This is a genomic window from Litoribacter ruber (assembly GCF_018500185.1).
Classification (GTDB): Bacteria; Bacteroidota; Bacteroidia; order Cytophagales; family Cyclobacteriaceae; genus Litoribacter; species Litoribacter ruber.
In genome coordinates this window covers 1-57671 of record NZ_JAHBGI010000004.1, presented here as the reverse complement: position 1 = coordinate 57671, position 57671 = coordinate 1, and the positions used below count along the sequence as shown (strand labels likewise).

General features: G+C 46.2%; 41 protein-coding genes and 1 tRNA gene (1 of these 42 running past the window's edge). 28 read left to right on the top strand and 14 right to left on the bottom strand.

Translation table 11 applies throughout. The features are described from left to right. On the bottom strand, positions 1 to 319 hold the 5' portion of the coding sequence (locus KIH41_RS06780; protein WP_214161960.1) for an OsmC family protein. It extends 86 nt beyond the left edge of the window; 319 of the gene's 405 nt are visible here — the first part of the coding sequence; it begins with the start codon at positions 317 to 319; the stop codon falls past the left edge of the window. A 69-nt stretch (positions 320 to 388) separates the two neighbouring features. On the opposite strand from KIH41_RS06780, the gene KIH41_RS06775 reads away from it, so the two are divergent. Then, a complete protein-coding gene (locus KIH41_RS06775; RefSeq protein WP_214161959.1) occupies positions 389 to 1120 on the top strand; it encodes a hypothetical protein in 732 nt (243 codons plus the stop codon). A 61-nt stretch (positions 1121 to 1181) separates the two neighbouring features. Then, a complete protein-coding gene (gene lipA, locus KIH41_RS06770; protein WP_214161958.1) occupies positions 1182 to 2060 on the top strand; it encodes a lipoyl synthase in 879 nt (292 codons plus the stop codon). A gap of 226 nt (positions 2061 to 2286) precedes the next feature. Here the strand turns inward: lipA and gcvP are convergent, their stop codons facing one another. Further along, positions 2287 to 5187, bottom strand: coding sequence for an aminomethyl-transferring glycine dehydrogenase (gcvP, locus tag KIH41_RS06765; protein ID WP_214161957.1), 2901 nt, complete (start codon positions 5185 to 5187; stop codon positions 2287 to 2289). A 201-nt stretch (positions 5188 to 5388) separates the two neighbouring features. Between gcvP and KIH41_RS06760 the strand changes: the two genes are divergently transcribed. Then, on the top strand, positions 5389 to 6885 hold the full coding sequence (locus KIH41_RS06760; protein WP_214161956.1) for a M28 family peptidase: 1497 nt from the start codon (positions 5389 to 5391) through the stop codon (positions 6883 to 6885). 79 nt (positions 6886 to 6964) lie between these two features. Here the strand turns inward: KIH41_RS06760 and KIH41_RS06755 are convergent, their stop codons facing one another. From KIH41_RS06755 to KIH41_RS06740, 4 genes are all read right to left on the bottom strand, one after another. Next, positions 6965 to 7642, bottom strand: coding sequence for an ABC transporter ATP-binding protein (locus tag KIH41_RS06755; protein ID WP_214161955.1), 678 nt, complete (start codon positions 7640 to 7642; stop codon positions 6965 to 6967). Positions 7643 to 7650: 8 nt separating this feature from the next. Continuing rightward, entirely contained in the window at positions 7651 to 8904 is a 1254-nt protein-coding gene (locus KIH41_RS06750) for an ABC transporter permease (protein ID WP_214161954.1), read from the bottom strand. Beyond that, positions 8901 to 9989, bottom strand: coding sequence for an efflux RND transporter periplasmic adaptor subunit (locus tag KIH41_RS06745; RefSeq protein ID WP_214161953.1), 1089 nt, complete (start codon positions 9987 to 9989; stop codon positions 8901 to 8903). Before KIH41_RS06745 ends, KIH41_RS06750 begins: the two co-directional genes overlap by 4 nt. A 110-nt stretch (positions 9990 to 10099) precedes the next feature. After that, positions 10100 to 11467 carry a DEAD/DEAH box helicase gene (locus KIH41_RS06740; protein ID WP_213943358.1) on the bottom strand — a complete coding sequence of 456 codons (1368 nt, stop codon included), beginning with the start codon at positions 11465 to 11467 and terminating at the stop codon, positions 10100 to 10102. Positions 11468 to 11537: 70 nt separating this feature from the next. On the opposite strand from KIH41_RS06740, the gene KIH41_RS06735 reads away from it, so the two are divergent. From KIH41_RS06735 to KIH41_RS06700, 8 genes are all read left to right on the top strand, one after another. Then, positions 11538 to 12878, top strand: coding sequence for a dihydroorotase (locus tag KIH41_RS06735; protein WP_214161952.1), 1341 nt, complete (start codon positions 11538 to 11540; stop codon positions 12876 to 12878). Positions 12879 to 12960: 82 nt separating this feature from the next. Then, positions 12961 to 13036: transfer RNA gene (locus tag KIH41_RS06730), tRNA-His, on the top strand. A 354-nt stretch (positions 13037 to 13390) separates the two neighbouring features. Then, a complete protein-coding gene (locus KIH41_RS06725; protein ID WP_214161951.1) occupies positions 13391 to 15307 on the top strand; it encodes an amylo-alpha-1,6-glucosidase in 1917 nt (638 codons plus the stop codon). Positions 15308 to 15366: 59 nt separating this feature from the next. After that, the gene (locus tag KIH41_RS06720; protein ID WP_213943355.1) at positions 15367 to 16647 is read left to right on the top strand and encodes a glycosyltransferase family 4 protein; all 1281 of its coding nucleotides are present in this window, start codon (positions 15367 to 15369) and stop codon (positions 16645 to 16647) included. A 3-nt stretch (positions 16648 to 16650) separates the two neighbouring features. Further along, positions 16651 to 17856, top strand: coding sequence for a glycoside hydrolase family 57 protein (locus KIH41_RS06715; RefSeq protein ID WP_214161950.1), 1206 nt, complete (start codon positions 16651 to 16653; stop codon positions 17854 to 17856). 257 nt (positions 17857 to 18113) lie between these two features. Beyond that, entirely contained in the window at positions 18114 to 21080 is a 2967-nt protein-coding gene (locus KIH41_RS06710; RefSeq protein ID WP_214161949.1) for a SusC/RagA family TonB-linked outer membrane protein, read from the top strand. 18 nt (positions 21081 to 21098) lie between these two features. Then, positions 21099 to 22475 carry a RagB/SusD family nutrient uptake outer membrane protein gene (locus KIH41_RS06705; RefSeq protein ID WP_214161948.1) on the top strand — a complete coding sequence of 459 codons (1377 nt, stop codon included), beginning with the start codon at positions 21099 to 21101 and terminating at the stop codon, positions 22473 to 22475. 133 nt (positions 22476 to 22608) lie between these two features. Further along, the gene (locus tag KIH41_RS06700; RefSeq protein WP_214161947.1) at positions 22609 to 23112 is read left to right on the top strand and encodes a RidA family protein; all 504 of its coding nucleotides are present in this window, start codon (positions 22609 to 22611) and stop codon (positions 23110 to 23112) included. Between the two features lie 79 nt (positions 23113 to 23191). Here the strand turns inward: KIH41_RS06700 and clpB are convergent, their stop codons facing one another. From clpB to KIH41_RS06685, 3 genes are all read right to left on the bottom strand, one after another. After that, positions 23192 to 25807 (bottom strand): ATP-dependent chaperone ClpB, encoded by a 2616-nt coding sequence (gene clpB, locus KIH41_RS06695; RefSeq protein WP_214161946.1) that lies wholly within the window; start codon positions 25805 to 25807, stop codon positions 23192 to 23194. 149 nt (positions 25808 to 25956) lie between these two features. Continuing rightward, entirely contained in the window at positions 25957 to 26583 is a 627-nt protein-coding gene (locus tag KIH41_RS06690; protein WP_213943349.1) for a hypothetical protein, read from the bottom strand. Positions 26584 to 26640: 57 nt separating this feature from the next. Further along, on the bottom strand, positions 26641 to 27756 hold the full coding sequence (locus KIH41_RS06685) for an App1 family protein (RefSeq protein WP_214161945.1): 1116 nt from the start codon (positions 27754 to 27756) through the stop codon (positions 26641 to 26643). 113 nt (positions 27757 to 27869) lie between these two features. Here KIH41_RS06685 and rlmN point away from each other — a divergent pair, with 113 nt between their 5' ends. Further along, positions 27870 to 28937: a 23S rRNA (adenine(2503)-C(2))-methyltransferase RlmN gene (gene rlmN / locus KIH41_RS06680; protein WP_213943347.1), complete on the top strand. Its 1068-nt coding sequence runs from the start codon at positions 27870 to 27872 to the stop codon at positions 28935 to 28937. A 47-nt stretch (positions 28938 to 28984) separates the two neighbouring features. Beyond that, positions 28985 to 29455 (top strand): hypothetical protein, encoded by a 471-nt coding sequence (locus tag KIH41_RS06675; protein WP_213943346.1) that lies wholly within the window; start codon positions 28985 to 28987, stop codon positions 29453 to 29455. Positions 29456 to 29664: 209 nt separating this feature from the next. On the opposite strand, the gene KIH41_RS06670 is transcribed toward KIH41_RS06675, so the two are convergent. The 4 genes from KIH41_RS06670 to KIH41_RS06655 are packed head-to-tail and all read right to left on the bottom strand — an operon-like array spanning position 29665 to position 33660. Next, positions 29665 to 30576, bottom strand: a complete 912-nt coding sequence (locus KIH41_RS06670) for a rhomboid family intramembrane serine protease (protein ID WP_213943345.1) — start codon at positions 30574 to 30576, stop codon at positions 29665 to 29667. A gap of 5 nt (positions 30577 to 30581) precedes the next feature. Next, positions 30582 to 31373, bottom strand: coding sequence for a rhomboid family intramembrane serine protease (locus KIH41_RS06665; RefSeq protein ID WP_214161944.1), 792 nt, complete (start codon positions 31371 to 31373; stop codon positions 30582 to 30584). 3 nt (positions 31374 to 31376) lie between these two features. After that, the gene (gene mutL / locus KIH41_RS06660) at positions 31377 to 33257 is read right to left on the bottom strand and encodes a DNA mismatch repair endonuclease MutL (RefSeq protein WP_214161943.1); all 1881 of its coding nucleotides are present in this window, start codon (positions 33255 to 33257) and stop codon (positions 31377 to 31379) included. Beyond that, entirely contained in the window at positions 33250 to 33660 is a 411-nt protein-coding gene (locus tag KIH41_RS06655) for a hypothetical protein (RefSeq protein WP_213943342.1), read from the bottom strand. Before KIH41_RS06655 ends, mutL begins: the two co-directional genes overlap by 8 nt. Positions 33661 to 33830: 170 nt before the next feature. Between KIH41_RS06655 and KIH41_RS06650 the strand changes: the two genes are divergently transcribed. From KIH41_RS06650 to lpdA, 8 genes are all read left to right on the top strand, one after another. Continuing rightward, entirely contained in the window at positions 33831 to 36827 is a 2997-nt protein-coding gene (locus tag KIH41_RS06650; RefSeq protein WP_213943341.1) for a glycoside hydrolase family 3 N-terminal domain-containing protein, read from the top strand. Positions 36828 to 36925: 98 nt separating this feature from the next. After that, entirely contained in the window at positions 36926 to 38065 is a 1140-nt protein-coding gene (gene bshA, locus KIH41_RS06645) for an N-acetyl-alpha-D-glucosaminyl L-malate synthase BshA (protein WP_213943340.1), read from the top strand. A 140-nt stretch (positions 38066 to 38205) separates the two neighbouring features. Next, positions 38206 to 38835 (top strand): sterol desaturase family protein, encoded by a 630-nt coding sequence (locus KIH41_RS06640; RefSeq protein ID WP_213943339.1) that lies wholly within the window; start codon positions 38206 to 38208, stop codon positions 38833 to 38835. Positions 38836 to 38964: 129 nt separating this feature from the next. After that, on the top strand, positions 38965 to 39777 hold the full coding sequence (locus KIH41_RS06635; protein WP_213943338.1) for an NAD(P)H-binding protein: 813 nt from the start codon (positions 38965 to 38967) through the stop codon (positions 39775 to 39777). Positions 39778 to 40029: 252 nt separating this feature from the next. Beyond that, positions 40030 to 42822, top strand: a complete 2793-nt coding sequence (locus KIH41_RS06630) for a 2-oxoglutarate dehydrogenase E1 component (RefSeq protein ID WP_214161942.1) — start codon at positions 40030 to 40032, stop codon at positions 42820 to 42822. A gap of 99 nt (positions 42823 to 42921) precedes the next feature. Then, a complete protein-coding gene (odhB, locus tag KIH41_RS06625) occupies positions 42922 to 44466 on the top strand; it encodes a 2-oxoglutarate dehydrogenase complex dihydrolipoyllysine-residue succinyltransferase (protein WP_213943336.1) in 1545 nt (514 codons plus the stop codon). 131 nt (positions 44467 to 44597) lie between these two features. Beyond that, on the top strand, positions 44598 to 44969 hold the full coding sequence (locus KIH41_RS06620) for a four helix bundle protein (protein WP_213943335.1): 372 nt from the start codon (positions 44598 to 44600) through the stop codon (positions 44967 to 44969). Between the two features lie 50 nt (positions 44970 to 45019). After that, entirely contained in the window at positions 45020 to 46417 is a 1398-nt protein-coding gene (lpdA, locus tag KIH41_RS06615) for a dihydrolipoyl dehydrogenase (protein WP_214161941.1), read from the top strand. Positions 46418 to 46510: 93 nt separating this feature from the next. On the opposite strand, the gene KIH41_RS06610 is transcribed toward lpdA, so the two are convergent. Next, complete coding sequence (locus KIH41_RS06610) at positions 46511 to 47176, bottom strand: hypothetical protein (RefSeq protein WP_214161940.1); 666 nt, start codon at positions 47174 to 47176, stop codon at positions 46511 to 46513. 789 nt (positions 47177 to 47965) lie between these two features. Between KIH41_RS06610 and KIH41_RS06605 the strand changes: the two genes are divergently transcribed. From KIH41_RS06605 to KIH41_RS06575, 7 genes are all read left to right on the top strand, one after another. Next, entirely contained in the window at positions 47966 to 49357 is a 1392-nt protein-coding gene (locus tag KIH41_RS06605) for a hypothetical protein (protein WP_214161939.1), read from the top strand. 155 nt (positions 49358 to 49512) lie between these two features. Beyond that, on the top strand, positions 49513 to 51012 hold the full coding sequence (locus tag KIH41_RS06600; RefSeq protein WP_214161938.1) for a DUF4301 family protein: 1500 nt from the start codon (positions 49513 to 49515) through the stop codon (positions 51010 to 51012). A gap of 181 nt (positions 51013 to 51193) precedes the next feature. Next, the gene (locus KIH41_RS06595; protein WP_213943330.1) at positions 51194 to 51676 is read left to right on the top strand and encodes a peptide deformylase; all 483 of its coding nucleotides are present in this window, start codon (positions 51194 to 51196) and stop codon (positions 51674 to 51676) included. 135 nt (positions 51677 to 51811) lie between these two features. Further along, complete coding sequence (carB, locus tag KIH41_RS06590; protein WP_214161937.1) at positions 51812 to 54631, top strand: carbamoyl-phosphate synthase large subunit; 2820 nt, start codon at positions 51812 to 51814, stop codon at positions 54629 to 54631. 65 nt (positions 54632 to 54696) lie between these two features. Next, positions 54697 to 54957 (top strand): DUF4834 domain-containing protein, encoded by a 261-nt coding sequence (locus tag KIH41_RS06585; protein WP_214161936.1) that lies wholly within the window; start codon positions 54697 to 54699, stop codon positions 54955 to 54957. Between the two features lie 704 nt (positions 54958 to 55661). Then, entirely contained in the window at positions 55662 to 56198 is a 537-nt protein-coding gene (locus KIH41_RS06580) for a hypothetical protein (protein WP_213943327.1), read from the top strand. Positions 56199 to 56257: 59 nt separating this feature from the next. Beyond that, positions 56258 to 57364, top strand: coding sequence for a transporter (locus KIH41_RS06575; RefSeq protein ID WP_214161935.1), 1107 nt, complete (start codon positions 56258 to 56260; stop codon positions 57362 to 57364). Positions 57365 to 57671: the final 307 nt, after the last annotated feature.

The following is a 57671-nucleotide window of genomic DNA, read 5'->3' as shown; positions in this document are numbered from 1 at the left end:
GCAAAAACTTGGCGTCTTCCGGGGCATTGCTCCAGTGAAATTCCACCTGGATTTCCGAAATCTTCCTTGGGTCGGACTGCATCACTTTGGTAGTTTCCCATTCCAAACCATCAAGGTCCATCCCAGCCCTCCGGGCTACGATTCCCATTATAGTAACCATACAGTTGGCTAGTGCAGCAGCCACCAGATCAGTGGGGGAAAAGGCCTGCCCCTGGCCATTGTTGTCAACGGGGGCATCGGTAATAATGGAGTTTCCGGATTGGAGATGCTCGGAGGTGGTACGCAAATTTCCTAAATAGGAGCTTTTTATAGTCGGCATAAACAGTTACTTTTAATTTAAAGTTTATAACTTAAGCGACAAAATTAGCGTTTAATTCCATAGAAATACATGGCCAATTCAGCAAAATATCTTTTTATCCTTCTCTTCTTGGGACTCAGCCATTTTTCCTTTGCCCAGCGAGAAGATGCCGGCGACTACGATTATGACCGGGAAGTACTCTTTGGGGTAAACAAAAACACAAACGGTGGGCTAATAGGCGGGGTGAGTGTCAAAATAGGCAACCGGATCAACGATGACCTCTTCCAATTCTATGGTTTGGAGCTGGTAAATGTGAAAAACCCGAAGGAGGTCCGGTATAATACCCCATTTGGCAACAGTTACATTTTCGGAAAGTCAAATTATTTATACTCCATCAGGCCGCATTACGGTCGGGAGCTAATCCTGTTCAAAAAAGCCCCACAACAGGGGGTACAGATCTCCATTCTTTCGTCCATCGGCCCCTCAATAGGCGTAATTGCCCCCTACTATGTGGAATATTTTGCCAGCAGAACCGAAACGGTCAGAGGTCAATATGATCCTGAAAGAGTCAGGAGCAGGTTTGAAATCACGGGCCCTGGAAGGATATTTGAAGGCATCGGAGAGTCGGAGCTGGCCATAGGTGGACATGCCAAAGCAGCCCTTTCCTTTGAGTTTGGAGTCTTCAAAAGCAATGTCACCGGAATGGAACTAGGATACCTCTTTGAGGGTTTTCATAAAACACCGGAAATCATGCCTACGGTAGAAAACAGGCAGTTTTTCCACTCCGTGTACTTCACCCTGTTTTATGGGTTTAGGAAATAGGTAAGGATGTTGGGTTTTGCGCCCTTTATCCTTAATTTTGCGATAAGCTAAGACAATACAGATGATCGAATTACCAGTAATATCCGAGGAGCAAACCAAGCGAAAAAAACCAAATTGGCTTAGGGTAAAGCTTCCTGTAGGAAAAGAATATGCCCACGTCAGAAAACTAGTAGACGAGCACAAGCTTCACACGATCTGTGAAAGCGGCAACTGTCCCAATATGGGAGAATGCTGGGGTGCGGGAACGGCTACTTTCATGATCCTTGGAAATGTATGTACACGATCTTGCTCATTCTGCGCCGTGGCCACTGGCCGCCCGCCGGAGTATGACACCGATGAGCCTAGAAGAGTAGCCGAGGCCATCAAGCTGATGCAAGTCAAGCATGCGGTAATTACATCGGTAAACCGGGATGAATTAAAAGACCGGGGTGCTGAAATCTGGTATCAAACCGTAATAGAAACCAAAAAACTATCTCCAGAGACGACCATAGAAACCTTGATTCCCGATGTCAAATCAAACTGGGACGCCTTGTTCCGTATGATTGAAGGTGGTCAAGAGGTTGTTTCCCACAACATGGAGACCGTGGAGAGCTTATATAGAAGGGTAAGACCTCAGGCAAAATATGCCAGGTCTTTGGAACAGATCAAGCGCACCAAAGCCCATGGTATGCGTACCAAAACGGGCATCATGCTTGGGCTGGGTGAGAAGCAAGAAGAAGTTTATAAGGCGATGGACGACCTGGTTGCCCATGACTGTGATATCCTGACATTGGGGCAGTACCTTCAGCCGACCAAGATGCATATCGAGGTAGCCGAGTTTATCCATCCTGATTTGTTTGACCATTATAGAGAAGAAGGGTTAAAAAGAGGATTAAAATATGTAGAATCTGGGCCATTGGTAAGGTCTTCTTACCATGCAGAAAGACATGTTAACGTCTAAAGTGACGCAATAGCCTCACTAAAAGAACAGGGTCCACATCTTTCGAAGGTGTGGACTTTTTTTCTACCATCTTTTTGAAGCTACTTAAGACACATTTCACAGCCTTGAGACCAAATCAACATCAATAACTTGCTTTACCCCACTGCTTTCCATTTATTTACCCAAAGAATAAAAAAAGCCTGAAGAAATGATCCTTCAGGCTTTTAATTATTTATCTCTAAATGGCTTATGCCAACGCTTCTTCCTCGCTTTGCTCATATTCCGTCACCGGGATACAGCTACACATCAAGTTTCTGTCACCGTAAGCAGAATCGATTCTTCTTACCGATGGCCAGAACTTATTGTTTTTCACAAATTCCAATGGATAAACAGCCTGCTGTCTGCTGTAGCTGAAGTTCCACTCATCTGCCAAAGCCAAAGTAGCTGTATGCGGAGCGTTTTTCAACATGTTGTCTTCCTTATCCAAAGTACCGTTTTCGATAGACTTGATTTCTTCTCTGATAGCAATCATGGCATCACAGAACTTGTCCAATTCAGACACCGTCTCAGATTCGGTAGGCTCAATCATAAGGGTACCAGCTACAGGGAAGGAAACTGTTGGGGCATGGTATCCATAGTCCATCAATCGCTTAGCAATGTCCTCTACTTCGATTCCAACCTCCTTAAAGGCTCTGCAGTCCAAGATCATTTCGTGGGCCGCTCTACCTTTTGTTCCAGTATAAAGGATCGGGTAGTGCTCTTCCAGCCTTGCCTTCATGTAGTTGGCATTAAGGATGGCCATTTTGGTAGCGTTAGTCAGTCCGTCTCCACCCATCATTGCAATGTAGGCATATGAAATTGGAAGGATGGACGCACTTCCGAAAGGTGCAGCCGAAATAGCGTGGATGGCCTGCTGACCTCCTGTTTTCACAATCGGGTTGCTAGGCAGGAATGGCACAAGGTGCTCAGCCACACAGATTGGGCCCATACCTGGTCCACCTCCACCATGAGGGATACAGAAAGTTTTGTGAAGATTCAGGTGACATACGTCAGCACCGATTCTCCCTGGACTGGTCAACCCAACCTGGGCGTTCATGTTGGCACCGTCCATGTATACCTGACCGCCATTGTCGTGGATGGTCTGGCAGATCTCCTGAATAGACTCTTCAAACACACCGTGGGTAGATGGGTAAGTCACCAAAAGGGAAGAAAGGTTGTCTTTGTACTTCTCCGCTTTGGCTTTCAAATCTTCCAGATCAATATTTCCTTTTTCGTCACATTTCACAATCACCACACTCATACCCGCCATCACTGCCGATGCAGGGTTGGTACCGTGGGCTGAAGATGGGATAAGGGCAATATTTCTGTGGTGGTCGCCCCTGCTTTGGTGATAAGCTCGGATCACCATGAGGCCGGCAAATTCACCCTGAGCGCCAGAGTTAGGCTGAAGGGAGGTGTCGGCAAACCCTGTGATCTCGCTCAACCAGTTTCTCAGGTTTTGGAACATCTCATAGTATCCAGCCGCCTGGTCCTGGGGAACAAACGGGTGCATCTGCCCAAATTCAGGCCATGTCACCGGAATCATCTCCGCGGTAGCGTTCAGTTTCATGGTACAGGAGCCCAATGAAATCATGGAATGCGTCAAGCTCAAATCCTTTGACTCAAGGCGCTTGATATATCTAAGCATCTCATGCTCGGAGTGGTATTGGTTGAATACCGGATGCTCCAAGTAGGATGACTTTCTCTCCAAGTTATCTGTCAATTCCAACTCAAGGCCGGCAACTTTCTCTTGAATGTCTATGGCGGTTTTATTGGTAGACTTTGCGAAAATGTGCAGGATATCCTGAACGTTTTTCAGGGTTTTCACCTCATCAAATGAGAGGAAAATATACCCGGTTTCGTATCGGAAGTTTACCTTTGAAGAAAGAGCAAACGCCCTGATTTTCTCCTGTTGAACTTCGTCCACTTTTATTTTGATGGTATCGAAGAAATTCTTGTTTTCCTGCACAAACCCTAATTCGGCAAGACCCTGGACGGTCAATTTAGCCAAACCGTGGATTCGGGAGGCAATTTCCTTCAAGCCTTTAGGTCCATGATATACGGCATACATACCGGCCATCACTCCTAGCAATACCTGTGCGGTACAAATATTCGATGTAGCTTTTTCTCTTTTGATATGCTGCTCTCTGGTCTGAAGCGCCATCCTGTAGGCCCTATTTCCATCTCGGTCTACAGACACGCCGATAATCCTTCCCGGAATCTGACGCTTGTAGGCTTCCTTAGTGGCAAAGTAGGCAGCATGAGGACCACCAAAACCCATTGGAACCCCTAATCTTTGGGTAGTACCCACTACCACATCCGCTCCCATTTCACCCGGAGGTGTCAAAAGTGTCAAACTCAAAAGGTCGGCGGCAAAAGCTGTCAACACATCGTTTTCTTTGGCGGAAGCCACCAATTCAGAATAGTTGATTGCCTCCCCGTCAGAATTGGGGTATTGAAGCATCAAGCCGAACAATTCCGGATCAGTCAGATCCAACTCAGCCAATGGCCCAATCACCAAATCAACGCCTACCGGCACCGAACGGGTCAATAGGATATCCTTGGTCTGAGGGAAAATCTTTTCGTCCACAAAGAACTTTGTGGCTTTCTTCTTCGATTTTGCTTTGGAAGCATAAAGAAGGGTCATCGCTTCGGCGGCAGCCGTACCCTCATCCAAAAGGGAGGCATTGGCCATTTCCATGCCGGTCAAGTCCATGACCATTGTCTGGAAATTGATCAGCGCCTCAAGACGGCCCTGTGCGATTTCTGCCTGGTAAGGTGTGTAGGCGGTATACCATCCTGGATTTTCCAATACATTTCTCAAAATCACCCCAGGCACCAGCGTATCATAATACCCTAATCCGATATAGGACTTAAAGATTTTGTTTTTGGAAGCCAGCTTTTTGAACTCGTTTAAAAAGGCCGCTTCTGACTTAGCTTCAGGAAGCTGCAGACTTTGCTCAGACCTAATGGCCTTAGGCACGGTTTGGTCTATTAATTCATCAACAGAAGACACACCAATTTTCTCCAACATGTGGGCGATATCCGCTTGGGAAGGCCCATTATGCCGGTGTTCAAATTTAACTGAGGGATCTAGATTAATTTTCATATCAGCTGATAGAAGTTATATGATTTGGGTTATATCCAAGGTATTTTTGGTTGTGCAAATGTATAAATTATTGATGGATAATGATTTTAAAATCCAAAGATTTATACCCATTTTGCCGACCGATCATGGAATTCAATTTTAATCTACTAATTAAAATTTTTAGTTTTAGGTTCAAAAAAACAACACGCACAACAAAATAGTATGAAGAAAAGATATCTTTTGGCAGGCGCTATGGCATTTATGATGTCATGGCAGGTGTCGGCTCAGGATGCGACGGCGATCAAATACGCCTCCACCATCACTGAAGCAGACTTGGAAGAATACCTCACATTTTTGGCCTCCGACGAAATGGAAGGCCGTGAAACCGGTGAGAAGGGCCAAAAAATGGCCGCCGAGTATTTGGTTAATTTTTATAAAGAAATCGGTTTGGATGGTCCTGTTGACGGGGATTACCTTCAGAAATTCGAACTTGCCAATGTGAAATGGGGCGATATTTCCCTGAAAATAGGCAACCAGAAACTGACTAATAACGAGGACTTCGTATTTATCGGCGACGGGAACATGAGACGTTCTGAAAAGAAAGACCTTGTATTCCTGGGACTTGCTAATGAAGAAAACCTCTCAAAAGTAGACGTAAAAGATAAACTGGTAGGCATCTGGGCAATCGGCGGAAGAGCTCAAAACGTAATCCAGGACATCATGGATGCCGGAGCAGCCGGTGCCGTGATCGTAACCATGGAAGGGCAGGCCAATTTTGACCGTATCGCAAACCGTTACAAAGCGCTTTCCGGAAGAGGAAGACTCGGTTTTGACTCCGAAGACAAGCAGCAGCCGGTATTCATGGTGAGCAGCAACAAAATGGCGGAGATTTTTGATTCTTCAGTAGAAGAGCTTAAAGAAGCCGCCAAAAACGACCCTTCGGTAATCAAAAGCCAGAAAGCCACCTTCCAAGTGAAGAAAAACAAGGAAATGGTCGGTACGGAAAACGTGATGGCTTACCTTGAGGGTACCGATAAAAAAGAGGAGGTTTTGGTAATTTCTTCACACTATGACCACATCGGAATCGACAGCCAAGGAAGAATCAACAACGGCGCAGATGATGATGGATCAGGGACAGTTTCCGTAATGGAGATCGCCCAGGCTTTTGCCAAGGCTGCCGAAGATGGTCACAGACCAAGAAGAAGCATCCTTTTCCTAAACGTAACCGGTGAGGAAAAAGGACTTCTAGGCTCACAATACTATGCTGAAAATCCAATTTTCCCCTTGGAAAACACCGTCAACAACATTAACATCGATATGGTGGGAAGAATTGACTATGAATACCAGGATGCCGAAGACCAAGACTATGTGTATGTGATCGGTTCTGAAATGCTTTCAAGCCATTTGAAAACCATCAATGAATACAATAACATCACTTACACTGGCCTGAAACTCGACTACAGATATGATGCTGAGGATGATCCAAACAGATTCTATTACAGATCTGATCATTACAATTTTGCAAAGCACAATATCCCTGTCATCTTCTTCTTCAACGGCGTGCACGATGACTATCACCAGCACACGGATACTGTGGACAAAATCGAATTCCCGTTGATGACCAAAAGAGCCAGATTAATATTCCATACCTCATGGGATTTGGCCAACAGAGATGAAAGAACTCCTGTAGACGGAACGAATACTCGAACAGACAGATAAAAAAGACCGGAAACGGATAACCAATAAAAGCCTTTGAGCGTCAAGCTTAAAGGCTTATTTTATGACTTAACACATCTAATTATATAATCCTACCGTCTTCCATTTCTATAATCCTGTCTGTCCCTTTGGCAAATTCATCGTCGTGGGTGACGATAAGCATGGTCTGGTGAAATTCAGTGGCTAGCTCCTTGAAAATATTAAAGACGATATCGCTATTGGATTTGTCCAGATTCCCGGTAGGCTCATCCCCCATGATGATTAGGGGATCATTAATCAGTGCTCTGGCTATGGCTACCCTTTGCTTTTGACCACCGGAAAGTTGATGTACTTTTTTGAGCGCATGGCTTTCCATTCCAAAGATCCTAAGTTTCTCCATTACCCTGTGTTCGATTTCCTCTGGACTGTACCTCCCCAGCTTCATGGCGGGGATTTTCACATTTTCCAAAGCTGAGAATTCGTTGAGCAAATAATGAAACTGGAATACAAAGCCTATTTTCTCATTTCTGATCCTAGAAAGAATCTTTGCATCCAGCCCGGTCACCAGTTCATTTTCTATATACAATTGCCCTTCATAGTCAGTATCCATGGTGGAAAGGATGTAAAGCAACGTCGATTTTCCGCATCCGGACTTGCCCATAACGGAAACGAACTCTCCTTTTTTAACGTCCAGACAAACCTCCTTTAGCACCTGAGTTTTTTCAGGACTATAGAAATATTTACTTACATTCTGGGTTCTCAATACACTGCTTCTCTGCATATCATCCATTATTTCCCCCTTATGATATCCACAGGGTCAATCTTACTGGCTTTCTTGGCTGGAAAATATCCGGCAAAATAGGTGGTCACTATGCTAAACACTCCCGCAATCACATAATACTTGGGGTTGAAATCTACGGGAAAGGTTTTGATGGTGGGCAAGGCCTCCGTTTCAAATGGAATCCGCTCGATGCCCAATCCGGCCAGGAAGCCAAATACAAGACCCAAAGCCCCACCCACAACCCCGATGATCAGCGCAATGATGATAAAAATCAAATTGACATCCCGGCCCGAAAAGCCAATGGCCTTCAGGATGGCAATGGTATCCATCTTCTCATAAATCATCATGTTGAGGATGTTATAAATACCAAAACCCGACACCACCAAAAGGGTGATTCCCACGGCATAGCTGATCAGGGACCGCACTTGTGTCCCTGTTTCAAATTGTGCGTTCACTGTTTGGATATCGTCCGCATCCACTTGGTAGACTTCTGCCAGCTCTCTTGCCATTGCGGGAGCCAGGTTTAAATCATGAAGCTTGACCTGAATATCTGTCACGTACGAGGCCGGTTCACCCAGCATCTTTTGCACAGTATTTATTGATGCATAGCTTTGTACATTGTCCACATCCCCAAGTCCTGACTGAAAATACCCCACCACCTTTAGTTGCATTCGGTTACCTTGGGCAGTGGTCACCTGGATCAAATCCCCGATTTCGGCTAGCATTCTGTCTGCTGCCCCCTTGCCCAGAATCACACTGTTCAGCGTATTATTTAAATCCTGCACATTCCCAGTGGTCACATAATCCTCAAATGAAAAAAGGTCTGCTTCCTTGGCCACATCCACCCCGTTGACCACCCCGGTGATGTCGATGGTCCCTACATTATAAAACACCTGCGCGGTGATCCTTGGCGTGACTCCCAGCACACGCGGATCTCTGGAAAGACTTTCCATAATCGGCCCACTGTTGTGTATATCCAGTCTGGAAGCGCTTGGTTTGATGGATCGGATCACATGGTGGGTCTCCCGGTCAAAAAGCTGAATCGGTTGGTTTGGATTTGGTTTCACCTCATTGTAAAAGCGGATGTGGGGAGTACGGTTAAGGATCAACCCGTCGAGCATGGAGTTTAGACCATTCATGAAACCAAGTAGCGCCACAAACATGGTGATGCTAAATACCACCCCCACTCCGGCAACAATGGTCTGCTTCCCCCTGGCCACCATCAAGGCCCAGGCAAGTTCGGTAATCAGGCCCCATTTCATGGTCTTCTGATGAGTTTTGTCCCTTCCTCCACCCCTTCTATCAATTCCGCCATCTGAAAATCCCTGATGCCCAATCTCACTTCCAAGGTATCCTTTTGCTCCGTGACCACATAGTTGTCCTGATGGATAAAATTTCTAGGGACCAGCAAAGCTTCCTTGCTTTCCTTTATCAAAATATTGGCCTCCAAAGTCAGAAAGGGGAAAAGCTGCTCGGGCTCCTTGGTAAAGACCGCCTCCACTGTAAAACTTTTGCTTGCCTGATTAAGAATGGGGTTGATCTTGGTGACTATCGCTTCAAAGGTCTGCCCCCTGTAGCTGTCCATGCTAACAAATACTTTTTGCCCGGTGCGGACTTTTACAATATCATATTCATCCACCTGCAATTCGAGAAAATATTTACCCGCCTGGCCAAGCACCGCTAAGGGCGTCTGTGGAGAGACCAGCTCCCCTTTCTCTCTTAGCATAGAAAACACCACCCCATCCACACGTGAGGTCACCAAAAAATCATCCTCCATTGCCCTACTGATTTTTAAGTTTTGGTAGGCCTGCCTGTCCTGAAAATCGATTTCACGCTTGAGTTCTTGGTACCGGATTTTACTGGACTGGTATTGGGTGGCAGAATTCCTGAAGTTTAGTTCGCGCCTTTCCATTTCGGTTTCCGTGCCCACCCCCTGGCTTCTCAGTCTCTTTTGCCTTTCCAGCATCAGAGAATCATTCTCCAATTGGCTCTTCGCTAGCTCCACGGCGATTTCCAAGTCTCTCAACCGGCTCTGGTTAGCCTGCCGGTCGGCATAGGCCCTGGCAAGCTCGGCGCTTTCCCTGTTTAACCTCCCCGACTCATTATAGATAGAAATAATAGGATCGCCTATTTTCACGGTATCGCCTTCCTGGGCATACACTTCATCGACCAGCCCTGACACCGTGGCATAGGCCTGGTATTGCCCAAGGCTTTTGACTATCCCGGAAGCATATACGGATTCGGAAATATTGCCTCTTTTTACCGTTGCCTTCTCATAATTTTCTCCACAGGAAACAAAAAATCCCAGACAGCATCCAAGCAAAAAAATTTTCCTTAATAGATTCATGACCTGATAAGTTGAAGCTCATTTAAATATAAGTAAAAGTAGCCACATGCAAGTCTTAAAAAAATGACCTAGCTCATAAAAAAAAGCTCCACAAGTGGAGCTTCTCAATATTATGACCGTTTTTTATTCTTACCCTGGGTTTTCATCTGGTTACGGTTTTTCTTGGCTTTTTGGCGCTGATGCTTTCTTGGATCGGCTGCCGGCTTTTCATGGGGATTGGTTTTCGGCCTGGCCTTTTTCTCATGGAAGGCGCCCAGGTAATCCGGATCCGCTTTTTTCTTCTGGTTGTCAATCTCCCTGGCATAAGCCTGTTTTTCTGAAAACGGCGTATCCACTACCGTCACTTCCGCTGGAATGTGGCTTTCCGGCACCGGCATCCTGATGATCTCTTCGATCTTTTCAAAATGAAATTCCTCCACAGGATTCACAAAGGTGATGGCCTTTCCTTCCTGCTCCGCACGTCCCGTACGCCCGATCCTGTGCACGTAATCCTCGTAGATCAATGGCACATCAAAATTGATCACATGGCTCACCATGGAAATATCCAGCCCCCTAGAAGCCACATCTGTTGCCACCAGGATCCGGATATCCCCTGCCTTAAACTGCTCCATGGAATTGATGCGGGTATTCTGCCCCTTGTTGGCATGGATCACCCGCACTTCTCCCAGCTTTTTCCTTTCTATATAATTAAATACCTCCTCGGCATTTTTCCTGGATTTGGTAAAAATCATCGCCCTCTTCACTTCCTCGCCTTGGAGGATATGCTCCAGCAGGTTGATCTTGGTTTTGATGTTGGGCACCAGATATTTTACCTGATCGATGGTTTCTGCCGTGGTCGCCTGGGGAGCCACTTCTATCCGCTCGGGAAACTCCAGAAATTCCTGACTAAGGATCTCCACCTTGTCAGCAAAGGTGGCGGAAAACAACAGGTTTTGCCTTTTTACGGGCAGGATCTCAAGTATAGACCGGATCTGGCGCATAAAGCCCATATCCATCATCTTGTCGGCTTCATCCATCACCATGGTTTTGATCTCCTTGACAAAAATCGCCCCCCTGCTGTATAGGTCCACAAATCTCCCGGGCGTGGATACGATCACGTCCACTCCTTGTTGGATTTTTTCAATTTGGGTGGTGGGGCCTATTCCGCCATACAGACACACGTACCTCAGGTCCGTGTATTTGCCAAACTGCAGGATAGCTTCCTCAATCTGCATCACCAGCTCCCGTGTGGGCGCCAACACCAGCGCTCGGGGATGCATCCCTTGCGCATATTTGATTTTCATCAGAATAGGAAGCACATAGGCGGCCGTCTTCCCGGTGCCCGTTTGGGCGATCCCTAAAACATCATGCCCGGCTAGTGCCAACGGGATGGCCTTAGCCTGGATAGGTGTGGGTTTTTCAAAACCTGCCTCCCGGACAGCTTCCAAAAGCTGCTTATTTAATTTAAATTCTTCAAAACTTACGGGGCTGTCCGACATGTTTACTATTTTTAAGGATACAATTTGAGAAATATTAAAAGCAGAAATTCCATAAGTAAGTTCAAAACCTATGAAAAGCATCTTAATAACAAATGCAAATATAGTAAATGAAGGACAGATATCCCTAGGAGACGTATTGGTAAGGGACGGGCTCATCTTTGTAGCCGGGGGTGACCTCAGCGAGCATGAAGCCGACATCCATATTGACGCCAAGGGCAAATACCTCCTCCCGGGCATCATTGACGACCAGGTGCATTTCAGGGAGCCGGGACTTACCCATAAAGCAGATATCAAAACAGAAAGCAGGGCCGCCGTGGCCGGAGGGATCACTTCCTACATGGAAATGCCCAATACCGTCCCCCAGTCCACCACCATTGAACTGCTGGAGGAGAAATATAAAATCGCTTCCCAAACTTCCCTGGCCAATTACTCTTTTTATCTGGGGGCCACCAATGACAACCTGGATGAACTGTTGAAAGTAGACCCCCAGAATGTTTGTGGAATAAAAGTTTTTCAGGGCTCCTCCACCGGCAATATGCTGGTGGACAATCTGGAAACTTTGGAAAAGATCTTTGAAAAAAGCCCCATCTTAATCGCCACCCACAGCGAAAATGATGATATCATCAGGGCCAATTTTAAAAAATACCAGCAAGAATTTGGGGAAGATATCCCCATCAAATACCACCCCTTGATCCGTTCGGCAGAAGCATGCTATGATGCCTCGAAGAAAGTAGTAGACTTGGCGCGTAAACACGGAACAAAGTTGCACATCCTCCATATCAGCACCGCCAAAGAGGTCAGTCTATTTGACAACACCATTCCTTTGGAAGAAAAAAGAATCACTGCAGAGGCCTGTGTGCACCATTTATGGTTTACCGATGAGGATTATGATGAAAAAGGCACGCTCATCAAATGGAACCCTGCGGTAAAAAGTGCCGCCGACCGAGATGAAATCCTCAAAGGCGTACTGGACAACCGAATCGATGTGATCGCCACCGACCATGCCCCCCACACCAAAGAGGAAAAAGCCAACAAATATGCCAATGCCCCATCAGGAGGTCCCTTGGTTCAGCACAGCCTAGTGGCCATGCTGGAAATGTACCATCAGAAGAAAATCAGCCTGGAAGCCATAGTCCAGAAAATGTGTCACCATCCTGCTATTCTTTTCGAAGTGGAAAAACGGGGCTATATCCGTCCAAGCTTCCATGCCGACTTGGTATTGGTGGACCTGGACAACCCATGGGAAGTAACAGCCGAAAACGTGCTTTCCAAATGCGGCTGGTCACCTTTTGAAGGACAAACTTTCAAGTCAAGAGTGACCCATACGATCGTTTCCGGGCACTTGGCGTACGAAAACGGCATATTTCATGAAGAGAAAATGGGAGAAAGATTAAAATTTTCAAGAAAATAACTTCCTGGCTATTGCATCGAATATATCAAAATACTACCTTTGCAATCCATTCAGGAAACAGTTTCTGAAAAAGACTTCAAACGGTGGTTGTAGCTCAGCTGGTTAGAGCGCTGGTTTGTGGATCCAGAGGTCGCCGGTTCGAACCCGGTCTTCCACCCTAAACCCCTTGACGACTCAAGGGGTTTTCTTTTTTCAGCCCGGCAATTAATTTTGTTGGCATTTTAATTGTTCTCTGTGACTTAAATTAAACCAATAATCGGCAATGTTTACATTATTTAAATCTTCGCCCGTATTTCCCAAGGTGAAACCTGTGGATTTGCGTTTTATTAACCTGTATTTAAACAAGTTCGACGAATCCCTCCGCAATTGGGAGGAACTGCAAAAAGACTCAACATCAGTAGCCCAATAACATTAGACCATCTCCGGATGGTCTTTTTTTTGCGCTTTTGTTTTTCTTTCCCCCACAAAAAGGTATTTTTATGGTTATACAAACAGTATCAAACCACTAACCTATGAGCTACATACACTTTGATAAGACTCAACTTATCAATTTGAATTATTCTTTGGAGAAAGAAATTATCCGGGCCAACAAATCCGGCTGTTACACCAATTCTACCATTATTGGCTGCAACACCAGAAAATATCACGGTCTCCTGGTCGCCCCGCAACCCCAAATAGATTCCCAGCACCATGTAATGCTATCCAATGTCCATGAGACGGTGGTGCAGCACGGAGCCAGTTTCAACCTTGGAATTGCCAAATACCCGGGCACTTATTCCCCGCGCGGACATAAATACCTAGAGGATTTTGATACCGAACCCATCCCGAAGCTTACTTATAGGGTTGGGGGTGTTTTGTTGCAAAAGGAAATCATCCTGGATTCCAACCGGGACCGGGTGATGATCAGGTACACACTTTTGGAGGCACACAGCCCTACCAAGTTGAGGCTCCAGCCGTTTTTGGCGTTCCGTGGCCACCACAGTCTATCCAAGGCCAATACCTATTTAAACAAAAAATATAAAAAAGCTGACCAGGGTGTCGTGTTTAGGCTATACGATGCCTACGATCCACTTTATTTACAGCTTTCGAAGAAAAATGAATTTGTGCCCGCCCCGGATTGGTATTACGACATTGAGTATATCCGCGAAAGGGAAAGGGGCTATGATTATCATGAGGATCTCTATGTGCCAGGTTATTTTGAGGTAGAGATCACCAAGGATGAGCCCGTTATATTTTCGGCGGGTCTCCAGGAAGCCAAAGCGGCCACCAGAAAACAGTCCTTCGAAAAAGAAGTAGCCAGAAGGTTCCCGAGAAACAATTTTGCAAACTGCCTTAAAAATTCAGCAGGCCAATTTATTGCCAAAAGGGATGGAAAAACCCATGTCATTGCAGGCTTCCCCTGGTTTGGCTGGTGGGGCAGGGATACATTTATAGCAGCACCAGGCCTCACCCTTACTTTGGGCCAAAAAGAAACCTTCCTTGAAATCATGGAAACCATGACCAGAGACATGAAGGGCCCCTTATTCCCCAATGTGGGTAGCGGTGTGGATACCAACATGAATTCCCTGGATGCGCCGTTATGGTATTTTTGGGCATTGCAGCAATATGTCATTTTCACTGAAGACGAAGCTACAATCAAGGATAAACACCTCAAATACATGAAGCAAATCATCGATGGCTTCATATCGGGAACTGATTTCAACATTCGTGTATTGGAAAACGGTTTGCTTTGCGGAGGGGAGGAAGGCAAAGCCCTCACCTGGATGGACGCTGTGACCGACGACGGCCCCGTGACACCGAGGATCGGTTGCCCAGTTGAGATCAACGCACTTTGGTACAATGCACTTTGTTTTTACTATTCTCTTTCCGGAGAAGAAAACATTAACGAACTTGCACAAAAAGTCAGAAACTCCTTTGAGGAAAACTTTTGGGATGATCGAAAAGGTTATTTGGCAGATGTAGTCAATGGAGAGGAGAAAGATTGGTCCATCAGGCCCAATATGATTTTTGCCACCTCGCTGCCTTTCAGAGCCCTATCTGACTTTCAAAACGATTCAATTCTGGAAACGGCCCGGGCAAAACTGCTTACCACCCGCGGATTGAGAACCCTTGCCCCTGACGATCCCCGTTACAAAGGATATTATCAAGGCAATCAGTATCAACGGGACAACGCATACCATCAAGGCACAGTTTGGCCCTGGTTGCTCGGTCATTTTATGGAAGGCTATCTACGCATCCACGGAGATAAAGGCAAAAACCTTATCGAAAAAACCATCACGGCTTTTGATGAGGTGATGACCCAATATGGCGTGGGCACCGTCGCGGAAATCTACGACGGCGATCCGCCCCACCGTCCAAAAGGAGCAATATCCCAAGCCTGGAGTGTGGGAGAAATGCTCAGGATGATGCATCTAGTCAATAAACTTTAATTTTTTGAATCCCCTTGCCACCCTCAAGGGCATTCATGGAGCCACTTAACCCGAAACGCATGAAAGTATTAATGTTTGGTTGGGAATTTCCGCCTCATATATCCGGAGGACTCGGTACCGCATGTTACGGTCTGGTCAAAGGGATGATGCACAATAACCAAGAAATTATTTTTGTTGTACCCAAACTCTGGGGCGATGAAGATCCGGTAGCTGATTTTGTCAATGCCAGTGACATTGAAATCGACTATCGGGAGAGGAGATTTCAAGAGGTCTGGAAAAATCTCACGTATATGGAGGTCAGCTCTTTCCTTGTCCCCTACTTGGGGCCCGAAGAATTCACCAAATTCACTGATTATAGTGAACATGACCATTTTGATGTAGAGGATAGTGTATTTGCCCAAAAATATTCCTTCAGCGGAAAGTATGGAAAAGACCTGTTTATGGAAGTTTCGCGCTATGCACTGGTAGCGGCTCAAATCTCCAAGAACAAGGACCACGATATCATACATGCCCACGACTGGCTGGCCTTTCCTGCGGGGATTGCAGCCAAGCAGATCAGCGGCAAACCACTGATCGCACACGTTCACGCCACGGAATTTGACCGATCTGGTGAGCATGTCAACCAGAAAGTTTACGATATAGAAAGGGCTGGAATGGAAGCTGCCGACCACATTTTGGCTGTCAGCCAGCTGACCAAAAACACCATTATCAGCCGTTACGGGATTTCTCCTGACAAAATCACCGTGATTCATAACGCGGTGATGGACACCAGCATCATACAGCACAACGCGCGAAAAAAAGTCCCCGAAAAAATCGTGACCTTTCTCGGAAGGGTTACTTTCCAAAAAGGACCGGAATACTTCATTGAAGCCGCAAACAAAGTAATAAAACGTGATCCCAATGTCAGGTTTGTGATGGCGGGATCGGGCGATCTCCTCCACAGGATGATCTCACGGGTGGCCGAGCTCCGCATCAGCACCAAATTCCATTTCACCGGATTTCTAAAAGGTGCCGATGTGGATGAAATGTTTGCCATTTCGGATGTGTATGTGATGCCATCTGTTTCCGAACCTTTCGGGATTTCACCCCTAGAGGCGGTGAGGCACAATACCCCGGTGATTATATCCAAGCAGTCGGGGGTGGCAGAGGTATTGCACAATGCGATCAAGGTGGACTTCTGGGATATCGATTCCATGGCGGACTCCATCTTTGCCCTGCTTCATTACGAAGGCATTTCCAGGATGTTCAAGGAACTTGGAAGTCAGGAATTAAAGAAATTAAAATGGGAACATGTGGCCAAAAAAGTCATAGACACCTATAAAACCACTATAAATCAATAACCTATGAGAACCATTTGTTTTTATTTTCAAGTACACCAACCTTACCGACTCAAACCCTACAGATTTTTCGACATCGGTGAAGACCACGATTATTACGATTCTTTTGGGAACAAAAATATAATGAGGAAGGTGGCCGAAAAATGCTATCTGCCTATGAACGCCCTACTTCTTGAGCTTATCGAGCAACATCAGGGCAAATTCAAAGTCTGCTTCTCCATTTCGGGAACAGCCCTCGACCAATTTGAGCAGTATGCACCCGATGTCTTGGAAAGCTTTCAGAAACTTGTCAAAACGGGCCATGTAGAGCTTCTAAATGAAACCTACACCCACGCCCTTTGCGCACTGAAAAGCAAGGAGGAGTTTCATGACATGGTCAAGAAGCACCAAAAGAGGATCAAGGAACTTTTTGACGGCTATACCCCCACAGTATTCAGGAATACGGAATTGATCTACTCCGACACCATTGGGGAAATGGTTGCCGAACTTGGCTACAAGGCTATCTTGACAGAAGGTGCCAAGCATATTTTGGGATGGAAGAGCCCTAATTATGTCTATGTGAATGCCATCGAGCCCAAACTTAAAGTGTTGCTAAAAAACTTCCGACTCAGCGATGATATAGCCTTTAGGTTTTCCGAAAGAAGCTGGGCGGATTGGCCGCTCACTACAGAAAAATTTGTAGACTGGATCAACCAAATCCCGCCGGAAGAAGAGGTGATCAACCTGTTTATGGATTACGAGACCTTTGGGGAGCACCAATGGGCTGAAAGCGGTATCTTTGATTTCATGAGGCATCTACCCGAGGCGGTAATGAAATACTCCAATTACACCTTCTCCACGCCTTCTGAAGTGGCAGAAAACATCCCACCTGTAGGCAAAATCCACGTCCCTACCCCGATTTCTTGGGCGGATGAAGAACGTGACCTTACCGCCTGGTTGGGCAACGACCTGCAGGATGAGGCCTTTGACAGGCTTTATGAATTGGAAGAACTGGTAAATACCTCTGACGATCCGGACATTCAGAGGGACTGGAAATATCTTCAGACCAGTGACCACTTCTACTACATGTGTACCAAGTTCTTCGCCGATGGGGACATTCACACCTATTTCAGCCCTTACGAGAATCCTTATGAGGCATTCATCAATTATATGAATGTTCTGAGCGATTTCATGCTAAGGCTGAAAAACGTGAAAGTGGAAAGCAAATCGTAATCACATCTCCACAACTTACAAATCACCTTCGGAAATTTCGAAGGTGATTTTTTTTATCCCCCTTAACCGTCTGACCTATTGGTTTTTACCTCAATAAAACCATTCAAATCAAAAAACAACCTAATTTAGCTACTTTTTCACCAATAGCAGGAATAACAAAATTTTTATTGTCTCTATATCAATATAATAATTTACAATTTAATTATATTTAGTATAGAGTACCACTATATATTCCATATTCAAACACTTATACTAACATGAGAGAAATCTACAAATTATTCTCAGCCATGGTCCTTTTCCTGCTGACAACGGGAGGGGTATGGGCGCAGTACACTGTCACCGGGTCGGTGGTAGATGAACGCACAGGAGAACCGTTGATTGGGGCAAACATCCTGATCCGGAACACCACACAGGGTACCGTCACGGATATTGACGGGAATTTCAGCCTGAATGTATCCACAAATGAGGATGTCAGCTTGGCTATTTCCTCCTTAGGCTATTTAAGCCAAAACTTTACCGTTAGCCCCACCAACACGACTTTAAATGTTAGGCTGCGGGAAGATGCCACCAATTTGGAGGAAGTGGTGATTACAGGTCTTGCCTCCAACGTCAAGCGATCCAACCTGGCCAATGCCGTAAGTTCGGTTTCTGCCAGGGAGCTTACCGGGACCACCACCATTCAAACCACGGATGGGGCTCTTTACGGAAAAGTGGCCGGAGCCACCATCCGGTCCAACGGCGGTGCTCCAGGCGGAGGGATGTCCATCCAATTGAGGGGTATTTCCTCCCTTACCGGCGCTTCCCAACCCCTGATAATCGTGGATGGGGTGTATATCAACAACTCCTTCCAACGAACGGGCCGTGCTACCGTATCTGGAGCAGGCGCATCCAATCAGGATGATGGAGCAAATAGGTTGGCAGATTTAAACCCTAATGACATCGAATCAATTGAAGTCCTCAAAGGTCCGTCTGCCGCCGCAATCTACGGTACCCGGGCCAATGCCGGGGTAATAATAATCACCACCAAAAGAGGTGCAGAAGGCAGAACGAGAGTTTCATTCTCCCAGGATGTGGGATTTGCAACACCTTTAAGATTGCTGGGCGTGGATGATTGGAGTGAGGATAAAATCAACTTCTTCTTCCCCGAGGCCCGACGGCCAATTGAATTGGAGAGATTCAGACAGGGTGTGCGGATAGATTACGAGGATTATTTCTATAACAACACCGCCCTGTTGACCAATACAAGGTTAAATGTGAGCGGCGGTACAGACAAGACCAAGTTTTTCATTTCGGGAAACATCACCAATGAGGATGGTACAGTAAGAAACACAGGTTTTGAAAGATACTCTATAAGAGCAAATATCGACCATAAGATCACCAACTCGATCAAACTGGGGGTTTCCTCCAATTATATCAAATCCGATACGGACAGGGGTTTCACCGGCAACCAGAACAACTCCGGCGCCTCTATTGGGTATAGCATCGCCTATGTGCCCAACTATTTTGACCTGAGACCCGACGCAAATGGAATCTATCCGGTCAACCCGTATTTCTCGGAAAACCCTGTGGCAGTAACCGATCATGCGGTCAATAATTCGGATGTCAACCGCTTTATCCAGGCCTTCACATTGGATATTGATTTATTCAAGACCAGCAGAAGTTTCCTTAAAGCCCAGGTAGCTGGGGGTGTTGACTTCCTCCAAAATACCACGTTGGTATACCTGCCCGAGTTCCTTCAGTTTCAAAGAGGCCAAGCTAATCCCGGGGATGCACTTTGGGGCAAGCAGGAAAGCTTGAACACCAACTTCCAAGCTGCGTTGGTCTACAATTGGAACTTGGGTAGGGTCAATATGAACTCCCAAGCAGGCTTGGTCCGCCTGGACTTTAAAAATGATGCCCTGTTCAACAGAGGCCGCGGACTGGCTCCGGGCCAAAGAAACCTTCAGCAGGCCTCCGTTCAAGAAATCAACCAGCAATTCTTCAGTGAGGTGCAGGAGGCGGGTGTTTTCTTGCAGCAAGAAGCCAACTTTGATGACAAAATCATCGGTACTGTCGGTATAAGATGGGACAAATCCACCCTCAACGGTGACCCCAACCTATTCTACGCCTTCCCTAGGGCTTCATTGGCGGTTAATTTGACCAATTTTGATTTCTGGAACCCAACAGTGGTTTCACAGTTGAAGCCCAGAATAGCCTATGGCGAAACTGCCGGCCCGGTTGCTTTTGGAAACACCTTTACCCCTCTGGAGGGAGCCAATATCGGTGGACTGTTAGGTTCGGTGGTATCCCCTCAGATCGGAAACCGTCAAATTCGCCCAGAAACAGCTCAGGAACTTGAATTTGGTTTGGATGCCAATTTCTTCAACAATAGAATTGGTTTTGAAGCAACCTATTACATCAAAAATACCCAGAACAACATTCAAAACCTGAATCTTGCCCCATCCACTGGGGTAATCATTACTCCTAGCAATGAGGCTGAGCTTCAGAACAAGGGTATTGAATTGGCCCTATTTGGGACTGTGGTGGACAAGGCGAATTTCCGTTGGTTTTCCCGAGTACTTTATTGGCAGAACAGGGTGAATCTAACTCGACTTGGCATCCCAACTTATACTGCAGGAGCCTTTGGTAGTGCATTGGGTACTTTCTTGTATGCTGAGGGATATGCTCCTACGACCATTGTCGGCACCCCAGCGGACCCAAGCATCCCAGGTGGATTTACGGTTTGGGGCAACGCCCAGCCGGATTTCAATATGTCCTTCTATAACTCTTTTAACATCGCCAGAAATTTTGAGCTTTCTTTTCTAGTGGATTGGAGACAAGGGGGTGACAACATCAACCTTACTTCTTTCCTCACTGATGGTGGTGGCACCACAAGGGGCTGGTTTAACGATGACACAGGAGATGGAATTCCAAACGGACGTCAAAGACCCCCTGCCCCCTACAACAACGCAGGCCGTTGGGTTCAGGATGCCTCATTCGTTAAAGTAAGGGAAGTAGGTTTATTCTACACTGTTCCAAAAGCAACGGTAAGCCAGGCATTTGGGGGAGCCATAGAAAATATCAGGGTGGGAACTTCTGCAAATAACCTGTTCCTCTTCACCAAATATGAGGGCTATGACCCCGAAACATCAACCTTTGGAGCCCAAGCAGTGGCCAACAACGTTGACATTGCCCCATATCCAACACCAAGAAGGATATTCTTCCATTTGACAGTTGATTTTTAAACCACTAAGAAGAAACACATGAAAAATACAAATAAAATCCTTGGGGCGCTGGCCATGTCAGCATTGATACTCGGCTGCAACCCTTTACAACTTGACACCATTGATGACCCTAACAACCCATCAATTGAAAGCGTGTCGTCAAATGCCTCACGGGAACAGATTCAGTTCCTATTGACAGGTCTTGAATTCAGACACCGGGGTTACGTCACCAATGTCTCCCAGGCCTGGAATACATTTGGCCGAGAAGTATGGTACTTGAATGCATCTGACCCTAGATTCCAAACCGACTGGCTGGGCCAAGCAGGCAGAACCCCGGACCGTTCCTACTTTGGATTTGGAAACACAGGCGCAGGTTCTTGGGCGGCCCCCTACCAGGCAATCAATCAGGCCAATGTACTGGTGACCGCCGCGGGCAATACAAATGTACTCTCACCTGAGGAAACCAGTGCGGTGACCGGCTTTGCAAGAATGATCCAGGGGTATCAATTTATGATCCCGGCCAATTTTGTATATGACAACGGAATCCGCATAGATGTGACTGCCCCCTTGAACCCCGGACCATTTGTCAACTATGATGTGGCCCTAGACCATGTAGCCAATTTGTTGGAACAGGCTGAATCAAGCTTTGCTGCTGCCGGAGCAGGTGAGTTCCCCTTCACCTTGACGAGTGGGTTTGCTGGTTTCACCTCTGTACCAGCTATAAGACAGGTAAACCAGGCCATCTTGGCCAGAGCCAATGCCTACCGCAACAATTGGCAGGGAGTGCTTACCGCTTTGGAGGGATCATTCATGAACATGAGCGGGAACCTTCAGGCAGGTCCTGCCCACCCATTCACCGGTCCGCCAGATGCCTTTAATCCACTGTATTATGTGCCGGATGCAGCGGTGAATACCATCATTGTGGTGCATCCCTCGGTATTGGCTGATGCAACACCTGGAGATTTGAGGGTGGCCAATAAGTTTTTCGAAAGGGAAATTCCCGTTACCATAACCACTGATGCCACTCCGTTGGTGGGTACTCACCAGGATGCACGCTGGCCGACCAACACCGCACCGATTCCTTTTATCCGTAACGAAGAACTCATACTTTTGAAAGCGGAGGCCCACGCAAACCTTAGCCAACCAGAGCTGGCCGTGGAAGCGATCAACGTTATCCGGAACGCTGCGGGAATCGGGGCTTACACTGGACCAACTGACCAGGCGTCGCTGATTAGTGAAATCCTCTACCAAAGAAGATATTCGCTATGGGCCGAACCTTGGGGGCACAGGTGGATTGACACTAGAAGGTATGACCGTCTGGATGAAATCTCCACAGCTTTCGACCAGGGTACTATTTTCAGACAGTTTCCCCACCCACAGGCAGAACTCAACTGGGATCAATATGTAGGAAATTGATAATAATTAATTCCAATTGCAGAGGGGCTGATTATTTCAGCCCCTTTTGCTTTAATACCAGTCTTCGGTTTCCCCATAGCATCATTACAAATAATCCCCTATCTTTAACCATGTTTCACCAAAACTTTTATCCATGAACAGACTTTACCCAACCTCCATATTTCTATTGGCAATAATGCTATTTGTTTCCTGCCAGCAAACCTCTACCTATCAGGACGAAAAGAAAATCAAACGCTATGACAGACCCGAGGCCAGTATCCTGAAAGGTGTTTACATTCCGGATGGCGCTGAGTATTTTTATACCTCCGGCATGGTCGCGCCCGTGAAGGCTGAAAATGCGGAAGCGGGAACTTACCAACGGTATGGCGACACACGTGAGCAGAGCTTGGGGATCCTCAACAGGATAAAGGAAACCTTGGAAGAAGGCGGGTTTGCCATGGAGGACGTGGTTTTCCTAAGGGTTTACCTTGCACCTGATAAGGATGGAAAAATAGACTGGGATGCCTGGTTCGATGCCTATGGAGAATATTTCAACAATGATGAAAATCCAAACAAGGTGGCCCGTTCTACCATCGCAGTACATTCACTGGCAAATCCTGAACTTTTGATCGAAATCGAAGCAGTAGCCGCCAAATAAAAAAAGCCTTCCGAAAATCATTCGGAAGGCTTTTTTTATTAAGTTATTCTATAAACTCTCCGTAGAGAATTAGCGACAATTAATCTAAAGCTACACTCTCTACATTCTTAAAGTAAACCTGCTTGTCAGCGTCAAGGTCTACCAATACCGCAGAGTCGTTTTTAATATATCCAGACAGAATCTGCTTTGAAAGCTCATTAAGGATCAGGCGCTGCATGGTTCTTTTCAGCGGCCTTGCACCAAACTGCGGATCGAAGCCCACCTCACCAAGATAATCCAACACCTCCTTGGTGGCATCAATCTCGATGTTTGCCTCCTCAAGGCGTTTCTGGATCTCCTTCCACTGGATGTCGACAATCTTGCGGATAATTCCTTTATTTAATGGTTCAAACATAATCGTCTCATCTATCCGGTTGAGGAATTCAGGCCGCACGGATTTTTTCAGCAAGTCAAACACCTCCTGTTTGGTGCTTTCCATGACTTCCTCCTTGTTCCATTCCTCCATACTTGCAAACCGCTCCTGAATCAGGTGCGAGCCAATATTGGTGGTCATGATCACAATGGTGTTTTTGAAATTGGCAACCCGGCCTTTGTTATCGGTTAGCCTGCCGTCGTCAAGCACCTGCAGCAGGATGTTGAAAACATCGGGGTGTGCTTTTTCTATTTCGTCAAGCAAGACTACTGAGTAAGGTTTCCTTCTCACCGCCTCGGTCAGCTGCCCACCCTCATCATAGCCCACATAGCCTGGAGGCGCTCCAACCAGCCTGCTCACTGCATGACGCTCCTGATATTCGGACATATCGATCCTCACCATGGCATTATCATCGTTGAACAGGTATTCCGCAAGGGCTTTGGCCAATTCGGTTTTCCCCACCCCGGTGGTTCCTAGAAATATGAATGAACCGATAGGGCGCTTGGGATCCTGCAACCCCGCGCGGCTTCTTCTCACCGCATCAGAGAGGGCGCCTATAGCTTCTCTTTGTCCAGCCACGCGCTTACCTAGCTCATCCTCCAAATGAAGTAACTTTTCACGCTCACTCTGGATCATTTTGGAAAGCGGGATACCGGTCCACTTGGACACTACCGCGGCGATATCCTCGCTGTCAACTTCCTCTTTGAGCAAAGCGGATCCCTGCTGCATTTCGGCAAGCTGCTTTTGGAAGCTTCCAAGCTTTTGCTCAGATTCCCCGATCTTGCCATAGCGGATTTCCGCCACCTTGCCAAAATCACCGGCCCTTTCGGCCTGTTCCGCTTCCAGCTTAAGTTTGTCGATATTTTCCTTTTCCCTTCTGATGCCCAGGATTACCGCCTTTTCGCTTTCCCATTTGGCCTTTACATCCTGGCGCTTTTCGGAAAGCTCGGCTATCTCCTTGCTGAGAACAGCTTCTTTATCCTTGTCTTTTTCTCTTCGAATGGCCTCCCTTTCAATTTCCAACTGCATGATTCTACGGTTTAGCTCATCCAGTTCCTGCGGAAGGGAATCTATCTCCATGCGCAGTTTGGCGGCGGCTTCATCCATCAGGTCAATGGCCTTATCCGGCAAAAACCTGTCGGAAATATACCGCTGGGACAATTCCACAGCCGAAATCACCGCATCATCCTTGATCCTCACCCCATGGTGAAGCTCATATTTATCCTTGATCCCCCTCAGGATGGAAATGGCATCCGCTGCATCCGGTTCATCTACAATTACTGCCTGGAACCTTCTTTCCAAAGCCTTGTCCTTCTCGATGTATTTTTGGTACTCCTTCAGGGTGGTCGCACCTATCGCATGTAGCTCCCCTCTGGCCAATGCTGGCTTGAGAAGGTTGGCAGCATCCATGGCCCCTTCACCTCCACCACCTGCACCGATCAGCGTATGGATTTCATCAATGAAAAGAATGATCTCCCCATCGGAATCGGTCACTTCTTTGATGACAGCCTTGAGTCTCTCCTCAAATTCACCTTTGTATTTGGCTCCGGCTACCAAAAGCCCCATATCCAATGAGATAATGGTTTTTGACTTCAGGTTTTCCGGCACATCCCCGCTCACGATCCGTTGGGCTAGCCCCTCCACGATGGCGGTCTTACCCACACCTGGCTCTCCGAGCAGTATGGGGTTGTTTTTGGTTCTCCTAGCCAAAATCTGCAACACCCTTCTGATCTCCTCATCACGGCCGATCACAGGGTCAATTTTGCCTTTTTGGGCCATCTCGTTCAGGTTTTTGGAATATCTCTCCAAAGACCTGTATTTGGATTCTGCATTCTGATCTGTCACTTTATTTCCTTTTCTTAGTTCCTTGATTGCATTGATCAGCGGCTTTTCGGCTACCCCCTGATCTTTCAACAGCTGGGCGGTCTTGTCCGATCCGGCCAAGATCCCCAAAGTCAGATGCTCAATAGCCACAAACTCATCCCCAAAGGTTTTGAGGTAATCCTTGGCCTTGGTCATCACTTGGTTTGAAGCATTGGAAAGGTATGGCTGCTGGCCCGACACCTTTGGAAAGGATTGAATGAGTCCATCCAATTTCGTGGCAAGCACGGCTTTATTGACACCCAATTTTTTAAAAACAAAATCGGTCACATTTTCATCTTCCGCTAAAATCCCCTTCAAAAGATGGGCTGGCTCAATGGCCTGCTGTTGCTCAGCCATGGCCAGCTCGGCGGCCTTCTGAACGGCTTCCTGGGATTTGATGGTAAATTGTTTGAAATCCATATTACTAGTGGTTTAAGTATATCCAAAGTTGAATTACAGAATCCTTATCAAAACCTCCACCAATCAAAAAAACGCATAAAAAGCAGAAATTATGTCTTAAAAAGCACTAAAAACCTATGTAGAAATGCCATTATGTCAGAAAAATCACCTCAATGAGTATAATAATTGAGTTGGTCCATCAGCTTCTGAACATCCCTACGGATCAGCTCCGGGCGCAGGGAGTTGTCCCATTTGTGCTCGGCCCTCACTTGATATACAGCCAAGGTATCGGCAATATCCACTTGATAAAGGGAATATTGGATATCTACCATATGCTTGGACTCTGATGGCGTGTGAAGGGTAGCATACCTCCTGTTGACATCCTGACCAGCCGCACTCAAGGCTGAGAGCTTGCTAGTTCTAGCTATTTTCCTGTTAATAATATCCACCTGCAAAAGGTAAACGATGCCCAGTTCGGAATAAAGCCTATCAATATTCCTTTGGACTGAAAAATCCCTAATACCCGCCGAAAGCAGCTCAACTTCAAGCTCATCAGTGGAAAACACATCTATAAAACCGTTGCTGCGCAGCTGCCGGAGCACCGTAGAGGAAAAAAGCTCATGTTCCTTATAAGGCAAACTGTTCAGCCCATTTACCAACATCACCTGGCTGATGTCCAATGGGGCAGCCTGATGGTTTACCTCCATGCGCTGTACATGATACACACCTGGCCTGCAAGAAACCAGGCAACCCATCAATATCAAAACTATGAGCACTCTATACATGCCAAATCCCATGCTGCAGCCACTTTTCCTAATAATTTTTTAAACTTTTCTCCGTGAAGAAGTCTCCCATCAATCTACCACTTTTTCCTCTATATCCCCAATGTTTTCCTTGACAATCATGCCCTCTTTTAATGCATCTTTTGCTGCAATAAAAGTATCCTTCACCAAAACCTGCTCCACACCCAGCTTTCGGAGTTCCTGTCCGATCTCCTTTACTTTGGCTTCCCTTTTATAAGTGCTCACATTTCTGATATAGATTCTTTTCACCCTGCCGGGAAAATCACGGACCGCCTGCAAATAGATCTCGGGATCCTTTTGCCCGCTGTCCCCTATCAGCACAAACTTCAAATCCGGGTAGACCTCAAAGATATGCTCAATCTGGGTCAGCTTGTGCAGCTCATGGCCTCCTGCAATAAACTGCTCCCTGGTTAAGCCTATATCACGCAGCATCAGCGGGCCTTTTGGGATGTGGTGAATTTCAAGAAATTCAGCCAAAAAATCATATAAGTTCCAAGGGCTGCTGGACACATAAAAGATCGGGTTATCCGGCTTTTCATCCCTCCCCTGCACCAAGGCCTTATAAAACTCCGCCACCCCGGGAAAGGGGAGCCTGGTCAAGGCGTTGTGGAAAAAAGTCGCCTGAAACATGGCGTACCATCTAGTGGCTCCAGTAGGGACAATCGTATCATCAATATCCGAAATTATCCCAAATTCAGCTGTCGAAGGCGGGATAAACACCTTCCCCTGTGCGGTCACTTTTCCTTGCCTGCGCACGACCTCATCCAGAAGCTCCAGCTGTACCTTCCGCACATCCCCAACTTCCTCAATGGTTTCCTTTGGCGATAGCTTGAATTCAAAGTACCCCTCCTCATCAGTCACCACCGTCTGCACATCACCGGCAAATGAGGCCCGGACCCTGACATTGGGAATCTTCCAACTCATAAACCTTTTGTACATGGATTTGAAGTTTTTCCACCTGCCATGCCCCTCTTCAGCGGGCTTTATCCCCCTGTCCTTGATCACCCGGCCGATCAGGAAAACCTCATGATTGGAGCCGAAACCTTTGAAAGGCAAGACCATGATCTTCCGGACGATACCTGTTTTCTTGCCCACCCATAATTTCCCCATGGCAACTTTTCTTCTGAAAAAATAAGCACTTCTCAAGAGGTTTCTTTTATTAAGCATAGCTTGAAATTTAGATTTGAAGATATAAACCAAACTTTCTTTCTTTCCTGAATGTTTGCCTAGGCACAAATGACCAAGCTGCGCTTGTCGCAGAGAATGCTTAACTTTGCAAAATGAATACACCTGAGAAAAGAGATATACGTAAATTCAGTCTGGAGCAACTCGAGGAATTTTTTGTGTCCCAAGGGGACAAAAAATTCCGGGCCAAGCAGGTTTACGACTGGTTGTGGAACAAGTCGCTGAAGAATTTTGACGACATGACCAATATTTCCAAAGAAACACGGGAGATGCTGAAGGCAAACTTTCTCATCAACCACGTGAAGGTGGACCTCATGCAGCACAGCAGCGACGGCACCATAAAAAATGCGGTAAAGCTTTATGACAGCAAGATTGTGGAATCCGTGCTAATCCCCACCACCAAAAGAATCACTGCCTGTGTGTCCTCCCAAGTAGGCTGCAGCCTGGACTGTAACTTTTGCGCCACGGCAAGGCTCAAAAGGATGAGAAACCTCAACCCGGATGAAATTTACGATCAGGTAGTGGCCATCAAAGAGGAAGCGGAAACCTATTTCCAGCGTCCCCTGACCAACATCGTTTTTATGGGAATGGGTGAACCTTTGCTGAACTACAACAACGTGATTTCTGCCATCGATAAAATCACTTCCGCCGATGGACTCGGTATGGCGCCACGAAGAATCACTCTTTCCACAGTAGGCATCCCAAAAATGATCAAAAAGATGGCTGACGATGAGGTGAAGTTCAATCTTGCCATTTCCCTGCACTCCGCCATCAATGAAACCAGAAGCCGATTGATGCCAATCAATGATGTCAACCCCATTGAGGACTTGGCAGAATCCCTTAAATATTGGTATTATAAAACAAAACGCAAGGTTACCTATGAATATGTGATCTGGGACGGCATCAATGACAACAAAGAGCATGCGCTTGCTTTGGCAAAATTCTGCAAACATATCCCGAGCAAAGTCAATATTATTCAGTACAACCCTATTGATGAGGGTGAATTCCGACAGGCCTCACAGGAAGCAGTTGACATGTATATCCAGGTGCTGGAAAGCCATGGGATCATTGCCAAAGTAAGAAAATCACGGGGCCAGGATATTGATGCGGCCTGTGGCCAACTTGCCAATAAAAACGAAGTAGAGGCGATTTTGAAGGAGTAAACGTCTGCTGGTTTAATTTTTGTGCAGCTTCTGAAAACTATTTAACTATGAAAAAGCTATTGTTTATCTTCACATTTGTGATGACCGTGGGCCTTACCGAAGCCCAACAGCGCGGGGAAGCCAGGATTCAACTTGGCGGGGACTTTGGATTTACTTCCGAGCTATTCGGCCTTAATTTTGGAGCTGAGTACTTCCTTGTGGATAGGATCTCCCTTGCCCCTAACCACACTATTTACTTCTGGGAATTCGGCAGGGCAAGCAACCTGAATATCGATGCCAGATATTATTTTACCGAAGGAATCCTTCAATGGTATGGAATGGCTGGTTTCACCAATAATTGGGAAAATCCTGATTTAATTGGCGGTGATTTCAGAACTAGCCGTGCAGGAGCCAATGTAGGCGTGGGAGGTGTGCTTAAATTTGCCGACCGTCTGGCATTTAATCCAGAATTTAAATATCAGCTTCAGAACAGCGGGCAGGCCGTATTTAGATTGGGACTGGTTTATTTTATAAATTAGACCGGAGACGGAAGACCGAAAGTTTCTACGCGGAAAGAAAAGGGACATGGTCCTGCACCGAGTTCGACACTGAGTTTCACAGCTCCTTTTTACTGACAAAGCCAGGTTACTTCTGAGCGGCAGAACTTAATAGATTAAAAGTGTCAAGTTAATTTACGACATGACCTACCAAAAATAAAATAGCCCGGAGTGATCGCTCCGGGCTATTTTTATGCTTTGTTGCTGAATTCAAAGAGTTTTCTTTTTTCGTCCTTGGAGAGGCTGTCGTAGCCCTTTTCCGCGATCTTGTCCAGGATCCTGTCGATTTCTTCCTGAGAGGTCATCTCGCCTGCCCTGCTTTTGGAAAGCGGTTCCGACTTGTATTCGTAGCTTTTTTTCCTGTAGGTTACTTTTACCTTTGACTTCCTACTAAAGAGCTTTTCAAAAAACTGCCCCACTACCTGCACAGGAATGCCCAAATCACGCCCATTGCGTAGCTGAACCACATAGATGTATCCAAGTGCAGCTCCTCCCAAGTGGGCAAGCTCACCACCAGCATTACTTCCTGCTGAATTGGCAAAGGCCACCAGCACGTAAAATATGGCTATGTATTTTATTTTGACGTTTCCCAGCAACAGAAGCCTAAAGGAAGTATTGGGCGATAAAGTCGCAGCTGCAACAACTATGGCATACACACCCGCACTGGCACCCAGCATCAAACTTCGGTCAACGTGATCGCTAAAAAGAGGGGCTATGTTGTACACCACCATATAAAACAGTCCACCGGTGATACCTCCCAGAATATATAGATTGGCCAACTTACGGCTGCCCAAATACTCCATTACCAAAAGCCCAAACCAATAAAGGAACAGCATATTGAACAGAATATGGAAAAACCTGTCGTGGGTAAACATGTAGGTGAAGATGGTCCAGGGCTGGGTGATGAAATATTCCGGGGCTGCCGGCATCATCAGATAGGACCTCATGGCATTGTAAAGGGCCTCCTGACCGGCCAAACTCAAAAACACCCAAGAGACTAGGAGTATAAAATACACCAAAAGGTTAATGGCCAATATTTTATAAAGGCTGTTTCCACTTTGGTTAAAAGCGTTCTTAATTTGATCCCAAAATCCTGCGTACATATTTGTTAATAGAAACTATCTCTACTTCTTTTCCAATAAGTAATTAATATAAATCCGATCACTAAGCCACTTAGGTGCGCAAAGTGGGCCACATTGTCCGTAGGGCGGCTATCGATAATGTTCCAAACGGTATATAGTCCATAAAAAAGAACCAGGTATTTCGCCTTTACCGGCATAGGTGGAAACAGCAGAAACAGCTGGGTGTTTGGAAATAGCATACCAAATGCAATCAATACACCAAATAATGCGCCAGAGGCTCCCACCATCGGGATATTTGCTACATTATTTCGGATTTTAACCATATAGTTCTTGGCGATGCTCTCATAGCGCTCATTTTCCGGGTTGCGGTCATAATCATCAATGAAATCATAGATCTCAGGTTTGAAATGATGCCGGTGGGCCGACACGAACCTGTTGAATTCCGCTGGACTGGGATTGTTGTAAAAACTCTCCACGTGGGTGTCCAGCTGGTTCATCCTATAGAACGTATATCCCGAATATAAGATTCCTGAGCCCACACCACAAACCATCCAGAGGATAAGCACCTTTTTGCCACCCAGAAACTGCTCCAGCATGGGACCAAAGATAAACAAGCCGAGCATGTTGCTGAACAGGTGCCAGAAGTCGGCATGCATAAACATGTAGGTCAAAAACTGAAAGGGTTCAAACCTATCACTGTTGATGTAATAAAGGGCAAACCAGCCTTTCAGCTGGGGCATTAAATAGGAGGTAATGACAAAAATCCCTATGGTGATTAGCAGTAAATTTTTGACTACCGGAGTTAAAGATCTGAACATGTGTTAGCGCTGAAAAAAGCTTTGTAGTTTATTTAAATCTAATTTGACGAAGGTTTTGTTTCCCGATACGCCATAATTCGGGTTTTGGCAGGCAAAAAGCTGCCCCACCAGGGTTTCCATTTCCTGGGCTTTCAATACCTTACCCTTTTTGATGGACGAACGCTTGGCAAGCGACCTGGCAAGGTTTTCCTTGTTGTCAATGGACAATTCGGATTTGAAGTGCTTAAACTGCTCGAGCAATCCCTCAAACAGGGCCTTTTCATTGTTGATGTAAATATCAGCAGGCACCCCGTTGATCACCACGGTGTGCTGGCCAAATTCCTCTACCAAGAAGCCCAGGCTGTTGAGCTCTTCATGCAAATCCATGACCAAAGAGAAATCCGAGGGACTCAACCTTATGCTTTGCGGAAACAGACACTGTTGGGAAGCCCCCTGGATATTGGTGAGCTGCCTGATGTAGCGCTCATACAAAATCCGCTCATGTGTGGCCTGCTGGTCCAAAATCAACAACCCTGTGGACATTTGCGCCACGATGTAAGTCTGCTCCACCTGGAAGGTCGTCCCGGTGGCCGCAATTGCCGAAGGAGCCGCAGACTCCTCTTCCCTACTCTGTACCGGCTCGTCGGCATTGACCTTGCTGGAAAAGGTCATCATTTCCGGGTTCGCCGTTTCTTCCTTTTTCCACTCTTCCCTCTCTGAGGAAGAATGGGAACGGCTGTTCAGGGCATCCTGTTCAAAAAGATTTTCCCATCCGGTCGCATCCTTCTTCTTAAAGGATGGCATGGAGTGCGTTTTGTAGGAATTTTCCTGCTTCACTTCCTGCTTTTGCCCCTCGTCCCTTTTCCAGGTATCGGTAAAGTTGACATCCATGCTAAAATCCAGCGTGGGCACCACATTGTGCGCCCCAAGGGCCTGCTTGACCGCAGATCTTACCACCGCATAAATGGTGCGCTCGTCATCGAATTTGATTTCCGTCTTGGTAGGGTGCACATTGATATCGATGTGGGTGGGGTCCAAATCCAAAAACAGGCAATAGAAAGGATGGCTTTCCCCAGGCATTAGACCTTCAAAAGCATTGGTAACCGCATGGTGCAGGTAGTTGCTTTTTATAAACCTGTTGTTGACAAAGAAGTACTGCTCGCCTCTTGATTTTTTGGCGTTTTCCGGTTTGCCTACATATCCGTGAATATTCAAGTGAGGCGTTTCTTCATGGCAGGGGACAAGCTGTCCCTGGTAATTCTTTCCAAATACCCCTACGATCCTCTGGCTAAGCTTGCCGGGATTCAGTTTGAAGAGCTCCATATCGTTTTGCATGAGGGAAAAACCAATTTCCGGATAGGCCAAGGCCACCCGTTGGAATTCCTCCACGATATGCCGCATTTCGATGGCGTTGGATTTGAGAAAATTTCTTCTGGCAGGTACGTTGAAAAACAGGTTTTTGATGGCAATCGAGGTCCCGGTAGAGCAGACTACGGGCTCCTGCTTTTTCACCTCCGAACCCTCTATACAGATCAAGGTTCCCAGCTCATCATTGGCGGTGCGGGTTTTCAGTTCCACTTGGGCCACCGCCGCAATGGAGGCCATTGCCTCACCACGGAAACCGAACGTTTTGATGGCAAAAAGGTCTTCCGACTGCCTGATCTTGGACGTGGCGTGGCGCTCAAAGCTCATCCTGGCATCGGTCGGGGACATCCCCTTACCGTTGTCAATCACCTGGATGAGGGCCTTACCAGCCTCTTTTATAAATACCTGAATATTGTCGGCACCTGCATCCACGGAATTTTCCATCATCTCCTTGAGAGCGGAAGCGGGCCTTTGAACCACCTCACCGGCTGCTATCTGGTTGGCAATAGCGTCGGGAAGTAGTTGGATAATATCACTCATGCTTTTTCTTTCCTTTTAACCTGAAAAATACCATCACCAATCCTGCGCCCGCCGCAATGTAAAGAAGGGCATAAAGGGCCGCATTTCCATAGTAAATATACCCAAATACCCCCACCATCAGAATTACAAAAATCAACATCCTCAAAAGTCCGGCACTGGACAAACCACCGGAGCTACTTTTACGTAAACTACTTTGGGTAAATGCTCCTCTGAGGGAGGAAGAACGACTTTTTCCAAAATCTTCTTCCCCATATTCATCCGGATGCAAAACACCCTTTGACTCCAATTCTTTTTGAATTCTCGAGGTTCGCTGTTCGATTTCTTCTTTTACCGGATCATAAAATCTGGGTTTGATATCAAATCGTTGATGGCTGGCGGACTTAAATAATGATGGGAGTTTCATGGGTCAAATTTTCGGTTGTCACTTGAATACGTTACTTAAATAAACTTATTCCACTTTATCACAATACAATAGGGCTGGGACAAGTTATTGTGTAAGTTTGACGTTGCAATACAGACAAGTTGTACTACAAAGTTATTTTAAATTTTAAGCAATAAAAATTAAACATTTACATGCAAAGAAAAGTTTGGCAGGCCCTCATGGCGGTGATGTTGACCACATCATGGCTGTTGGCCGGCGGGAAAGGACCTAATGACCGTGACCCTTTGGCCACAAAGGACAGTCATCTGCAGGACCAGTGGGTTGACAGTGTTTTTCATTCCATGACCTTCGAAGAAAGGTTGGGCCAGCTGTTTATGGTGGCGGCCTATTCCAACAAGGACGAAAAACACAAGCAGGAGATTGCCAAACTCATCCAGGAGCAACACCTGGGCGGACTCATATTTTTCCAGGGCGGCCCGGTGCGGCAGGCCCACTTGACCAATTATTACCAATCCATCTCCAAAACCCCTCTTTACCTGGCCATGGATGCCGAGTGGGGCATCAGCATGCGCTTGGATTCCATGATGCAGTACCCCAAGCAGATGACCCTGGGCGCCATTCAGGATGACCGGCTGGTGTACAACATGGGCAAGGAAATCGCCCGCCAGTTTAAGGAACTGGGCATGCACATCAATTTTGCCCCCGTGGTAGATGTAAACTCCAATCCCCAGAACCCGGTGATCGGGTACCGTGCGTTTGGGGAACAAAAAGAACTGGTGACCCAAAAATCACTGGCCTACATGAAAGGCATGCAGGATCATGGCATCATGGCCAATGCCAAGCATTTCCCAGGACACGGGGACACCGAATCCGACAGCCACTACACCCTGCCGGTAATCAAGCACGGCGAACAAAGGATCCGCGACATTGACCTTTATCCCTATCAGGCCCTGATCGACCAGGATCTGATGAGCGTAATGGTAGCCCACCTTCATGTACCAAGCCTTGACAGTGAGCCTAACCGCGCCACTACCCTTTCGAAAAAGGTGGTGACCGATATGCTAAAAAACGAGATGAATTTCAATGGCCTTATCTTCACCGATGCTCTTAACATGAAAGGCGTAAGCTCCTTTCACAAACCGGGAGAAGTGGACCTTTTGGCTCTATTGGCAGGAAATGACATCCTGCTCTACTCTCAGGATGTGGCAAAGGCCAAGCAACTGATTTTGGAAGCAGTAAAAGATGGAAAAATCACCCAGGAAGAAATTGACGGCAGAATCAGAAAAGTATTGCGTGCAAAATATTGGAGTGGGTTGCACCAGCAGAAACCTATCGATACCAACAGGCTGGTCGAAAGAATCAACACCAACCACACCAAGGGGGTGATCGAGGAGCTATACGCTTCCTCCATTAGCGTAATAGCTAACCAGAACAATTTTCTGCCCTTAAAAAACATAGACATGCTCAACATGGCCTCCATCACCATCGGGGGTGGCCAAGGCAAAGAGTTCAAGAAGCAACTTTCAAAATACGGCAAGTTCAAACATTTTGACCTTTCTAAAAGCCCATCTTCCATGGATTACAACAACCTGGAGGCCAACCTACAGGATTACAATACCGTCGTAGTTGGAATCACGGGCATGACCAATAATCCGAAAAGAAACTTTGGACTCAACGAAAGCGATATCCACTTCATCAAAAAACTGAGCGCAAAGCACAACGTTATAGCCGTGATGTTTGGCAACAGTTACGGTGCCAAGCAACTTGAAGGACTTTCACATGTGGTGATGGCCTACGAGGAGAATGAGTTTACAGAAAAGCTAGTGCCTCAGGTAATCTTTGGCGCCAGAGCCGCCGAGGGCAGGCTGCCGGTTACGGCCAGCAAAAAATTCCCGTTTGGATCGGGAATGGACACCAAAAAGCTTTCCAGACTGGCCTACAGCACACCAGAAACCCAGGGAGTGGACAGCCGCTCCTTGCTTGAAATCGACCGCAAGATGAATGAGGCCATCCAGAAAAAAGCCACACCGGGCGGAGTGGTTTTGGTGGCCAAAAACGGGCATGTGATCTTTGAGAAGGCTTATGGTCACCTCGACTATCAGAAAAGCAGGCCTGTAACCACCGAAACGGTGTATGACCTAGCGAGCATCACCAAAGTAATGTCCACCACATCGGCGGTGATGTTTTTGCAAAGCCAGCAGCTTTTGGACATGGATGCCTCCATCTCTCAATACCTGCCAGATCTCCGTGATACCAACAAGGGCAAATTGAAGATCAGGGATATCATGACCCACGAGGCAGGCCTGAAGCCCTATATACCGTTTCACTCCAAAACCCTGGAAGGCGGCAAGTGGAAAAACGAGTTCTATAGCGCCCATGAAATGGAGGGTTACAATATCCAGTTGGGCACCAATATGTACGCCATAAACAGTCTCCGGGACAGCTTGTGGAAATGGTCCTTGGAAGCCGATTTGAAGACGCTACCGAAAGGCCAAAATAAATTTGATTACACTTACTCTGACATTGGCATGTATATCATGCAAAGGGTGACGGAAAGATTGCTCAATCAGCCTTTGAACGACTTCATGGAGCATAACTTCTATGAGCCTTTGGGACTTTACACTCTCACTTATTTGCCTCACCGCAAACTGGATCTGGACATGATCGCCCCTACTGAAGAGGACAGGTCTTTCAGAAAAAACCTTGTCCGCGGGTTTGTCCACGACCAGGGGGCCGCCATGTACGGGGGTGTAGCAGGCCACGCAGGCCTATTTGGAACGGCCAACGACTTGGCAGTGATGATGCAGATGCTGCTGCAGGGAGGTAAGTACGGGGATGTACACCTGCTGGATGAAAAAACGGTGCATGAATTTACCAGAAGGCAATCAGAACAGAGCCGAAGAGGCTGGGGCTGGGATAAGCCAGAGGTTGAAAAAGGCAAAAACGGCTCCACCGGAAAACTGGCCCCAAAAAGCACATTTGGCCACACCGGATTTACGGGCACGGCCGTATGGGCAGACCCTGACAACCAGCTGATTTACGTCTTCCTTTCCAATAGAGTTTACCCTGACGCAAGTAATAATACCCTATTGAAAGAAGGTTATAGGACTGAAATACATGACATCATATATAAATCACTTCGATACGAATCCCTAAATAATTACGCACAGGCGAACAAAAACAATTAAGATTCGTGTTAAAGGGGTATTGATATAAAGCTTTGTAAATACCTGATCATGGCGGTCCGGCATTTTCTGGACCGCCACGATCATATAACTCCTTATATATGAGAATCGGAATTGTCTGTTACCCTACCTTCGGTGGTAGCGGAGTGGTGGCCACAGAACTTGGCAAAGCCCTGGCTAAAGAAGGCCACGAGATCCACTTTATTACCTACAGACAGCCCACCAGGTTGGATTTTTTCAGTGCAAACCTCTTTTACCACGAGGTAGACATCAAGAGTTATCCCCTTTTTGAACATGCCCCTTATGAATTGGCCCTGGCCAGTAAAATGGTCAATGTAGTCAAATATGAGAAATTGGACTTGCTGCATGTGCACTACGCCATTCCGCATGCCTCTGCAGCCTATATGGCCAAACAGATCCTCAAAGCCCAAGGCATTCACATCCCCGTGGTCACCACCCTACACGGTACCGACATCACCCTGGTAGGCAAGGATCCCTCCTATGAACCAGTCGTAACCTTCAGCATCAACCAATCTGATGGTGTGACGGCCGTTTCGGAAGACTTAAGAAAAGCTACCTACGACCATTTCGACATCAAAAAAGAGATTGAGGTTATCCCCAATTTCATCGACTTGGAAAGGTTTAAAAAACAGAAGAAGGAACATTTTAAAACCGCCATTTGCCCCAATGGGGAAAAACTTATCGTACACACCTCCAACTTCCGGAAAGTAAAACGGGTGGAAGATGTGATCTATGTTTTTGACAAGCTGCGAAAAATTATGCCCGTCAAACTTTTGCTGGTGGGCGATGGACCGGAAAGGGACAGAATGGAGAGGCTTTGCCGTGAACTGGGCACCTGCGATGATGTAAGGTTTCTGGGCAAACTCGAAGCGGTGGAAGAAGTACTTTCGGTAGCCGACCTTTTCATGATTCCTTCGGAAAAAGAAAGTTTTGGTCTGGCCGCCCTGGAAGCCATGGCCTGCGAAGTGCCAGTGCTCTCCTCAAATGCAGGAGGGATCCCGGAATTGAACATTGATGGCGAAACCGGTTTCAATTGTAATGTCGGGGATATCAATACCATGGCAGAGCGTGCCTTGGAAATTCTTTCTTCCGAAAACCTGCCCGGGTTTAAAGCTAGAGCCCTTGCTCGCGCGAAAGAATTCGACGTGTCAAACATTTTGCCCCTTTATGAGTCCTTTTATAAGAAGACAATTGAAAGTTCACTAGAAACCGCCAAATAAAAACCTGATTTTTGTCATAAAATTAAATTTTACAAAATAAGATTCCATTTTAAATTAACCTGGAGTAGATTTGCATTAAAATTTACCACTGTTTGGCATAATATTATCTGTAGATAAACCGAAATCAACAACGTTTTTTTATGAAAAAGATTGGAAGACTAGACAGACCGGACAACAGCGGATCGGCGAGGATGTTTGAAAATCCGGTCTTGGAAAAAATGTCCAGGACTCACATTAGTATCCCGATCGCCATGTTTTTAGGAATTGGGACGGTGTCTTTTTATTACGCCGTTACCATCACCGATATCCCATTGAGCGTGGGCTTAGCGATTACCCTTGTGGGCTTATTGGCATTTACCTTGGTGGAATATATCATGCATAGGTATTTCTTTCATATGGAACCTGACAACAAGGTAAAAGACAAACTTCAGTATTCCGTTCACGGGGTCCACCATGACTATCCCAAGGATAAGGACAGGTTGGCAATGCCGCCTTTTATTAGTGCTTTTTATGCATTTGTATTCTATGTGGTTTTTACCTTGCTGATGAATGATTATGCGCTTTATTTCTTACCGGGTTTCCTGTCAGGTTATGCGCTTTACCTAGGCGTCCATTATATCGTGCATGCCTATCAGCCACCAAAGAATTTCCTTAAAATCCTATGGGTCAACCATGCCATTCACCATTATAAAGATCCTGACGTGGCCTTTGGGGTATCTTCACCTTTATGGGACTATATCTTAGGCACCATGCCGAAAAGAGAGAGATGATATTGAAGCCTTCCTGATGGGGAGGCTTTTTTTGTAAAAGCTTCCTCACGGAGTAAACTATGGGCTTGCACTTTTATGGAGAAAACAAAATTGACACTTGTAGTTTAATATAGTACAACGACTAAAAATATGATTATCTCTGTTATTGGCCTGGGATGGCTTGGGTTGCCGCTGGCACGGCATATGGAACAAAAAGGCTTTGAAGTAAAAGGCAGTACTACCTCGATGGAAAAACTGGAAAAGCTGAAAGGGGAGAAACTGGAGCCTTTTCTATTCAACCTGACCCCCCACCCTACAGGGCAGAAGTTTGGAAATCTTTTTCAGACAGATGTTTTGATTATCAACATCCCCCCTGGCACCAGAAGCAAACCGGACACCTTTCACCCAGAGCAAGCCAAATATCTCAAAGCATTAGCTGAACAGCATGGTGTCAAAAAAATCATATACATCAGTTCATCATCCATTTACCCCTCTAGCGAAGGCATCTATGAGGAAAGCTTTGGGATAACTGAACACAACACGGGCAATCGAGCATTGTTGAAGGCCGAAAACCTGTTGGCAAAAGATGCCGGTTACGATCTGACCATTTTGCGCTGCGGTGGTTTGATGGGGGGAAAGCGCGTCCCCGGGAAATACTTCTCCGGCAAGGAAAACGTGGATGGCAACATCCCTGTCAATTATATTCACCAGCAGGATGTGATAGGTATTATCGACTGGATAATTACTGAAAACAAATGGAATAATATCTTCAATGCAGTCAGTCCACAGCATCCATTGCGCAAAGAAATTTACCTTCACAATGCTCAGAACATGGGTTTTCCTCCGCCGATTAGTTTTTCACAAAATTATCAGCAAAGGATAATTTCTTCTGAAAAACTGCTCGTCCAAGGATTTAAATTCCAATTTCCTGACCCGATGAAATATACTTACTCAAGTGAATGATACTCACGGGGTTTTTTATAATTGAAATATTTTAAAGTCTTTTAAGGCCCCACTTAACTATCCTTACCAAAAGTCCTGTCTTAATATTGGCTTAACATTTCAAAAAATCAGGAAAGCAAAGCAAAAACCAAATTTATTACGGAAAACAAAAATCAACATACTTGATTATCAGCTTAATTCGTTTACACGAATATACAATTTTTAAAACAATCCGTAACTCTATATATTTGTCCTATAAGAAAAAACCTTACCATGGACAAATTCTCATATATTGCAAACGCCCATGTAGCTTACATCGATGAGCTATATGACGAATACAAGAAAGATCCTGAATCCATAGATCCAAGCTGGAAAACCTTCTTTGACGGCTTCGACTTTGCCATCACCAAATACGGTGAAGACGAAGATGGAGGGGCGCAAACCCAGGCAGCCTCCCCTAAGGCCGAAAATGGAAGTCTTGCCACCAGAGGCACCATCATGGACATGGAGCAACTTCCAAAAGAAATCAAGGTTAGGGCCTTGATCCACGCCCACCGCTCCAGAGCACACCTGCGCTCCAAGACAAACCCGGTAAGGGAAAGAGTGGACCGCAAGGCACTCATTGACCTGGAAGATTTGGGCTTGAGCGATGCGGACCTAAACACCGAATTCCAGGCTGGCGATGAAATCGGCATTGGCAAGGCCAAACTTAGCGATATTCTGGCCGCCCTCAAAAAGATATACCAAGGCTCGATGGGCTTCGAGTACCTATACATCCGCGATCCGGAGATGCTCGACTGGCTCAAGACCAAGATTGAAAAAGAGGCCTTGGCCTTCAACCCACCTGCAGAGGACAAAAAAAGAATCCTTTCGAAACTCAACGAAGCGGTAGTATTCGAAAACTTCCTTCATACCAAATACCTCGGACAGAAACGCTTTTCACTGGAAGGCGGCGAAAGCACCATCCCCTTCCTTGATGCGGTCATCAACAAAGGCGCCAGTCTTGGCGTGAAAGAAGTGATGATCGGAATGGCCCACCGTGGCCGTCTGAACGTGTTGGCCAACATCATGGGCAAAACCTATGAGCAGATATTCTCTGAATTTGAGGGAACTGCCAAGCCGGACCTCACCATGGGTGACGGTGACGTGAAATACCACATGGGTTACTCCAGTGATATCCACACCCCTGACAACAATAAGGTCAACCTTAAACTTGCCCCTAACCCATCCCACCTTGAGGCGGTTAACCCGGTGGTAGAAGGTTTCATCAGGGCAAAAATTGACTCCGAACACCAGCATGACACCAAGAAGGCCCTGCCAATCCTCATCCACGGGGATGCCGCGGTAGCCGGACAGGGTATCGTCTATGAGGTGACTCAGATGGCCGGACTGAAAGGCTACAACACCGGAGGCACCATCCACTTTGTCATCAACAACCAGGTAGGTTTCACGACTGACTTTGACGATGCACGTTCATCCATCTACTGTACGGACGTAGCCAAAATCATTGATGCGCCTGTGATCCACGTAAACGGCGACGACGCTGAAGCGGTGGTATTCGCGGCTAACCTGGCTGCGGAATTCAGACAGAAGTTCAATAAAGACATCTTTATTGACATGGTCTGCTACAGAAGACATGGCCACAATGAGTCTGATGAACCTAAATTCACACAGCCATCTTTATACAACATTATCTCCAAGCACCCTAACCCAAGAGAAATCTATAACAAGAGATTGCTTGAAAGAGGTGACATTGATGCCAAGCTTGCCAAGCAGATGGACAAAGAATTCCGTCAGTTGCTTCAGGACAGGCTGAACATGGTGAAGGAGCAACCATTACCTTATAAGTTCACCCAATTTGAGCAGGAGTGGCAATCCCTGAGAAGATCAAAGCCGGAAGACTTTGAGCAATCTCCAGAGACATACGTTTCCCAAGAAGCTATCGACAAGGTAGCCGAAGCCTTGACTACCCTGCCTAAAGGCTTCAAGCCGATTAAGCAGATCGAGGCGCAGATGAAACAGCGTAAAGAAATGTTCTTCAACTCCAAGACCCTCAACTGGGCCGGAGCGGAACTTTTGGCTTATGGCTCTCTTCTTTTGGAGGGAAAAACGGTAAGATTGACCGGGCAGGATGTGAGAAGAGGTACTTTCTCCCACAGACATGCCGTGCTTCATGATGCCAACACCAATGTGGCCCACAATTCCCTGAAGGAAATGAAGGACAGCAAGGGACAGTTCCATATCTACAATTCCCTGCTTTCCGAATATGCGGTGCTTGGTTTTGAATACGGTTACGCCATGGCAAACCCTAACGCTTTGGCCATATGGGAAGCCCAGTTTGGTGATTTCGCCAACGGCGCCCAGACCATGATCGACCAGTTTATTTCCTCTGGGGAATCAAAATGGCAGAAAATGAACGGTTTGGTGATGCTACTTCCACACGGCTACGAAGGCCAGGGACCTGAGCACTCCAATGCCAGACCGGAGAGATTCCTACAACTTTCAGCAGAATACAACATGGTGGTCTGCAACATCACCGAGCCTTCCAACTTCTTCCACATGCTAAGAAGACAGCTGGCCTGGGAATTCAGAAAACCTTGTATCGTGATGTCCCCAAAATCACTTCTCAGACACCCGAAAGTGGTTTCTCCTATCGAGGAATTCACGCAGGGAAGATTCAGAGAGGTAATTCAGGATACTGGCGTAAAAGCCAAGGATGTGAAGCGCGTATTACTTTGCTCAGGTAAAATCTACTATGACCTAATCGAGCAGAGAGAAAAGGAAAAAGTGAAAGATGTGGCTATCGTAAGGGTAGAGCAGCTTCACCCGCTTCCTAAAAACCAAATCTTGGAGGCCGTCAAGCAATACAATGATGTAGAAGTGGTTTGGGTACAGGAAGAGCCGGAGAACATGGGCTACTGGACCTACATGATGCGTGCCCTTTACAGAGACTTCCCTATGGATGTGATCTCAAGAAAAGCCAGCGCCTCCCCTGCCACCGGTTACAACAAAGTACACCACCAGGAGCAAGAAGCAATTTTAAACAAAGCCTTAAAATTACAATAAACACCTCCAATCCCGCCTCGGCGGGACAAGGGGTTAATTTCACAATTTAACCAATGTAAAATTAACCTTAGGCCTTGGCCTGGGGGTAAAAAGAAAATTATGAGCTTAGAAATAAAAGTCCCTGCCGTAGGGGAATCTATTAGCGAAGTGACCATTGGACAATGGTTTAAAAATGACGGCGACCATGTAGAAATGGACGAAGTGATCTGCGAGCTGGAGTCAGACAAAGCTACTTTTGAGCTGACTGCCGAGGCAGCGGGTATTTTGAAAACCAACGCCAAAGAAGGCGACACCTTGGAAATCGGTGATGTGATCTGCACCATCGACACCAATGCCTCCGGCGATTCTGCTCCAGCTGAGAAAGCTGCTGACAGTCCTAAAGAAGAATCTTCCTCAAGCACTGGTGGCGCCACTGGCGAGGTAAAGGAAATGGTAGTACCAACCGTAGGTGAATCCATCACTGAAGTTACCTTGGCCACTTGGCTGAAAAACGACGGTGATTATGTAGAATTGGATGAAATCATCGCTGAGGTGGATTCTGACAAGGCTACTTTTGAACTCCCAGCCGAGGCTAACGGTATCCTTCGCCACGTAGCACAAGAAGGCGACACCTTGGAAATCGGCGGCTTGATATGCAAGATCGAGGTGACCGAGGGTGGTGCTCCACAGGGAGAGCCAGCTCCAGCAGCTAAAGAAAGTGCTTCAGCAAGCGCTTCCGCTTCTGCCAACGAAACTTACGCCACCGGACATGCCTCCCCTGCTGCTGCCAAGATTTTGGCAGAAAAAGGAATTGATCCAAAGGATGTAAACGGCACCGGCAAAGACGGCCGAGTAACCAAAGAAGATGCTGAAAAAGCACAAAAAGCAGCTAAGCCAGCGGCGAAGCAAGAAAGCAAGCCGGCTGCAAAAACTGCGGATGCCGAAGCACCAAAAGTAAGCGGAGACAGAAACAGCCGTCGTGAGAAGATGACTTCCCTAAGAAGGACCATCTCGAGAAGACTGGTTTCGGTGAAGAATGAAACGGCCATGTTAACCACCTTCAATGAGGTGAACATGAAGCCTATCATGGATATCCGTAAGCAGTATAAAGATAAATTCAAGGAGAAGCATGGCGTAAACCTCGGTTTCATGTCCTTCTTCACCAAAGCGGTATGCGTGGCCCTTCAGGAATGGCCAGCAGTGAACGCTCAGATTGACGGTAACGAGATTGTTTACAATGATTTCTGTGACATTTCTATTGCCGTTTCCGCTCCAAAAGGCTTGGTGGTACCGGTGATCAGAAATGCCGAGAAGCTTTCCTTTGACGAGGTGGAAAAAGAAGTGGTAAGATTGGCTACCAAGGCGAGAGACAACAAGTTGTCAATTGACGAGATGACCGGCGGTACGTTCACTTTGACCAACGGAGGTATCTTCGGGTCCATGATGTCCACCCCAATCATCAACGCCCCACAATCAGCGATCCTAGGCATGCACAACATCGTGGAGCGCCCAATGGCCGTCAACGGTGAGGTAAAAATCCTCCCAATGATGTACCTGGCCCTCTCCTACGATCACCGCATCATCGACGGCCGCGAATCCGTCAGCTTCCTGGTGAGAGTAAAAGAGCTACTTGAGGATCCGACTAGGCTTCTGTTTGGGGTATAAATGATTTCACGGCCCTGCTTGGTATTTTTTATGGGTACTATGTACTATGTACTAAGTACTAAGTAGGGTTTTCGGTTGTATAGGTGAAAATCAGGAAGGAAATTCTTATATTGTATTTCATTTTTTCACATATGCACCGATACAGTAATTTACAAGTTTGGCAGAAAGCAATTGACCTTGCTATAATGGTTTACCAGGCTACGGAAAAACTTCCAAAAGAGGAAAAATATGGCTTAATAAGTCAAATAAACCGGGCCGCAGTTTCAATTCCCTCAAACATCGCAGAAGGAGCAGGAAGAAATACGAAAAGAGATTTCGACCACTTTCTGAGCGTGGCTCTAGCCTCCTCTTTTGAGTTAGACACACAATTGATAATTTCTAACAGGTTGAAGTTTATTGGGGATGATAAGTTTAATCAGATTGAAACTGAACTTAAGCATATTCAGAATATGCTTGTCAAACTTAAAAACAGTTTGAATAATTACAAACCTACCTCTACCTAGTACATAGTACTTAGTACTTAGTACCAAGTAGGCGGTGTAACAGACAAAACATGTACGACGTAATCGTTATCGGCTCAGGACCAGGCGGGTATGTAGCGGCCATTAGGGCGGCGCAGCTTGGGATGAAGACGGCCATCGTAGAAAAATATGCAACACTTGGAGGCACCTGCTTAAATGTAGGCTGTATCCCTTCCAAAGCATTGTTGGACTCCTCAGAGCATTACCACAATGCAGCCCACACCTTCGAAACGCACGGCATCGACCTGAAGGACCTTAAGGTGAACTTCGGCCAGATGATCGGCAGGAAAAACGAGGTGGTGAAGCAAAACGTAGACGGCATCCAGTATTTGATGAAAAAGAACAAAATCGATGTACACCATGGATTGGGTTCTTTTGTGGACAAAAACACCGTGAAGGTGAGCAAAGAGGACGGAAAAGCCGAGGAAATCAAAGGCAAAAACATCATCATTGCCACGGGCTCCAAGCCATCTTCCCTGCCCTTTATCAATATCGACAAGGAAAGGATCATCACCTCCACGGAGGCTTTGAAATTGAAGGAAATTCCTAAAAACCTGATCGTGATCGGCGGTGGGGTGATTGGATTGGAACTGGGTTCTGTATATGCAAGAATCGGCTCGAAGGTTTCCGTGGTAGAATACATGGACTCCCTTATCCCTACTATGGATAAAACCATGGGCAAGGAACTTCAAAAGTCACTAAAGAAGCTTGGCTTTGACTTCTTCCTCAAGCACAAGGTTACCGCTGTGGAAAACACCGGAAATGAAGTGATGGTAAAGGCCGAAAACAGCAAAGGCGAAACCGTTGAGCTGAAGGGCGACTATGTCCTGGTTTCTATCGGCAGAAGACCTTATACCGACGGACTCAATGCCGAGGCAGCTGGTGTGAAACTGAACGACAGAGGCCAAGTGGAAGTAGATGAGCATTTGAAAACCAATGTGGACAACATCTACGCCATCGGGGACGTGGTGAAGGGTGCCATGCTGGCGCACAAAGCCGAAGAAGAAGGCGTTTTGGTAGTGGAGCAACTGGCAGGCCAGAAGCCGCATATCAATTACAACCTGATTCCAGGAGTGGTTTACACATGGCCGGAAGTGGCCGCAGTGGGCTTCACAGAGGAGCAGCTTAAGGAAAAAGGCATCAAGTATAAAACCGGCAAATTCCCATTCATGGCCTCAGGAAGAGCCAGGGCATCCATGGATACCGACGGATTGGTGAAGGTGTTGGCGGATGCCGAAACGGATGAAATCCTAGGTGTACACATGATCGGACCAAGAACGGCCGATATGATCGCCGAAGCCGTGGTGGCAATGGAATACCGTGCCTCAGCCGAAGACATCGCCAGAATGTCTCATGCCCACCCTACGTATACAGAGGCTTTCAAAGAAGCTTGTCTGGCTGCGACGGAGAACAGAGCTTTGCATATTTAAATGGAAAAAGACGCGGGACGGAAAACCGAAGACCGAAAAATCATACCTTAAGAAGAAAAGCAGCGTCCTGGACGCTGCTTTTTTGGTTTTAGATTAGAAATGGTAAGCTATGCTGATATTTCGGATGGGAAGAAATCTCAGCTGAATCCCAGACTGGGTGGACTCCCTTTCCCTCATGTCAAAATTTCTAGAAGTGGAATTAGCTAGTGTATTGCTTTCTAAAAGCAGTCCCATTTCAGCAAAAACAGAGAGTCTCGGTAAAATATGATATTTGGCACCCCAGAAATAAGTCCCTCCAATTGAAAAATTGCTTTGCTGAAAGTGATGTAACTGGCCGGGATTTGCATTTTGATCAAATCGATTAATGGTCTCTCCAAGAACAAAGTCTAAACCTTGATAACCAATAAATTTAGGACTGATGGATTTCTGCATTTCAAGCCCTATAAGCATTTGGTAATTGATAACTCGCTGGCGTTCAAAATTAGCAGATTCATAAACAACATCTGCTGGCGTAGATGTTAACGAACCCCCTAACCCTACACGGAACCCCATCATCCTACCATTGGGAGTTGTATAATTTCTACGATAAAAAAATCGGGCTGGGAGGTCACCGTTAATAATTGGAATGAGATCAACTGAAAACTCATTTTTAAACTGACCATAATCAAATCCTGGGTCTTCTTTCTCGTCAGTTTGTGCATGTGCATCAAAAGTAAAACCAAAACACATCAATACTGCAATAGCATATATTATCTTCATAATTACTTGATTTTGTTACTCTTCACCAAACGTACACTAAATATAAAGGTTGAGTATTTCAAACCTCCCTTCCAAACTCTCACCACTAACCATCTGAAAATTAAAACTTTAATAATTAAAATTTTTACAAAATTTGAGATGAAGCATTAATTAAACCGCAAAAAGATTTTGAAGAAGCGCAAAGGATATACAAGAAACCGGGAGGTACGGAAATTTCTATACGGCTTCTTAGGTAATTTCAAACATTGTGCGACTTCTTTTAAACTTCAGGGCCTTTGTGATCTATTGCACTCTAATCCCGCGTCGCTTCGCGCTTTTCTAAACCCCTAAACCTCCCGATCCGCGCAGCGATGATCGGGAAATACACTCCTAAACGCCGAATCTATTCTCAATATTCTCTCTTTTGTGTCCCCTTTCTTCTGCAAAGGAGTCCACATTCAAGACCTTTCCATTCCGCTTCGTTAATTCGAAGTGACGAGGTTTAATGTCCATGAAGAGGCCTTTGTGTGACTTCTTTTGAACTTTGTGACCGTTGTGACCCATTTCTTTTCTCTAATTTCTCACTCCCCTCGGCTCCGCTCGGGGACCGGGGATTCGATTATGGAAAGAACAGCTTCGACTGCGCTCAGCTGTCTCAAATAGCTACCTAAAGCAAAACTTTGTGCAACTTGTTTTTAACTTCGGGGCCTTTGTGACCCATTTGCGCTTCTATGCACTTTGCGGTTAAAGTCTCCCACTACTACTTGATTTTTAGTGAGTAATTTCCTATTATGTATAAAATTTTTAGATATGAGAGCGACATACACTACCCTCATCCTTTTCATATTCTTTCTCACGACTTCCACTTGGGCGCAAAAAAACACACCACTTGACCCTTTGGATTATCTGACCAATTTTGAGGCAGTGCCCGCGGAGGATGGCGTGCTGAATCTGATCCTTCACCGCGGAACCGGCGAAGTGGTGCTGCATTTATTGGATGAAAACTTGGAAAAAGTCCATGAATCCCATTACAACACCACTCCAGGAATCAATGATTATATAATAAAAGTCAAAAACGGGAAGGTTTACATCCTACTGAGCTGGCTTTCCAACCACCACTATAAGAAAGAATTGCTGGAGTACTCCATTCAAGACAGGAATCTCCATGCCCATTTTATTGGAGCTTCACAAGTTCACAAACCGACAGACTTCTTGGTGTTTGAGGAAAGCTTTGCCATTATCGGCCAACAAAAAGATCCAATTATTCAAGTATATGGTTTTGACCCCTCCAATCCATTCCGGAATACCATTTTCCTCCCGGAGAAAAAGATTTGGCACATCAGTGATGCCGACAACTCCATCAGCCTGCTGACTTCCCCAAAAGGGAACCACCAAATCCTAGAATGGCAGCAATATTTGCCCGACGGGAAATTTGCAGGCCAAATGAGGCTGGACACAGATTTCAGAAACAAGGATATAGTTACCGCTTCTTTGGTAATTGACTCCAATAACAACCCCAGGGTGATCGGTACCACGGGGGAGAAAAAACTCAAGCGCTACCACGCCTTTTTCCATTGGGTTATGGACAATGACAATAGGCAAGCGTTTTCAATCATTGAACCACAAAGTCTGGCAGAAAGAAACAATGGTTTGGACCGCAAACAGCGAAAGCAGCTAAACTACGAAAGAAAAAAGGGCTTTAACCAAGTCGAAATCCTGGCAGAAAATGATGGGGACATCCTCGTGGCATCCATTCCAGGAAAGCCGGTAAGCCGCCATGAAAACATTTATAAAAAGCAGATGGCACACTTCCTCCGCCTTGACAGTAAAGGCGAAAAGGTTTGGGATAAAGTTGTCGCATTTGATTATACCACCAGATACAGGTTGAATGAACACAATTACCGCCGGGAGACATTTACCTTCTTAATTGGTGATGACCTTTACTTTGGTCATAAGGACAACATAAGGAAGGAAGATTCACAAATAGTCAACATTTTCAGGATTAACGAGATGGGGGAAATGACCAACTTCACCCAAGAACTACCCTCGGGCCTGCAGTATGGGGTGAAACATCTAACTTTTAACGAGATCATTTTTTACAATGAATCTCCCCTATTTCAGGGAGCTGACCCACCCCTAGATTACTTTATGGGTAAGCTGAAAATCCAGGAGCCCTACAGCAATCTTTCCAACAAAAATTAACCTAAAAATCAGACTTTCCCCACTAACCTCTAGCACTATTTTTGGTTAATTAGGCATGGCATTGCCAAATTGGGGCAGTTCATCCTTCTGTTTCTGCCTGCAATCCTCTATATTTATAGATTAACTTTTAACCTTGAATTGAATCCTATTATTTTATGGACCACACACTTCAGCAACAGATTCTTGCCCAGGGCATGTCGCCCGATAAAGCCCAAGAGCAAATCGAAAACTTCAAATCCGGCTTCCCCTACCTGCCAATTGTGGAGGCTGCCAAAGTCGGAAACGGCATCCGGAAATTCAGTGAAGAGGAAATCAAGAAGCTCGGAAAGCAATTTGACCAATTGGTCCAAAACAAGGATATCTTAAAATTTGTACCTGCTTCCGGTGCAGCTTCGAGAATGTTTAAAGATCTATTCGCCTTTCTTGATAGCGATGGGCAGCTCGATAACAATGCTTTCGCCAAGAAATTTATCGATAATATTGAAAACTTCGCCTTCTACCATGACCTTAATCAGGTGATGGAAAGGGATGGAAGCTCGATCAAAAAAGCTCTTGAGGACAAAGACTACACCTTAATGATCAGCTATCTGCTGGAAGAAAAAGGCCTAGGTTATGGCAGCTTGCCCAAAGCCCTGCTTAAATTTCACCATTACAGCGACCATGACCGCACCCCGACTTTTGAGCACTTTGTGGAAGGAGTACTTTATGCCAAAGGCAAAGGGGATAAAGTAAACATTCACTTTACCGTAAGTCCTGAACATGAAGAAAAATTCAAGGAGGAAATCGCTGAACTAAAACCCGCACTGGAAAATGAGCACGGGGTTACTTTTGAAGTTAGCTTTTCTCAGCAAAAGCAGTCCACCGACACCATTGCGGTAAACCCTGATAACACACCTTTTATAGAAGAAGACGGCAGCATCCTTTTTAGGCCTGCAGGACATGGTGCCCTTTTGGAAAATCTGAATGAGATAGATGCCGACCTTATTTTTATCAAAAATGTGGACAATGTGGTGCCTGATAGATTAAAGGATACTACCCAAGCCTACAAAAAAGCTCTTGGAGCGCTCCTGCTGAAAGTACAGGACAAAGTGTTCCATGCTTTGGAAAATATCGAACATGACAATTTGATAGCGGAGGAAGTATTTGAAGTGGAGCTTGCCGGCAAACTACCCGAAGAATACAAGGAATGGCCATTAGCCCAAAAGCAGGAATTCCTTAAATCCAAGCTGAACCGCCCCATCAGGGTTTGTGGAATGGTCAGGAATGTCGGGGAACCCGGCGGTGGACCTTTCTGGGTTCAGGAAGAGGACGGCTCCCTCTCCCTGCAGATTGCCGAAAACGCCCAGATTGACCTGGACAACCCCGAGATGAAGGAAATATACAACTCCGCCACACATTTCAATCCTGTGGATGTAGTATGCGGCACCAAGGACTTCAAGGGCAATAAATTCGACCTGTTGAAGTACCGCGATATGAAAACAGGCTTTATCACCGGCAAATCCAAAAACGGCAAAGATTTAAAGGCACTGGAACTCCCAGGCTTGTGGAACGGATCCATGGCCGATTGGAACACGATATTTGTCGAAGTACCCATCATCACTTTCAACCCCGTAAAAACAGTCAACGACCTGTTGCGGGATGAGCACCAAAATTAACCTGTAGGGCACCGCTGGGCTAAAACCAGCGGTGTTTCCTGCTAGAATCCTGCCCAGATGCTAAGATGTCGCTTTCTTCGGTCTCCCGTCTTCGGTCTTCGGTCTCCCGTCTTCGGTCTTCCGTCTTCCGTCTTTCTAAAACAGGCTCCCAGCACAAATCCGAATAATCCAATAGATTTAAATGAAAACCATAGATGACATACTAAAACTTGGAGATCCCAGACTATATGAAACTTGTGAACCCATCACTAAAGAGGAACTTCCTTTTGTGGCTGATTGGGTCAAGGACTTGCATGAGGCCATGGAGGATATCCGACTCAATTACGGTTTTGGGAGAGGAATCGCCGCTCCCCAACTGGGAATAATGAAGCGCCTGTTTTACCTCAACCTGGACAAGCCCTACGTGATCATCAACCCGGAACTGAAGAATTTGAGTGAAGAAAAGTTTGAAATGTGGGATGACTGCATGAGTTTTCCAAACCTACTGGTAAAGGTAGATCGACACCGCTCGCTCACCCTGCATTATTTGGACCATAACTGGGAAAAGAAAATCTGGAAAGTTCAAGATGACATATCTGAATTAATCCAGCATGAATATGACCATTTGGACGGAATTTTGTGTACCATGAGGGCCAAAGACGGGAAGTCCTTTAAATGGCGGTAAACCAACGTTAATATTGTTTAATTCACACAGTCAATTCGCCAATTATCAAGCACAACCGTGCATCTCTCGATTATTTGTTTAATTTTGCACCAATTTAGCCAAAAGTTCTTAACAGACTAAAAACCTCTCAACAGCATGCCTAAAGATAGTAGCATCAAACACGTCCTCATTATCGGTTCAGGTCCCATCGTTATCGGCCAAGCTTGTGAATTTGATTACGCCGGTTCACAGGCTGCCAGGTCTTTGAGGGAAGAGGGTATCAAAGTTACCCTTATCAACTCAAACCCGGCCACGATCATGACTGACCCAGTGACTGCGGACAACATTTACCTATTGCCTTTGGAGAAAAAATCCATCGTCAAAATTCTAACCGAGCATCCGGATATCGACTGCGTACTTCCTACCATGGGTGGACAGACAGCTCTGAATCTGGCCATCGACTGCGATAAGGCCGGAATCTGGAAGAAATTCAATACCAGGATGATCGGGGTGGACATTGATGCCATAGACACAGCAGAAAACAGGGAGAAATTCAAAGCCCTCTTGGAAGAACTTGGCGTGGGTGTCTGCATGGGTAGAACAGCCACATCCTATCTTCAGGGACACGAAATCGCCCAAGAAATCGGTTTCCCGCTTGTAATACGTCCTTCCTACACCCTCGGGGGTACCGGAGGCGGATTTGTGGAAAAAGCTGAAGACTTTGAAAAAGCACTGACAGCAGGCCTTACCGCCTCTCCTACCCACGAAGTACTTATCGAGCAAAGTATCTTGGGCTGGAAGGAATACGAACTGGAAGTACTGAGAGACAGCATCGGTAATATGGTGGTGATCTGTTCAATTGAAAACTTTGACCCTATGGGCGTGCACACAGGTGACTCCATCACAGTGGCACCGGCGATGACGCTTCCCGACACCGTGTATCAGGAACTGAGAAATCAGGCCATCCGTATGATGAATGGAATCGGTAATTTTGCCGGGGGATGTAACGTACAGTTTTCTGTAAGCCCTGACAACAAGCAAATTATCGGAATTGAAATAAACCCAAGGGTATCCCGCTCTTCAGCCCTGGCATCCAAAGCTACCGGTTATCCAATAGCCAAAGTAGCTGCCAAGCTAGCGGTGGGTTACAACCTTGACGAAATACAAAACTCCATCACAGGCACTACTTCGGCTTTCTTTGAGCCGGCGATTGACTATGTGATTGTGAAGATCCCAAGATGGAACTTTGATAAGTTCAAGGGCTCTGACAGGAAACTTGGTCTATCCATGAAAGCGGTGGGTGAAGTGATGGGTATCGGAAGAAACTTCCAAGAAGCCCTTCAGAAAGCCTGCCAGTCATTGGAGATCAAAAGAAACGGCCTTGGCGCCGACGGAAAAGAGCTTAGAGACCAGGATGCCCTGCTTTACAGCTTGGCCAATCCAAGCTGGGACAGACTTTTCCACGTATATGATGCCTTCAAACTAGGCGTTTCCTTCAAAACCATATATGAACTTACCAAAATCGACAAGTGGTTCCTCAAGCAGATTGAAGAACTGATCCATCTGGAAGCAGAAATCAGTAAGTTCAAACTGGACACCATCTCCAAGGAGCTTATGCTTACAGCCAAAAAGAAAGGCTACGCAGACAGGCAGCTAGCTCACTTGATGGGATGTCTTGAAAGCGAGGTCTTTGACAAGCGCTACAAGGAAATGGGCATCATGAGAGACTACAAATTAGTGGATACCTGTGCCGCTGAATTTGAAGCCCAAACTCCTTACTACTACTCTTCATTCGGTGAGGAAAACGAAAGTATTGCCACAGATAAGAAGAAAATAGTAGTCCTTGGTTCTGGACCAAACAGGGTAGGCCAAGGAATCGAATTTGACTACAGCTGTGTGCATGGGGTACTTGCTGCCAAAGAGTGTGGCTACGAGACCATCATGATCAACTGTAACCCGGAGACGGTTTCTACGGATTTTGACATTTCCGACAAGCTTTATTTCGAGCCTGTATTCTGGGAGCACATCTATGAAATCATCCTCCACGAAAAGCCTGAGGGCGTAATCGTGCAGCTGGGTGGACAGACCGCCTTGAAGATTGCCGAGAAGCTTGACAAATACGGCATCAAAATCATTGGTACCAGCTTTGAAGCCTTGGATTTGGCTGAGGATAGAGGCCACTTCTCTACACTTTTGAAAGAAAACGATGTGCCTTACCCTGAATTTGGCACTATCCACAATACAGACGAGGCCCTTGAGCTTTGCAAAACTATCGGTTTCCCGCTACTGGTAAGACCTTCTTATGTATTGGGCGGCCAGGGAATGAAGATCGTGATCAACGAAAAAGAACTCGAAGAGCACGTGGTAAACGTACTTCGGGATATTCCAAACAACGAAATCCTACTAGATCACTTCCTCGAGGGAGCCATAGAGGCGGAAGCAGATGCCATCTGTGACGGTGAAAACGTCTATATTATCGGTATCATGCAGCATATCGAACCAGCCGGAATCCACTCCGGTGATTCTTATGCGGTATTGCCTCCTTACAACTTGGGGGACCTGGTGATGAGACAGATCGAAACCTACACAGAGAAAATCGCCCTGGCCTTGAAGACCAAGGGCTTGATCAATATTCAGTTTGCCATCAAAAATGATAAGGTTTACGTGATAGAAGCCAACCCAAGAGCTTCCAGAACGGTTCCTTTCATTTGCAAGGCGTACAGAGAACCTTACGTCAATTATGCCGTAAAGGTAATGTTGGGAGAGAAAAAGGTTACAGATTTCGATTTCAAGCCGTATAAAAACGGCTATGCGATCAAGGAGCCGGTATTCTCCTTCCACAAGTTCCCGAATGTCAACAAAGAGCTCGGTCCAGAGATGAAGTCTACCGGAGAAGCCATTTACTTCATCGACGATCTTATGGATGATTATTTCCTAAAGATTTACGGCGAGAGGAACTTGTACTTAAGTAGATAAGGTTAATACGGGAGCGGTCTTATACTGCTCCCTCGTTTTTGACTTCAAATACCAACAATTACAAAATGGGATTTATCTTAAAATTCATCATCATCACCTTCGCATTGTCCTGGATCTTCACCAACCTGCTCCGCTTCTTTTTGAAGAGCAAGCTAAAGCGGTTTTTTGACCAGATGCAACATGTGCAGCAGCAGGAACGCCCCCGCAGCCGCCCTGCCGATGGCAATGTAAATGTGGATTTCATCCCCAAATCAGAAAAAAAGAAACCCACCCCGCCCCGCGAAATCGACGGCGAATACGTGGACTACATAGAAGTGAAGGATTGATTTCCTTCACTTTTTTTTATATCTGTAGTTCTGCACATCAGTGTACCGAGAGTATTTATTCATCATTCATCATTCTACATTCTACATTCATCATTCACCATTCACCATTCACCATTCCATTCCCGTGACCGCCCCAAAACCTACTTCGAACTTCTAATTTTCGTACTTACGGATGGGTACCAAGTACAACCACCACGTACCAGGTACACCGCAGGACATGCCGCTCTGAGGAGCAATTTGGAGGCTTTTCAGTAATTCATCGTTTCTTACTTTCGTGACCCTCCCTCCGAGCTGCGCTCTTCGGATGGGGCATCAGTGCACCGAGACTTACTTCATTATTCATCATTCATCAATCATTATTCATCATTTCCCTTCCGTGGCTGACCCGAAACCTACTTCGAGCTTCTAATTTTCGTACATTCGATTGGGTACCAAGTACAACGTACCAGGTACCAAGTACACCGCAGGACAATACCGCTCTGTGAAGCAATTTGTAGGCTTTTCTGATATCCACCGTTCTTATTCTCGCCTCCCTCCCTCCGAGCTACGCTCTTCGGATGGGGCATCAGTGCACCGAGAATTACTTCATCATTCATCATTCTACATTCCATCACGTAAACCCCCAATCTAACGTAATTTATTTTTCACGAAACCAATATAAACTCATATAATTTTACTAAATTCACAACACATAGGTTTTTAGTATGAGAAAGTCAGCTTCCATAGCGCTTTTATTGTTTTTCTCTTTTTACCAGTTCGGGTATTATTACTTCTATCTGGCCCTTTCCCAAAATATTGAGGAAAATTGGAGCCATTTGGTCTATAGCGATGATTTTGCTCCTAATGCCCTCATACTGGAAGTACCTATCTCCATTCCCTACATGACCGATCAGGAAGAGTTTTCTGAAACCAACCTGACATTCAGCAAGGACGGGAAAAGATTCAGGGCAATCAAGCAAAGATATGCTAATGACACCCTACAGCTGGTGTACACACCCGACACCGCCCAAAACACCCTGGACATGGTGGTCAAAAACTGGGTGAGCAGCCTCACAGGTGAGCAGCTGCCCAATTCTCCTCTGAAAAACTTTGTCTATTCATTCCATAAAGACTTCACCTTTCCTGATTTTCAGGAAAGGACCTTTGTTTTGTTTCACTCCAAAAATGGCTACCCCCACGAGGCTGAGAACATGCTAATTCATCGAGCTTCCTCGGTACCCTCTCCCCCTCCGGAAGTTTGAACATTTTTCTCTAACCTTTCAAAATGAAAGGGGTTCAAACTCACTTATTACTTCAATCAATGAAATTAAAATTTTACTCTTTATTGATTCCTGCCCTTTTATGGTGCGGGCTGGAATCCTATGGTCAGGGTTGTGTGGCAATCCGTCAATTCTCCGGTGTAGGCAATGCGATTGGTCAGGGCAACCTACTCGAAAAAGGGGAATGGAACTTCAATACCAACTACCGTTACTTCAAATCCTTCCGCCACTTCAGAGGCACGCACCAGGAAAGGGAACGGGTAGCCAACAACACAGAAGTCATCAACTGGTCCCACGGACTGGATTTCAACATTAGTTATGCCTTTTCCAGCAGGGTATATGGAATTGTTAGCCTGCCTTTGGCCTACAATGAAAGAAGCAGCCTCTATGAACATGGCAGAACGGAGCGTCACATGACTTATAGTGGAGGTCTGGCCGACATGCGGATCGGGGCCGGGTACTGGATTTTGGGTGAGGAAAAATCAAAATCCGGAAACATGGCATTTGGAGCAGGCATCAAACTGCCCACCGGGGATTATAATGCCCTAGGGACCTTTTATAATGTAGGGCCAAATGGTGAACCGCAAACCCGGCCTGTTGACCAATCCATACAGCTGGGCGATGGTGGAGTGGGGCTTATACTCGACATGCAGGGCTACTGGTTTATACCAGGCAACCTGGTCTGGTATTATGACGGCTTCTATATGTTTAACCCCAGAAACACCAACGGCACTCAAACTTTCCGGGCCCGTCAAAGCGAGGGTATTATGAGCGTGCCGGATCAATATGCGTTCAGAACTGGGCTTCTGAAAACCATCCCCAAAATCCACGGATTGGGTTTCTCGCTAGGTGGAAGAATCGAAGGTATTCCGGTAAGGGACTTTATTGGTGAAAGCGACGGGTTCCGCCGTCCGGGCTACATCATTTCCGTGGAACCGGGAGCCAGTTATATGATCGGTAACTTTACGACCACGCTCAATGTCCCCATTGCCCTTATCCGCAACAGGACCCGTAGCTTGACCGACATCGCAGACTCCACCCCGGACAACATCCGTCACGGTGACGCTGCCTTTGCCGACTACCTAGTCAACCTCGGTTTCGCCTACCGCCTGGCAAAAAAACAACCTACTCCATTTAAACTCAATTAACCCCATACACAACCTTCCAGGTCTCGAATCATTCACTGACCTGGAAGGTTTTTTCCGAATCATTTGTCACGTCCTAAATTTACTTGACACTTTTTTTTTCAAGCTTTTAAATTTTTCTCCGCGAAGTGGCCTTTGTGAAACTTCGTGAAAACTTTGTGGCCTTTGTGGCCATTTTCTTACCTTTCCTTCGTACCTCGTACTTCTAACTTCGTACTTACGCATGGGTACAAAGTACTAGGTACCAAGTACCAAGTACACCACAACAGGACAATGCCGCTCTGAGGAGCAATTTGGGGGTTCCTCTGTA

Excerpts from the sequence above, each read along its gene's own strand:
- KIH41_RS06775 (WP_214161959.1), top strand. The coding sequence starts at position 389 with ATGGCCAATTCAGCAAAATATCTTTTTATCCTTCTCTTCTTGGGACTC.
- lipA (WP_214161958.1), top strand. The coding sequence starts at position 1,182 with ATGATCGAATTACCAGTAATATCCGAGGAGCAAACCAAGCGAAAAAAA.
- gcvP (WP_214161957.1), bottom strand. The coding sequence starts at position 5,187 with ATGAAAATTAATCTAGATCCCTCAGTTAAATTTGAACACCGGCATAAT.
- KIH41_RS06760 (WP_214161956.1), top strand. The coding sequence starts at position 5,389 with ATGAAGAAAAGATATCTTTTGGCAGGCGCTATGGCATTTATGATGTCA.
- KIH41_RS06755 (WP_214161955.1), bottom strand. The coding sequence starts at position 7,642 with ATGCAGAGAAGCAGTGTATTGAGAACCCAGAATGTAAGTAAATATTTC.
- KIH41_RS06750 (WP_214161954.1), bottom strand. The coding sequence starts at position 8,904 with ATGAAATGGGGCCTGATTACCGAACTTGCCTGGGCCTTGATGGTGGCC.
- KIH41_RS06745 (WP_214161953.1), bottom strand. The coding sequence starts at position 9,989 with ATGAATCTATTAAGGAAAATTTTTTTGCTTGGATGCTGTCTGGGATTT.
- KIH41_RS06740 (WP_213943358.1), bottom strand. The coding sequence starts at position 11,467 with ATGTCGGACAGCCCCGTAAGTTTTGAAGAATTTAAATTAAATAAGCAG.
- KIH41_RS06735 (WP_214161952.1), top strand. The coding sequence starts at position 11,538 with ATGAAAAGCATCTTAATAACAAATGCAAATATAGTAAATGAAGGACAG.
- KIH41_RS06725 (WP_214161951.1), top strand. The coding sequence starts at position 13,391 with ATGAGCTACATACACTTTGATAAGACTCAACTTATCAATTTGAATTAT.
- KIH41_RS06720 (WP_213943355.1), top strand. The coding sequence starts at position 15,367 with ATGAAAGTATTAATGTTTGGTTGGGAATTTCCGCCTCATATATCCGGA.
- KIH41_RS06715 (WP_214161950.1), top strand. The coding sequence starts at position 16,651 with ATGAGAACCATTTGTTTTTATTTTCAAGTACACCAACCTTACCGACTC.
- KIH41_RS06710 (WP_214161949.1), top strand. The coding sequence starts at position 18,114 with ATGAGAGAAATCTACAAATTATTCTCAGCCATGGTCCTTTTCCTGCTG.
- KIH41_RS06705 (WP_214161948.1), top strand. The coding sequence starts at position 21,099 with ATGAAAAATACAAATAAAATCCTTGGGGCGCTGGCCATGTCAGCATTG.
- KIH41_RS06700 (WP_214161947.1), top strand. The coding sequence starts at position 22,609 with ATGAACAGACTTTACCCAACCTCCATATTTCTATTGGCAATAATGCTA.
- clpB (WP_214161946.1), bottom strand. The coding sequence starts at position 25,807 with ATGGATTTCAAACAATTTACCATCAAATCCCAGGAAGCCGTTCAGAAG.
- KIH41_RS06690 (WP_213943349.1), bottom strand. The coding sequence starts at position 26,583 with ATGGGATTTGGCATGTATAGAGTGCTCATAGTTTTGATATTGATGGGT.
- KIH41_RS06685 (WP_214161945.1), bottom strand. The coding sequence starts at position 27,756 with ATGCTTAATAAAAGAAACCTCTTGAGAAGTGCTTATTTTTTCAGAAGA.
- rlmN (WP_213943347.1), top strand. The coding sequence starts at position 27,870 with ATGAATACACCTGAGAAAAGAGATATACGTAAATTCAGTCTGGAGCAA.
- KIH41_RS06675 (WP_213943346.1), top strand. The coding sequence starts at position 28,985 with ATGAAAAAGCTATTGTTTATCTTCACATTTGTGATGACCGTGGGCCTT.
- KIH41_RS06670 (WP_213943345.1), bottom strand. The coding sequence starts at position 30,576 with ATGTACGCAGGATTTTGGGATCAAATTAAGAACGCTTTTAACCAAAGT.
- KIH41_RS06665 (WP_214161944.1), bottom strand. The coding sequence starts at position 31,373 with ATGTTCAGATCTTTAACTCCGGTAGTCAAAAATTTACTGCTAATCACC.
- mutL (WP_214161943.1), bottom strand. The coding sequence starts at position 33,257 with ATGAGTGATATTATCCAACTACTTCCCGACGCTATTGCCAACCAGATA.
- KIH41_RS06655 (WP_213943342.1), bottom strand. The coding sequence starts at position 33,660 with ATGAAACTCCCATCATTATTTAAGTCCGCCAGCCATCAACGATTTGAT.
- KIH41_RS06650 (WP_213943341.1), top strand. The coding sequence starts at position 33,831 with ATGCAAAGAAAAGTTTGGCAGGCCCTCATGGCGGTGATGTTGACCACA.
- bshA (WP_213943340.1), top strand. The coding sequence starts at position 36,926 with ATGAGAATCGGAATTGTCTGTTACCCTACCTTCGGTGGTAGCGGAGTG.
- KIH41_RS06640 (WP_213943339.1), top strand. The coding sequence starts at position 38,206 with ATGAAAAAGATTGGAAGACTAGACAGACCGGACAACAGCGGATCGGCG.
- KIH41_RS06635 (WP_213943338.1), top strand. The coding sequence starts at position 38,965 with ATGATTATCTCTGTTATTGGCCTGGGATGGCTTGGGTTGCCGCTGGCA.
- KIH41_RS06630 (WP_214161942.1), top strand. The coding sequence starts at position 40,030 with ATGGACAAATTCTCATATATTGCAAACGCCCATGTAGCTTACATCGAT.
- odhB (WP_213943336.1), top strand. The coding sequence starts at position 42,922 with ATGAGCTTAGAAATAAAAGTCCCTGCCGTAGGGGAATCTATTAGCGAA.
- KIH41_RS06620 (WP_213943335.1), top strand. The coding sequence starts at position 44,598 with ATGCACCGATACAGTAATTTACAAGTTTGGCAGAAAGCAATTGACCTT.
- lpdA (WP_214161941.1), top strand. The coding sequence starts at position 45,020 with ATGTACGACGTAATCGTTATCGGCTCAGGACCAGGCGGGTATGTAGCG.
- KIH41_RS06610 (WP_214161940.1), bottom strand. The coding sequence starts at position 47,176 with ATGAAGATAATATATGCTATTGCAGTATTGATGTGTTTTGGTTTTACT.
- KIH41_RS06605 (WP_214161939.1), top strand. The coding sequence starts at position 47,966 with ATGAGAGCGACATACACTACCCTCATCCTTTTCATATTCTTTCTCACG.
- KIH41_RS06600 (WP_214161938.1), top strand. The coding sequence starts at position 49,513 with ATGGACCACACACTTCAGCAACAGATTCTTGCCCAGGGCATGTCGCCC.
- KIH41_RS06595 (WP_213943330.1), top strand. The coding sequence starts at position 51,194 with ATGAAAACCATAGATGACATACTAAAACTTGGAGATCCCAGACTATAT.
- carB (WP_214161937.1), top strand. The coding sequence starts at position 51,812 with ATGCCTAAAGATAGTAGCATCAAACACGTCCTCATTATCGGTTCAGGT.
- KIH41_RS06585 (WP_214161936.1), top strand. The coding sequence starts at position 54,697 with ATGGGATTTATCTTAAAATTCATCATCATCACCTTCGCATTGTCCTGG.
- KIH41_RS06580 (WP_213943327.1), top strand. The coding sequence starts at position 55,662 with ATGAGAAAGTCAGCTTCCATAGCGCTTTTATTGTTTTTCTCTTTTTAC.
- KIH41_RS06575 (WP_214161935.1), top strand. The coding sequence starts at position 56,258 with ATGAAATTAAAATTTTACTCTTTATTGATTCCTGCCCTTTTATGGTGC.